General features: G+C 38.2%; 57 protein-coding genes, 1 tRNA gene and 3 pseudogenes. 26 read left to right on the top strand and 35 right to left on the bottom strand.

From position 1 onward, the window contains the following. Positions 1-462: 462 nt before the first annotated feature. Positions 463-786 (top strand): hypothetical protein, encoded by a 324-nt coding sequence (locus ACFIJ0_RS06510; RefSeq protein ID WP_375623728.1) that lies wholly within the window; start codon positions 463-465, stop codon positions 784-786. 540 nt (positions 787-1,326) lie between these two features. Here ACFIJ0_RS06510 and ACFIJ0_RS06505 read toward each other — a convergent pair. Next, positions 1,327-2,208 carry a DUF6990 domain-containing protein gene (locus tag ACFIJ0_RS06505; protein ID WP_375623730.1) on the bottom strand — a complete coding sequence of 294 codons (882 nt, stop codon included), beginning with the start codon at positions 2,206-2,208 and terminating at the stop codon, positions 1,327-1,329. 221 nt (positions 2,209-2,429) lie between these two features. Next, positions 2,430-2,822, bottom strand: coding sequence for a hypothetical protein (locus tag ACFIJ0_RS06500; RefSeq protein WP_375643971.1), 393 nt, complete (start codon positions 2,820-2,822; stop codon positions 2,430-2,432). A gap of 32 nt (positions 2,823-2,854) precedes the next feature. On the opposite strand from ACFIJ0_RS06500, the gene ACFIJ0_RS06495 reads away from it, so the two are divergent. Continuing rightward, positions 2,855-3,097 (top strand): hypothetical protein, encoded by a 243-nt coding sequence (locus ACFIJ0_RS06495; RefSeq protein WP_375623734.1) that lies wholly within the window; start codon positions 2,855-2,857, stop codon positions 3,095-3,097. A gap of 227 nt (positions 3,098-3,324) precedes the next feature. On the opposite strand, the gene ACFIJ0_RS06490 is transcribed toward ACFIJ0_RS06495, so the two are convergent. Then, positions 3,325-3,492 carry a hypothetical protein gene (locus ACFIJ0_RS06490; protein WP_375623736.1) on the bottom strand — a complete coding sequence of 56 codons (168 nt, stop codon included), beginning with the start codon at positions 3,490-3,492 and terminating at the stop codon, positions 3,325-3,327. 644 nt (positions 3,493-4,136) lie between these two features. Beyond that, complete coding sequence (locus tag ACFIJ0_RS06485; RefSeq protein WP_375636968.1) at positions 4,137-4,295, bottom strand: hypothetical protein; 159 nt, start codon at positions 4,293-4,295, stop codon at positions 4,137-4,139. 1,960 nt (positions 4,296-6,255) lie between these two features. On the opposite strand from ACFIJ0_RS06485, the gene ACFIJ0_RS06480 reads away from it, so the two are divergent. Continuing rightward, positions 6,256-6,825 carry a hypothetical protein gene (locus ACFIJ0_RS06480; protein WP_375643970.1) on the top strand — a complete coding sequence of 190 codons (570 nt, stop codon included), beginning with the start codon at positions 6,256-6,258 and terminating at the stop codon, positions 6,823-6,825. 1,466 nt (positions 6,826-8,291) lie between these two features. Next, on the top strand, positions 8,292-9,236 hold the full coding sequence (locus tag ACFIJ0_RS06475) for a YopJ/AvrA family T3SS effector serine/threonine acetyltransferase (protein WP_375623740.1): 945 nt from the start codon (positions 8,292-8,294) through the stop codon (positions 9,234-9,236). Positions 9,237-9,517: 281 nt separating this feature from the next. Here ACFIJ0_RS06475 and ACFIJ0_RS06470 read toward each other — a convergent pair whose 3' ends face one another. Then, on the bottom strand, positions 9,518-9,664 hold the full coding sequence (locus ACFIJ0_RS06470; protein ID WP_375636969.1) for a hypothetical protein: 147 nt from the start codon (positions 9,662-9,664) through the stop codon (positions 9,518-9,520). Positions 9,665-9,966: 302 nt separating this feature from the next. On the opposite strand from ACFIJ0_RS06470, the gene ACFIJ0_RS06465 reads away from it, so the two are divergent. From ACFIJ0_RS06465 to ACFIJ0_RS06450, 4 genes are read left to right on the top strand one after another with little or no spacing between them, the layout of a single operon-like run. Then, entirely contained in the window at positions 9,967-10,629 is a 663-nt protein-coding gene (locus ACFIJ0_RS06465; protein WP_375623744.1) for a lysozyme, read from the top strand. Then, positions 10,626-10,862: a hypothetical protein gene (locus ACFIJ0_RS06460; protein WP_273788536.1), complete on the top strand. Its 237-nt coding sequence runs from the start codon at positions 10,626-10,628 to the stop codon at positions 10,860-10,862. The genes ACFIJ0_RS06465 and ACFIJ0_RS06460 overlap by 4 nt, the downstream gene beginning before the upstream one ends. Beyond that, positions 10,786-10,998: a hypothetical protein gene (locus ACFIJ0_RS06455; RefSeq protein WP_375623746.1), complete on the top strand. Its 213-nt coding sequence runs from the start codon at positions 10,786-10,788 to the stop codon at positions 10,996-10,998. Before ACFIJ0_RS06460 ends, ACFIJ0_RS06455 begins: the two co-directional genes overlap by 77 nt. Then, positions 10,991-11,203 (top strand): hypothetical protein, encoded by a 213-nt coding sequence (locus ACFIJ0_RS06450; protein WP_375623748.1) that lies wholly within the window; start codon positions 10,991-10,993, stop codon positions 11,201-11,203. Before ACFIJ0_RS06455 ends, ACFIJ0_RS06450 begins: the two co-directional genes overlap by 8 nt. 1,096 nt (positions 11,204-12,299) lie before the next feature. On the opposite strand, the pseudogene ACFIJ0_RS06445 reads toward ACFIJ0_RS06450, so the two are convergent. The 4 genes and pseudogenes from ACFIJ0_RS06445 to ACFIJ0_RS06430 form a co-directional block, all read right to left on the bottom strand. Continuing rightward, positions 12,300-12,407: pseudogene (locus ACFIJ0_RS06445) on the bottom strand (IS1595 family transposase); the annotation flags it as partial. 30 nt (positions 12,408-12,437) lie between these two features. Next, on the bottom strand, positions 12,438-13,634 hold the full coding sequence (locus ACFIJ0_RS06440; protein ID WP_375643968.1) for an RNA-guided endonuclease InsQ/TnpB family protein: 1,197 nt from the start codon (positions 13,632-13,634) through the stop codon (positions 12,438-12,440). Beyond that, positions 13,631-14,254, bottom strand: a complete 624-nt coding sequence (locus ACFIJ0_RS06435; RefSeq protein ID WP_375643967.1) for an IS607 family transposase — start codon at positions 14,252-14,254, stop codon at positions 13,631-13,633. Before ACFIJ0_RS06435 ends, ACFIJ0_RS06440 begins: the two co-directional genes overlap by 4 nt. Before the next feature lie 100 nt (positions 14,255-14,354). Beyond that, complete coding sequence (locus ACFIJ0_RS06430; RefSeq protein ID WP_375622834.1) at positions 14,355-14,786, bottom strand: hypothetical protein; 432 nt, start codon at positions 14,784-14,786, stop codon at positions 14,355-14,357. 1,093 nt (positions 14,787-15,879) lie between these two features. On the opposite strand from ACFIJ0_RS06430, the gene ACFIJ0_RS06425 reads away from it, so the two are divergent. The 4 genes from ACFIJ0_RS06425 to ACFIJ0_RS06410 all read left to right on the top strand — a co-directional run bounded on the left by ACFIJ0_RS06425 (position 15,880) and on the right by ACFIJ0_RS06410 (position 18,228). Next, entirely contained in the window at positions 15,880-16,098 is a 219-nt protein-coding gene (locus tag ACFIJ0_RS06425; RefSeq protein ID WP_375622833.1) for an NADPH-dependent FMN reductase, read from the top strand. Then, the gene (locus ACFIJ0_RS06420) at positions 16,055-16,390 is read left to right on the top strand and encodes an NADPH-dependent FMN reductase (RefSeq protein WP_375622831.1); all 336 of its coding nucleotides are present in this window, start codon (positions 16,055-16,057) and stop codon (positions 16,388-16,390) included. The genes ACFIJ0_RS06425 and ACFIJ0_RS06420 overlap by 44 nt, the downstream gene beginning before the upstream one ends. A gap of 70 nt (positions 16,391-16,460) precedes the next feature. Next, positions 16,461-16,976 carry a short-chain dehydrogenase gene (locus tag ACFIJ0_RS06415; protein WP_375622829.1) on the top strand — a complete coding sequence of 172 codons (516 nt, stop codon included), beginning with the start codon at positions 16,461-16,463 and terminating at the stop codon, positions 16,974-16,976. A gap of 943 nt (positions 16,977-17,919) precedes the next feature. Then, complete coding sequence (locus ACFIJ0_RS06410) at positions 17,920-18,228, top strand: hypothetical protein (protein ID WP_375643966.1); 309 nt, start codon at positions 17,920-17,922, stop codon at positions 18,226-18,228. Between the two features lie 286 nt (positions 18,229-18,514). Here the strand turns inward: ACFIJ0_RS06410 and ACFIJ0_RS06405 are convergent, their stop codons facing one another. The 13 genes from ACFIJ0_RS06405 to ACFIJ0_RS06345 all read right to left on the bottom strand — a co-directional run bounded on the left by ACFIJ0_RS06405 (position 18,515) and on the right by ACFIJ0_RS06345 (position 25,846). Next, positions 18,515-18,691 carry a hypothetical protein gene (locus tag ACFIJ0_RS06405; protein WP_375623232.1) on the bottom strand — a complete coding sequence of 59 codons (177 nt, stop codon included), beginning with the start codon at positions 18,689-18,691 and terminating at the stop codon, positions 18,515-18,517. A gap of 46 nt (positions 18,692-18,737) precedes the next feature. Continuing rightward, entirely contained in the window at positions 18,738-19,298 is a 561-nt protein-coding gene (locus tag ACFIJ0_RS06400; RefSeq protein WP_375623230.1) for a hypothetical protein, read from the bottom strand. A gap of 10 nt (positions 19,299-19,308) precedes the next feature. Then, a complete protein-coding gene (locus tag ACFIJ0_RS06395) occupies positions 19,309-19,683 on the bottom strand; it encodes a hypothetical protein (protein WP_375623228.1) in 375 nt (124 codons plus the stop codon). Positions 19,684-19,771: 88 nt separating this feature from the next. Beyond that, entirely contained in the window at positions 19,772-20,914 is a 1,143-nt protein-coding gene (locus ACFIJ0_RS06390; protein ID WP_375643964.1) for a DUF6990 domain-containing protein, read from the bottom strand. Between the two features lie 27 nt (positions 20,915-20,941). Next, positions 20,942-21,292 carry a hypothetical protein gene (locus ACFIJ0_RS06385; RefSeq protein WP_375623224.1) on the bottom strand — a complete coding sequence of 117 codons (351 nt, stop codon included), beginning with the start codon at positions 21,290-21,292 and terminating at the stop codon, positions 20,942-20,944. Positions 21,293-21,518: 226 nt separating this feature from the next. Beyond that, complete coding sequence (locus ACFIJ0_RS06380; protein WP_375623222.1) at positions 21,519-21,875, bottom strand: hypothetical protein; 357 nt, start codon at positions 21,873-21,875, stop codon at positions 21,519-21,521. A gap of 233 nt (positions 21,876-22,108) precedes the next feature. Further along, entirely contained in the window at positions 22,109-22,324 is a 216-nt protein-coding gene (locus ACFIJ0_RS06375) for a hypothetical protein (RefSeq protein WP_375623220.1), read from the bottom strand. 229 nt (positions 22,325-22,553) lie between these two features. Beyond that, positions 22,554-22,886 (bottom strand): hypothetical protein, encoded by a 333-nt coding sequence (locus ACFIJ0_RS06370; protein WP_375623218.1) that lies wholly within the window; start codon positions 22,884-22,886, stop codon positions 22,554-22,556. Between the two features lie 311 nt (positions 22,887-23,197). Continuing rightward, a complete protein-coding gene (locus ACFIJ0_RS06365) occupies positions 23,198-23,530 on the bottom strand; it encodes a hypothetical protein (RefSeq protein ID WP_375623216.1) in 333 nt (110 codons plus the stop codon). A gap of 198 nt (positions 23,531-23,728) precedes the next feature. Beyond that, positions 23,729-24,163, bottom strand: a complete 435-nt coding sequence (locus tag ACFIJ0_RS06360) for a hypothetical protein (RefSeq protein ID WP_375623214.1) — start codon at positions 24,161-24,163, stop codon at positions 23,729-23,731. Between the two features lie 194 nt (positions 24,164-24,357). Then, entirely contained in the window at positions 24,358-24,750 is a 393-nt protein-coding gene (locus tag ACFIJ0_RS06355; protein ID WP_375623212.1) for a hypothetical protein, read from the bottom strand. 179 nt (positions 24,751-24,929) lie between these two features. Further along, positions 24,930-25,433 (bottom strand): hypothetical protein, encoded by a 504-nt coding sequence (locus tag ACFIJ0_RS06350; protein WP_375643963.1) that lies wholly within the window; start codon positions 25,431-25,433, stop codon positions 24,930-24,932. Positions 25,434-25,591: 158 nt separating this feature from the next. Continuing rightward, the gene (locus ACFIJ0_RS06345; RefSeq protein WP_375623238.1) at positions 25,592-25,846 is read right to left on the bottom strand and encodes a transposase; all 255 of its coding nucleotides are present in this window, start codon (positions 25,844-25,846) and stop codon (positions 25,592-25,594) included. A gap of 154 nt (positions 25,847-26,000) precedes the next feature. Between ACFIJ0_RS06345 and ACFIJ0_RS06340 the strand changes: the two genes are divergently transcribed. Genes ACFIJ0_RS06340 through ACFIJ0_RS06320 form a run of 5 tightly spaced genes read left to right on the top strand, consistent with a single transcriptional unit; the run spans position 26,001 to position 29,469 of the window. Beyond that, positions 26,001-26,231 (top strand): DUF6471 domain-containing protein, encoded by a 231-nt coding sequence (locus ACFIJ0_RS06340; protein ID WP_375623208.1) that lies wholly within the window; start codon positions 26,001-26,003, stop codon positions 26,229-26,231. 54 nt (positions 26,232-26,285) lie between these two features. Next, complete coding sequence (locus ACFIJ0_RS06335) at positions 26,286-27,404, top strand: adenine-specific methyltransferase EcoRI family protein (protein WP_375643973.1); 1,119 nt, start codon at positions 26,286-26,288, stop codon at positions 27,402-27,404. A gap of 51 nt (positions 27,405-27,455) precedes the next feature. Further along, complete coding sequence (locus tag ACFIJ0_RS06330; protein WP_375643962.1) at positions 27,456-28,298, top strand: hypothetical protein; 843 nt, start codon at positions 27,456-27,458, stop codon at positions 28,296-28,298. 9 nt (positions 28,299-28,307) lie between these two features. Next, entirely contained in the window at positions 28,308-28,919 is a 612-nt protein-coding gene (locus ACFIJ0_RS06325; RefSeq protein WP_375643960.1) for a DUF262 domain-containing protein, read from the top strand. 31 nt (positions 28,920-28,950) lie between these two features. Beyond that, complete coding sequence (locus ACFIJ0_RS06320) at positions 28,951-29,469, top strand: HNH endonuclease (protein WP_375643959.1); 519 nt, start codon at positions 28,951-28,953, stop codon at positions 29,467-29,469. Between the two features lie 781 nt (positions 29,470-30,250). Here the strand turns inward: ACFIJ0_RS06320 and groL are convergent. Continuing rightward, a complete protein-coding gene (groL, locus tag ACFIJ0_RS06315; RefSeq protein ID WP_375623201.1) occupies positions 30,251-31,894 on the bottom strand; it encodes a chaperonin GroEL in 1,644 nt (547 codons plus the stop codon). A gap of 58 nt (positions 31,895-31,952) precedes the next feature. Then, positions 31,953-32,249, bottom strand: a complete 297-nt coding sequence (gene groES, locus ACFIJ0_RS06310) for a co-chaperone GroES (protein ID WP_005774667.1) — start codon at positions 32,247-32,249, stop codon at positions 31,953-31,955. A gap of 241 nt (positions 32,250-32,490) precedes the next feature. Between groES and fumC the strand changes: the two genes are divergently transcribed. From fumC to ACFIJ0_RS06295, 3 genes and pseudogenes are all read left to right on the top strand, one after another. After that, the gene (gene fumC, locus ACFIJ0_RS06305; protein WP_375623199.1) at positions 32,491-33,879 is read left to right on the top strand and encodes a class II fumarate hydratase; all 1,389 of its coding nucleotides are present in this window, start codon (positions 32,491-32,493) and stop codon (positions 33,877-33,879) included. Between the two features lie 457 nt (positions 33,880-34,336). Next, positions 34,337-34,562 (top strand): annotated as a pseudogene (locus ACFIJ0_RS06300) (lyase family protein); the annotation flags it as partial. 594 nt (positions 34,563-35,156) lie between these two features. Then, positions 35,157-36,047, top strand: coding sequence for an outer membrane protein (locus tag ACFIJ0_RS06295; protein WP_375643972.1), 891 nt, complete (start codon positions 35,157-35,159; stop codon positions 36,045-36,047). Between the two features lie 1,341 nt (positions 36,048-37,388). Here the strand turns inward: ACFIJ0_RS06295 and ACFIJ0_RS06290 are convergent. Beyond that, positions 37,389-37,473: transfer RNA gene (locus tag ACFIJ0_RS06290), tRNA-Leu, on the bottom strand. 207 nt (positions 37,474-37,680) lie between these two features. Here ACFIJ0_RS06290 and ACFIJ0_RS06285 point away from each other — a divergent pair. Next, positions 37,681-38,286: a YqaA family protein gene (locus ACFIJ0_RS06285; RefSeq protein ID WP_375623195.1), complete on the top strand. Its 606-nt coding sequence runs from the start codon at positions 37,681-37,683 to the stop codon at positions 38,284-38,286. Between the two features lie 12 nt (positions 38,287-38,298). Further along, positions 38,299-38,871 (top strand): disulfide bond formation protein B, encoded by a 573-nt coding sequence (locus ACFIJ0_RS06280; protein ID WP_375643958.1) that lies wholly within the window; start codon positions 38,299-38,301, stop codon positions 38,869-38,871. 1,873 nt (positions 38,872-40,744) lie between these two features. Here ACFIJ0_RS06280 and ACFIJ0_RS06275 read toward each other — a convergent pair. Next, positions 40,745-41,395, bottom strand: a complete 651-nt coding sequence (locus ACFIJ0_RS06275) for a hypothetical protein (protein ID WP_375623191.1) — start codon at positions 41,393-41,395, stop codon at positions 40,745-40,747. 1,056 nt (positions 41,396-42,451) lie between these two features. Between ACFIJ0_RS06275 and ACFIJ0_RS06270 the strand changes: the two genes are divergently transcribed. Together ACFIJ0_RS06270 and dut are read left to right on the top strand one after the other, a co-directional pair. Further along, on the top strand, positions 42,452-43,261 hold the full coding sequence (locus tag ACFIJ0_RS06270; protein ID WP_375623189.1) for a VIT1/CCC1 transporter family protein: 810 nt from the start codon (positions 42,452-42,454) through the stop codon (positions 43,259-43,261). Positions 43,262-43,490: 229 nt separating this feature from the next. After that, a complete protein-coding gene (gene dut / locus ACFIJ0_RS06265; protein WP_375623187.1) occupies positions 43,491-44,021 on the top strand; it encodes a dUTP diphosphatase in 531 nt (176 codons plus the stop codon). 838 nt (positions 44,022-44,859) lie between these two features. Here dut and ACFIJ0_RS06260 read toward each other — a convergent pair. After that, positions 44,860-45,441: a biopolymer transporter ExbD gene (locus ACFIJ0_RS06260; protein WP_375623240.1), complete on the bottom strand. Its 582-nt coding sequence runs from the start codon at positions 45,439-45,441 to the stop codon at positions 44,860-44,862. Then, positions 45,438-46,322: a MotA/TolQ/ExbB proton channel family protein gene (locus ACFIJ0_RS06255; RefSeq protein WP_375623242.1), complete on the bottom strand. Its 885-nt coding sequence runs from the start codon at positions 46,320-46,322 to the stop codon at positions 45,438-45,440. The genes ACFIJ0_RS06260 and ACFIJ0_RS06255 overlap by 4 nt, the downstream gene beginning before the upstream one ends. A 997-nt stretch (positions 46,323-47,319) precedes the next feature. Between ACFIJ0_RS06255 and ACFIJ0_RS06250 the strand changes: the two genes are divergently transcribed. Together ACFIJ0_RS06250 and ACFIJ0_RS06245 are read left to right on the top strand one after the other, a co-directional pair. Continuing rightward, positions 47,320-47,658, top strand: coding sequence for a YqjD family protein (locus ACFIJ0_RS06250; protein ID WP_375623244.1), 339 nt, complete (start codon positions 47,320-47,322; stop codon positions 47,656-47,658). A 3-nt stretch (positions 47,659-47,661) separates the two neighbouring features. Beyond that, positions 47,662-48,105, top strand: coding sequence for a hypothetical protein (locus ACFIJ0_RS06245; protein ID WP_375623245.1), 444 nt, complete (start codon positions 47,662-47,664; stop codon positions 48,103-48,105). Here ACFIJ0_RS06245 and ACFIJ0_RS06240 read toward each other — a convergent pair. The 7 genes and pseudogenes from ACFIJ0_RS06240 to ACFIJ0_RS06210 form a co-directional block, all read right to left on the bottom strand. Continuing rightward, positions 48,097-48,342 (bottom strand): hypothetical protein, encoded by a 246-nt coding sequence (locus ACFIJ0_RS06240; RefSeq protein ID WP_375623247.1) that lies wholly within the window; start codon positions 48,340-48,342, stop codon positions 48,097-48,099. The two genes, ACFIJ0_RS06245 and ACFIJ0_RS06240, sit on opposite strands and share 9 nt — an antisense overlap. A gap of 158 nt (positions 48,343-48,500) precedes the next feature. Next, the gene (locus ACFIJ0_RS06235; RefSeq protein ID WP_375623283.1) at positions 48,501-48,725 is read right to left on the bottom strand and encodes a hypothetical protein; all 225 of its coding nucleotides are present in this window, start codon (positions 48,723-48,725) and stop codon (positions 48,501-48,503) included. Then, entirely contained in the window at positions 48,665-48,877 is a 213-nt protein-coding gene (locus ACFIJ0_RS06230) for a hypothetical protein (protein ID WP_375643956.1), read from the bottom strand. The genes ACFIJ0_RS06235 and ACFIJ0_RS06230 overlap by 61 nt, the downstream gene beginning before the upstream one ends. Before the next feature lie 49 nt (positions 48,878-48,926). Then, positions 48,927-50,300 (bottom strand): phosphoglucosamine mutase, encoded by a 1,374-nt coding sequence (gene glmM, locus ACFIJ0_RS06225; protein ID WP_375623251.1) that lies wholly within the window; start codon positions 50,298-50,300, stop codon positions 48,927-48,929. A 544-nt stretch (positions 50,301-50,844) separates the two neighbouring features. Further along, positions 50,845-52,995 (bottom strand): ATP-dependent zinc metalloprotease FtsH, encoded by a 2,151-nt coding sequence (gene ftsH, locus ACFIJ0_RS06220; RefSeq protein WP_375643955.1) that lies wholly within the window; start codon positions 52,993-52,995, stop codon positions 50,845-50,847. 114 nt (positions 52,996-53,109) lie between these two features. Beyond that, on the bottom strand, positions 53,110-54,597 hold the full coding sequence (gene tilS / locus ACFIJ0_RS06215) for a tRNA lysidine(34) synthetase TilS (protein ID WP_375623255.1): 1,488 nt from the start codon (positions 54,595-54,597) through the stop codon (positions 53,110-53,112). Between the two features lie 18 nt (positions 54,598-54,615). Continuing rightward, a pseudogene (locus ACFIJ0_RS06210) lies at positions 54,616-55,433 on the bottom strand (tol-pal system protein); the annotation flags it as partial.

The raw sequence follows: 55,433 nt of genomic DNA, 5'->3' as shown, positions 1-55,433 counted from the left end.
GGATGCACTCTGCCTTCAAAAGAGTGCATCCTTCCCCTCAAGGGATACTGCCCAAACCCTCATAAGGCAGCATCCAAATCCGTGAGAGGATGCACTCTGCCTTCAAAAGAGTGCATCCTTCCCTTCACGGGGGTTACTCAACTTTCATCGCATCTCATTTTTATGAACCCTCATTTTTATGAATCCTTAGTCAAAGGCACAAAAAAGAAGTTTTCTAGCAACTATTGTATCACCCATCTTACGGGATTCCACTTATCTACAGAGCTTTCAAACTTTTTTACGCCTTCATAAAATCGAATCTGAAAGAATTCATTAAGGCAATTAAGGGTAAATTTTGTCAAAATATAGACAAACTTTATTCTTTTTTATGACTGTTGTATTTTTACTATAGTTATTTAAATCGAATTTATATATGATACATATCGATATTTATTTATAGAAATAAATATAGGAGAAAAAACTATGAATATCAGATATTTTTTCATAGCAGGGGCAATTACAAGTGGTTTAGCTCTCGCGATTCAAAAATCTGATCGTATAGTCAATAAACAACCCTCTCCTATTGTTGCTCCTTATACTATTGAGAAAACAAATTTACAGTTTTTTAAACAAGTAAGGAACACATCGGATACATTGAGTATACTGAGAATAAATAATAGAAGCGCATCAGAACAAGCATCCATAAACGATATATACGAAAAAGGAAAAAGTTTATTGAATGCAATAGCTAGTTTTTTAGGATCAATTATTATATATCTCATACAAATGTTTTCTAATAGAGTATAGGATACAAAAATTTCTCAAAGTAAAATTATATACATTTTGTATATAATGTAAAATTTAAATAAAAAGGCCCTTTTAAAATAGGGCCTTTTTTAGTTTAATTTTTATTGTATCTTTATTTTTATTGCCTAAATATCATCGCCTTCAAAAATAACATTTTTTACCCTCCTCACATTTCAAACGATGAAAGCTCTCCTCCTATCTCCTGCCCCATAGCGCTTTAGTCAATGGTCTTCCCCCATACCATTTAAATAAGCGATAATTTATGAGCCTTTTCTAACAAAAACAAAGAGACCGTCTTTAAGAAGATAGCAGAATTTATAATCGATTTTTTGCCTCTATTCTTAAGGATCAAGCCATTTTCAGTCTATTTTTTTAAATCTTGCTATTATTCTTGATTTTTCGAGCACTTTATTTTGCTCTTATGTGAAAGCGCCATGATTGAGACGCTTTCACATAAGAGTGCTTTTCTTTAACAGGAGAGTAAACTAATCAATTTTTATATCCATAACTGCGATTTTACCATCTTTAATATAAGTAATATCAGGAGATATGTTTTACCCCTTCTGCTGTAAAGACGCATGGCTCATCACTCACATCAAATCCTTGTTCCCTTAATTCTTGTTTTTTCTCCTCGACTAATTTTTTATGAAAAGCGCGTTTTTGGTTACACGTATTAGGAGATCTTACTCTGAAAAGCTGATAGTCCATGGCTATGGACCACTTCTCAGCAACCCGTTCCAGTAGATCGTAACTGAACTTTCCTTCCCTTTTCACTTCTTGAGCGATCACCATCGCGCGTTCCAAATGGACTTTTTCAATGGTTTCATCAAAGCCAAGCTTCTCCCCTGCCGTAAAACTTTCGTCATAAGAAGCTAAAGTCTCAACATCGCCCAGCAAGGCAAGGGCAGCAAGATGCAGCAAAGCATAAGGTGCGAGCTCTATGTCATCATCCGGTGCCCAAGATAAAGAGTCTTTTTCCCAAGGGGGAAGACGATATTGAGAGCGAAACATTTCATGCAAAGAATCATCTTCCATTGTCCATTTTAAAGTTTTATCGAGTGCTTTCTTTAAACGCTGGGCGCTCACTTTTTCTTCAAAAATTTCCAATCCATTGGGTACAAAATTCATAAATACCGTTGGCACAACCCCAGAATTATGAGGATTAATCGTCTGACAAGCCGCCGCAAAAATACCGCTCATAATTAAAAGTCCGCGATCAAAAGGCGAAAACTCTTCCACTCGTTTCTCGTTATAAAGAAACTGCACTTCGCGATCTGGTAAAAAGAGGGTTGCCAAATAATCTCCCTTTCCCTCGATTTCCACCGACCATCCCAAGCTTTTTAAAAGCCCTGTTGCACTTTCTATCGTGAGAATTTCATCATCATCATAATCGGCAGAGAACTCTTTTTCCTTTAGTTGCAAACACCTCTCCTGCACCACGGCTTCATCTTTCCAAAACTGCTGCGTTGCAAGATCATTTTATTTAAGCACTCTTTCCAGCTCACCTTTCACTTGGAAATTCATTTTCATCCGTTTAAAGACAGAGATATAAAGAGCTAAAACAAGCATGATAATGATCATGCAAATAACAATAAATACCCAGAACTCGGGATCTAATAGAAATACGGCTATAGGATCACTGTTCATTTTTCCCCTCTCAGTCTTTGAAAAAGCCCGTGCGACAGAGAGCTTATGTGCTCTCCTACAGAGATTGCTTCTTCTAGTTTCTGAATATTTTTGTACAACTCACCCGTCACTTTGGTGCGAAGCCGTAACATAACCGGAATAAAAATAATGACACAGACCATTATAATGTCCGTTGTTTTAAGGAGAACGGCATGCACAACATATTGCCACCCTGTCAGCTGCCAATTTAATACATCTGGTATTCCTAGAATCATGTTCCAGATGACAATGACAACAGCAATAGCAAAGATAACTTTATAATCCTTTGCTGAGAGCAACACTTTCTGGAGCGAAAAAGAATGCGCTCCTTTATGCGTTTCTTGCTCTGATGTCCAATTTTGCTCCTTCATGTATTCCCCTCTCACTCTTTGAAAAGACCCGTGTGACAGAGAGCTTATTTGCTCTCACACAGAGATTGCCTCTTCTCGTTTCTGGATCTTTTTTCCAATTTACGCATTATGATGATGCAAAACCCAAATACCACCGGAATAAAGAAAAGTACACAGGCCGTTATGGCTTACGTCATAATAAAAATTATAATATTCCTGCTACCTTGCCACCCTCTTACCTTCCTCACATCTCAAATAGTGAAGATTTTCAAACCACGCCAATCTATAAACAATAGTCACAATTCAGCTTTTTCTTCCTAAAAATTCTCCTATTTTCAAGAAAATGACCCTGCATCCCCACTTCAATAGGATTCATTTCAAAGACTGGATGAACAAAGCGCCTAAAAATACAAAAACAACCCATATACCGCACGCCCCTACAAGCAAAACCGTTCCTTCCTCACGTCTCAAACGATAAAGTAAGTCCCAAACGCTGACTCTAGGCTCTAAACCCCACGGGCTCTTATTCCCTTTTATCAACAATGGTCCATAATCGGCTTTTCTTCCACTCAATGCGATCCTCAACACCACCATTTAGAGCAATGTTTAAGGACAACCCATAAAGAGCACCAAAACATATCAGAGGAAAAATGGTATAGAGAGCAATCCCTATAAACATTGAAACTCTCATAATTTCTTCATTATTTTTTCCCCTCTCATGACTTCTCAAACGCTGTATCCTGTTCTTTCAAAACGCTTTTCAGTTCTTTTCTTAAACAGCGATACGTTCTCACCTGCTTAAAGACACCATAATAAAGGTCCAAAATCATCATGGGAATAACAGCAACCCACACTGTCACGAACATAAGCACGAGAACAAATATCATGACAAGAATATCACCCCTTTTTTCTCTATCGCCTTTTTTATACCGATCCTTTTGATCGGTTATTTTACCCCGTTGCTGGTTTATTTATTTCAATTTCCGAGTATTTTTTACCAACAAACGCCACAATATGATGCAGAGTATCAACATAACTGGAATCAAGACCGAAACACACACTGCAATAACTTTCCAAAACGTGCACAGAGAGATAAAAAAAGGGGTGTATCCTACCACCCTGTCAATTTCCCTTTGCTACCCAAGGATGATAGAAAGAAAATCCTGTTCTACAGTTCAATAATGAGTGAGAGGAAACAAATGACAACATACTCTCGCACAGAAAAATACTCTTTCTCAAAAAAATCGCGCAGTCCGTTATAACATGCTGAATTTTTTCCCTTCATTGCTCTTCCTTTTTTATGAAAAGCGCATTTCTTTTCTCATGCTCGCTCTTTTAAGACCCACTAAAAGTGCGATGCATGGTGCTTGCCTTGTTTTCAACAAACCACCCAGACTTCCTAAAAGCGCGGTTGCTCTTCCAAATGATAAGAGCATCCTCCTCATTACAAACCTGATAGGCTTCTTTATTCTCTTTGCATGATTGGTTTTTCAACCATCCCCCTTTTCCTCCCTTTATCGATCACATAAACCCTAGAGGACACCGTTTTACAAAAATCCAACAAATATTTAATCTAAAAAACATCTCATATGGAAAACTGACATGCCCACCATAAACAACGGTGTTTTCACCGCTTAAATGAAGCCGAGTATATATGAAGCAAAGGATGATGATATTCCCTTCCACATCTCAAAGAATGAAGATTTTAAAACCCACCTCAGTTTGTAAACAATTCCATTGCTCTTAAGTGCACTCCGCCTGCTGAGCAGTTATGGGCTCCACTTGCATAAAGCGCTCTACGGACAACTCCTTCCTTAACATTGGCACCTAAAATATTTTAATACTGTAATGCCTTATGAGCCTTCCTATTCCCGCTTCAAATGACAGTATTTTATGGCATAACAAAACAAAAAACATTTTCACAAGAGCTTTTTGTATCTTGATAATCAACACATCCCAAATGCTGTCAGATTCTTTCATTTCAAACCTATCTCATGTTGAATCAATCAAAATTATTTGCTTACACGTAAAAAGATGAGAAGCCATGCAGAGTGAAACTGTACAATAAAAATGCCTCTTATAAACCGTCTCAAGTGCCAATAGCTGTAATACATATTGGGGATTGGCAAAGTGTGTGATGGTCCCAGCTTACGCTTTTATGAAGCCTAAAAATGATGATGCTCAATAGACTTATATTATCATGAAAGCTTTACCATGATATCCTTCATGAACCACCGTCGTGAAATGGGATCAAGCACATGTAAGAGATGTCTCTTGAAAATAAGCATGTAAATATACAACAATAAGTACATTCCGTTTGGGTCATTGTGTATGACATGAGAGATATGCCCCCAGAATGTGATAAACAAGAACGCGATAAACAAAAGCGTGAGGCAATAAACACACCCCACAGACCAAACCAAACAACCAATTACCTAAAATGCGCCTACAGCAGCTTTGAAATTTTTCAATTCTCATTTTAGAATTTCTTGATTAAAAAGGCCCGATTTTAAAATTAAAAAAGAAATGTCTCACACCTCATAGCCCCCACCTTTATAAAAGCATCTCTTATAAACGCCTCTTTTATCAAGCTACCTGCCCCGCTTATAAAGCCTCTTTGAATATTACATCCTGTTATTTAACCATTTAAATGACACCCTCCTTTTTTATGAAAAAATCCATTAAAACAGCAAAAATGAAAATTTTATCCTCTATAGAAGACGACCATAAATCGCTTGACCCTTCACAGTTTATTTTGTTATTTTGAACTGATAAACGATATTTTATTTGAAAAGACAAGGATTTTATGCTATTATAAGTATATTGAAAAGTTTGTTTTTTACAGCTCTGTGCCGCTCAAAAGAAGATAAAATCCTCTATAAAGGATATATATATATGCGTAGCAGCCTGATCTACATGAGACATCTTGGTACAGTGCCCAATAAGAAAACCCCAATATGCCTCTCACTAACAAAGCCCCACGAATAATAAAAACAATGACTTTTCAAAGGTGAAACTGAAAAGTTTCCGCAAAGCGCTCATGAAAAAAAGCAAATAATCCTATTAGAAAGACGACGATATACCCATAAAACATCATTCGTGTTTTTTTATTCACATGTAACAAAAGTTTCTTTTCACTTTGTTCCAAAAAGGTTGAGAAATCTTTAGAAAGTAAATAAGCCGCTATCCATGATAAAATAAGCATGATAGGGGCGAGAAATAAGACTGATAGGAGTAAGATAAAAATGGTAAGAAACACCTTAAAGATGATTTTCTCGTCCCACACTATCACTGTTCATTGTGCTTAAAGACGCCTTTAGTATCCGTTTCTCCTTTGGTCTGCAAAGGCTCATATTCCCCCAGTATTTGCTCCCCCAGTATTTGCTCTAAGTGCTTTTTACATCACTGTCCCCCATCAACAGACAGTTTATTTTTCATTTAAATGGTTAAGTTCATGAAAATACGTAAAAAACGCGGTAGACCGAGAATAACAGGCAAACTCAGAGAGCCCAATGGCCGTATTTCACGTGCCCAAAGCCCCAGCGAATCTGCGCTTCAATCTGCGATTGAAATGCGTGCAAAACACTTTGGTTTAAGCCTCGAAGAAGCAAAAAATCCGCTTGTCGGAACCTATATTGGGCGTCTTTGTTTGCTTGGCTATAAAAAGGATTCATCAGGCATCAGTAAAGAGCAATATGATACGGCGCAACGATACTTGCAAATCAGAAACGACTATTTATGTGCAAAAGGCTTACCAAACGGCTATTATGATGGTTTTACGCACAGCGCATCAGATGAGAAAGCAAAAAAGCAATGGGTTCAAAAAGCAACGAATTGCTATGAAGATATGCAAGAAGCGATTAAAGAAGCGCAATATTTACATCGTCAACACAACTTTCATGCGGCATTACAATATCTTGTTATAGAAGATCAACCGCTGCCTACTCTCGTTGGTTCATTGCGTATTATTCTTGATGTCCTTTATAAACATTTTGACTATTCTAGCAAAAAGAGCATTGGCTAAAAACACCCATCGTTTCCTCTCCCTCACAGGATAAAGATTCTAAACCTCCCCCTTTGTAACATGCCTCTTTGTAACCAGCTCCTTTGTAAAGAGACAATCCTTCTTGGCAAGTTACACTTAAGATCCACTGGGGCTTGCCCTTTCATAGAATTTCATGCGATTGACGGGCGTAAAGCACGCAATAAACAAGCTTTAAAATATCCACCACGCCCTTTAAAAAAGACTTCAACCTGTCAAAGAGACTTACCTTATATCTACCCATGCCTCAAAAGACAATAATTCACGGCATATTTCAGGGCATGAACAAGATAAATATTGCCCTCCCTTTCAAACAGCAACATTCTCCCCCCCATTGTAACAAACCGCCCTCATCATACACTTTTCCCCCAATATCGCGATATCCTTAGCTCTTGAGACAATTCATTATGGCATTTAAGTCCTTTCTTGTAAAATTCTATACGGCTTTCCTGATCTTATGACAGACAAAAGACATGGCTTTGATTGCAGAATAATCTGGGTTTCTTATTCAAGATAAATAAAGACAAAAATATCATTATAAATCAATAGCTTATTATTAAAATAACATGTTGATTTTTTACAAAATTAAAAGCATCATCCCTTAAATACAAAGAAAAAGCCCTCACCAACAATCTCCTCGCTCATCAACAACAGCACAGGAAACCTACCCATCACGTCACCGCTAACACGACAGCCAGCACAGCCCAAATCACCAACACAATCGCAACATCTACGCTTTGCCCCGCAACACCTGCCAACCACCGCCTTCCCAATTCCATCAATAAAATACCACGGATTTCAAAACCACAATTCTCCCCTCACCCTTCACCTTACCCCCTCCCTTTTTCAAAGGAGAAAATTTTTACCGCATCAAAAACTTTCCCATTAAAACAATATATTGTGCTGCATAGCTAATGAATGAGCTTTTTTCTACAGCTTTTTTACCGCAATAAAAAAGGAAAAATAATCGTTTTGCTGTTGACAGAATATGAAAAATCATATTTAATGACGAATGCGGTAAGGGGTTTTTTGCGTCTAGATTTCATTATCAAATGTTTGAGTTATTATAGACTGTTATCAAACGGTCTGTTTCGCGACAATCTTTAAAAGTTTACTATTTGAAGAGATCTTTCGTCTTTTTCTGACTGTTTTTCTTTTGCATCATCCAATTTGCATCACCAACAGCCCTATAATTTTGAGATTTTCAAAACAAGCAGTATTCAATAAGGGGGTCCCAATAGAACGCACTCATAATACTCCAATAAAATACCCATGCAATACATCACAGAAATGACGAGCAATACACGAATAAAAATATGAAAACGGCATCTTTATGCTCTCATCGCCTCATTTTTCAAGATGCAAAGGCTTTTTTTTTCAAAACATTGTTTAGCCAGAATTGAAGAAGATAATATCACCTATCGATTATCAATATGGAGGCTAATATTATGAAGCCACAAGATTCTCCCCTTCCTCATTCCTCACAAACACAAGAAGGAGCAAGTGTACCAAAAGGAGTGCGTGCAAATACATCATTAGACAATCTTGCTACACATTTAGAACACCCCAGCAGCGAAAAAGGACGAAATATCCCATTCGATCGTGAGGAATTAAAAAATATCATTGCTCGTTTAGAAGATGACATCTCAACGGGCCGTTGGTTCTCAGCTGATTATGCAAGTATAGATCTTAAACTAATGCCAGCCTTGGTAGAACAAGCAAATCGTAAATATCCTGAAATGCGCCTTCAATTAGTAGCATCATCTCACGACTTTGCCCTTAAACTAAAAGAAGCCATCGAAAACGGCGTTCAATCTTCTAGATTTATCATTCACACAAAGGATGGAGGTATCCATTTTGCACTCATTGATCATCAAACCGTCGATGACAAAATGTCCGTGATATTTTTTGAACCTACAACATTTAACAATATGAAACCAGCGGTGCTAGCATTAAGAACACAATTGGCCATTAAAGCGCATGAATTGTCTAACTGTTCTTTTGCTATGGCAGAAATGGACATTCAACGCAGTTCCTCTGAATGTGGAATGTTTTGTTTAGCACTCGCCAAAAAGCTTTATGCCGAATCTGATAAATTAGCAAGACTGCACAAAGATAATGTTAAGGGTGTATTATGTAAACCAGACACGCCTTTACCTGCTGAAAAATTAGATACATATCTTCCAACCACTTTTTATAAACATGCGCAAGGAAGAAAACGTCTTGCAGAATATCTAAAAGCCAATCCGGATGCTGAACATGAAACAGTAAACAAAAAAGGCGAGACTTTAACAGAGAGATTTGAAAAAAACTTAGTGACAGCAGAAGGAAAAACTGTTTCTGTTTCACAACACAGAAAAAGAACAACAGAATACAAATCTTTGATGATGTAATTAAGATTTTTTTCATATTACTATTCATCAAAGAACGAAGAGATGCTGCTTGACGGTGAATCGTGAACTTCTGTTAGCAGATCTTCTTTTCCGTTTGTAAGCAGTTAAAGAGTTAAACAGTAAGCAGCGTGACCTCTTAGAGAAAAAAGATAGAACAGGACTGTTCCATCAAAATCAGCTGATTTTAAAATTGTATCAAAATTCCAAAGCTCTTCTTAACAATGATCTATATTTAAATATACAGAAGGCTGAATACATAAAATATTTTATGGTTTTGGATGTTAAGTAAAAGCACACGCTTCCTCCTGTAGATTTTTTCTAAGAATGTCCGCTTTTATCTCAAGCGCCTCCACATCAGGACCACTTGCCAAGACAACCGCAATCACCAACACCAATGCCAACACAAATGATTGTGCACCCCCCTCCAACCTAACCCATCATGCCACCGCTAACACAACCGTAATACCATTGCGTAATCAACACAATCGCTAACATCATCAGCACCAATAAGACCCTATCAAAAAACAGCACAAAGTCTCAAAACCACCAACCCTCTCAACGGAAAACACTAGCCAGACCAACCATTATCCCATTCCCCAAGATGCCAAAACTAACCTTTTGATTTCATCAAAATTTCACATCTCTTCTGTTTTTGAAGAGTGAAAAATTTCATTTTTAATATGACGACCAGCCTCACTTTAACGTGAGGCTTTATTTTATGGAGAAGCAAATGAGAAAAATATCATCAGCAGGGCTTGCACTCATTAAACAATGGGAAGGATTGCGTTTACAAGCCTATAAAGATGCCATCGGGGTATGGACAATCGGCTATGGACACACCAGCACTGCTGGCAAACCGTTCGTTCACAAAGGCATGATCATTACTGAAAAACAAGCAGAAGAAATTCTTTCTCACGATTTAAGAAAATTTGAAAATACCGTTGAAAAACATGTGACGGTTTCCTTAACGGATGAACAATTCGCCGCGTTAGTATCATTTTGCTATAATATAGGAACATCGGCTTTTTGTAATTCGACCCTGCTCAAAAAACTCAATAACGGCGAATATGAAGCCATCCCTGCTGAATTACAAAAGTGGACCAAAGCAGGAGGAAAACGTCTTCACGGTTTAGTGCACCGTCGTGCAGCCGAAGCAGGATTATGGGCAAAAGGTGCTTATGTTTCTCCCAACTACCAAACCGTAGAAACGCAAGCACCCATGGGATTTTTCAAAGCAGAAGCGCTTACACCGATTATTGGTTCTTTTTCTGGACTTGGAGGCTTATTGGCAGGCAATGGTCCCATCCAATGGGCATTGGCAACCATTATGGTTTTAGCCGCCTGTGCTGGCATCTTCTTTGTGGCAAAACGGTTTCAGGAGCAGCGCTTATGATGTGGTGGATGAAAAAAAATCTGATGATAACAGGAGCGGCTCTGACCGCTTTTTTTATCGCTTTAGCAAAAGTTTTTACTCTTGGAAAAAAGATTGAACAACAAAAGCAAATAGAAAAAACGCTAAAGTCATCAACAACACGGCTAGAGGTGGAAAATGAAATTAATCAAAAAAGTGATCCTGATGTACGCGCTGCTCTTACTCACTGGTTGCGCGATAAAAACAATAAATGAGCCTTTTTCTTGCGTTGGTTGGATGCCCATTTATTTAGACAAAAAAGATCTCAATACCATCAGCTCAAATCTCGCAAGAGATATTTTAAAGCATAACAAACAAGGGGAAGGCTTGTGTGGGTGGAAACATGGCTAGAAAAAAAACAGAAACACAAACAGAGCTTACAGAACAGGAAAAAGAAATCCTACAAGAAATCATCACGACTTATAAAAGTGTAAAAATAATGTCACGCTATACGAAGTGGATTATATTCATCATTTTCTTATTAGCGCTTGATTTTTCACGTATCGTGGATGCGTTAACAAGTATTTTTACACAAAAATCGAATATTCAGCTCTAAAATAAATAAAAAACGTGAGACGTGTTAAATCTTTTTTTATATAAAAAGCCATTCGTTATTTTTTGAAAACACAGAAATTTTATTGATGATTTTTCACGTCTCATGGGAAATTTGTACACACTCTTCATAAACGCTTTCATAAAATGAATTTAAGGGCATTAAGAGAGATTTTTAACAAATGCGCGAGTCAACAACTTTGGTAACATAAGAAAATGATCATACCAACGTACATTTTTAAAATAACTTATTGATACTCAAAAGATTTTATACTCTTCACAAATCTCATCGGGAAGATATTATCGCGAAAAAATTGAAAATATTTAAAGATATTTTTTTAATAAGCGCATAAGTAAATAACACGAGGGTATTAACTTGCCTAAAATCCCCATTCTTTAGGCTTAAAAAGAGAGCAATCGGACACCATCCTACACATTACCAATCCTCAATATTTATAAAACCCCCTGTTTATAAAAAACTGACTATTTGAGAATATCCATGAGAGGCATTTTTATTTTCTTTGAGTATTTTACCCTATCCCTCCACTTGTGAGGTATAAGAAAATAATTGAGCTTGTTTCAACATAAGAGAGAATTGAAATGAAAAAGTCCACCGCAATAAAAATCTCTTATTCAATATACAAAATAATGAATGATTATTATAAATAAAAGCGTTGCTCCATTAAAAGTTTTGCCGTTAAAAAATGTGAAGCAACACATGATTGTCGTTATTTGCAAGAATGCAATGCTCTTGAAAACCGTCAAACCACATCACATTGATTTATAACTATCATTAAGCATTGTTCAACTTGAATTAAAACTCTGCATATCTTAGGATTTTCTCATTTCCAAACCTGTCTTCTTTTGAAACAATCCAAAGCCATATCGCTTGCACATTACAGTGTAGGGGTCAAAACTATACAAGAAAATCATGCCTCTTATAAACCGTCCCACGGACCAACGGCTTATCATAACATTGAGAGCCGAAGACGTCTATCAACCCTATCAATCTTTTTATTTTCCTCACACACATTTGAGTAGACGTAGCTACCGTCCATGTGGATTTCACCATTTAACGGAACCAAATCTTTTTGGGCTTGAAGTGATTCACGGATTTTATGGGCTAGGACAAAAGCAGTTTTGTACTGAACATCTAGGTCACGAGATAGCTGTAGGGCTGATATACCTTTCACCGCATTGACATAAATGGCCGTTCTATCAAACTTATGTAAATATGATCATTTCTGATTAAATATACTGTTGATTTCCTGCTTCTTGGAGGCTGGTTTCACCAAAGTCACAGGACATTGGCCAGAGCCTTTCTCTCCACAGGCTGACACGGTGGAACTCACCGCCAAGTTTTTTAAATTAATCGCAGCATTAATGTCTCGATCATGATGTGTACCACAATGAGAACATCTCCACTCACGTATGTTAAGAGGCAATTGTTCAATCTTACATCCGCAATGATGGCAGATCTTACTGCTCGCATACCAACGATCTGCAATAACAATCTGTCGACCATAGCGTGCCGCCTTATATTCCAATTGACGGCGAAACTCGAAAAAACTTTGATCTGCAAGGGCACGCGATAAATGCTTATTTTTCAGCAAACCTTTTATATGAAGATCTTCCAGACAAAATGTACCAAAACGCTGAATTAAATCTGTTGTAACCTTATGCAAATTATCCGTTCTGATATTACTTATCCGTGCATGAAGCTTAGCGCGTTTTTCTTTCTCCTTATGGCGGTTGCTCGAGCCTTTTTGCTTACAGCTTAGCCTTCGAGACAAGCGCCGTAAACGATTTAGCAAAGCCTTATAAGGTTTAACACCTCCTATGGTCTCTCCTGTCGAAAGCGTTGCAAGTGCATTGATGCCCAAATCAAGACCAACAATAGCTTGGTTCTCGCTTCGTGGCTCTTGATTATCTGTTTCAACGCTAAGACTTACAAACCACCGATCCGCTTTACGGCTAATGGTTGCTGACAAGATCTTTCCTTGAAATCGCAATTGTTCTCGCAGACGAACCCAACCAAGTTTGGGAATTCTTATCTTAAAACCTTGCAACTGTATTTGATCATTGGTTAAAGTAAAACGATCGTGCACTCCTTTCTTTCTAAAAGTGGGATATCGGCTTCTCCCTGAAAAGAAATTCTTAAAAGCCACACCCAATTGAATAATGGCCATTTGTGGAGCATTTTTAGTAACTTCCATCATCCATAGAAATTGTTCTCGTTTTAGAGAATTGAATTGTCTACGTAGCGCATAGTCATTAGGCTTTGGTAAATTATGATCTTTCTTCCATGCTTCATATTGCTGCTGCCATTCCTTCAGTGCCCAATTATAAGCAAAGCGCGCGCAACCACTGGCTCGAGCCATGTAGCTTCGTTGCTTATTGTTTAAGTCTAGAGCTATTTTGTGAGCAACAATCATTGCGATGCCTCTACAGCTTGACAAATATTCTCTAATAACCTTTGATTTTTTCTCGAACGACTTCCATAAAGACGAGCACTAAAGACAGTAATAATTTCTAAAACATCTTTGGCTAAATCTTCTTCAAAACTGCTTTCTTCTCCCTGATTAAGAATGACAATCTCAACTTGTTTGGCTTCACAAATGGCGAAGACCAATTCTGCACCAAAGCGCAATAAACGATCTTTATGCGTCATCACCAAACGACCTATCTCATTTTCAATGAGAGCATCCAATAAACGTTTAAGACCTTTTTTACGATAATTCATCCCTGATCCTAAATCAGAGATGAGTTCATAAGTCCAACCTTGGCTTGCGCAATCAAGCTCAAGAACCTGTTTTTGTCGCTCTAAATCGTCTTTTTGATCATGGCTCGATACACGCGCATAAGTAATGGTTTTTCTTTGTGATCGTTCTCTCGAATGAAAAAGCTCAGGTCTAAGCTTGGATAGGTCATAACGGCGGTGTCCTCCTGCCGTATGCTCAGAAATAATTTTGCCTTCACCTTCCCAACGGCGTAGAGTACTGATCGAAACACCTAAAACTTGAGCTGCTTTACCTATCCCAATAAATCTATCCATAATGTATATTATTACAAACATATAAATACATTACAAGAAAGCTGTTAAAGCCCTTTTTCTTATGTCACGAGAGCTGCTAAACATTCCCTCTCCCCCCTCACTATAGCTGCGCAAGCGTCCTGTCCCGCTCTTTTCTTACGCGTTTCAATTCCCGTTTTACTTTACAATACATTCTCACACGCTTGAAAACAAAATAATAAAATTCCAGAATGAGCATGACAAAACCTGCAGGAAAAAAGACCTCCAGAAGAAAGATCAACAAAAAGTATACGATAAAAAAACGGCTTATTTTTTCTCTATCATTTTTTGACGGATTATTTTGTTGATTGGTTGTGTAACCCCGTTGCTGGATAGCCTCTTCTAACTGCTGAATCTTTTTTTTCAACAAATACGTTAAGATGAGATAAAGCACCAATAAAACAGGCATCAAAGCAAAAACACACACCATAATGACTTCACGCAGCACGAAGAACGCCAAAAGAGTGCTATCCTGTGATACACTCAACGGCCACTTGGATTCTAATGGTATCAAAAGAGCTTTATAACCTATCCCAATAAGGAGTGAAATAAGACAAATGATAATATGATCTTTATCAGAACGAAATGATTTTCCAAAAACAAAAGAGCACAGTTTGTTATAAAATGTGGAATTTTCCCCCTTCATTTGCTCTTCCTTTTTATACAATTGTTTGTCCTTGACTTTTATGAGGACACGAATAATCTCTCAAGGGAAATTCCGTCCATTGTCGTCAAACAGAACACCCCAGAGAAAACTTGTATTGCATATTTGGTTGCCAATATTTCAATTTTGCCAATTCACATGCTTGTTTTAAAGAAACATCTCTTAACACTTCCAAACCAACGCGCCTCCACCCCATTTCATGAACAGCACCCATGAAGGGTATAACAGTAACCCCCTCATGAATATCTCCCCCTTATATAAACTCTATTACCACCATCGCTTCAATAAAAAATGTAATCCGGCGTCCATTCATATACGCCACCTGCTGCCTCTACAATAGCCTTACCCTTGCGACAAGCCATACTCGTTCCTCTACGAGACCCATTTACCCTAAAGTCTCCCTACAACAAACCCACCCCTGCTCCTACAACAAGTATACCCCGCCTTTACGATAGCCCTTATCCCTTGAAAAGATAGAAGCATTTTTACTGTTTTCGTTCTCCCTTAGACATGAAAAAAGTCACTTCCATTGATTTGCAAATGATTGCGCAATAAGAGCATTTGAAATGAGAAAATCTTACACCCCTCTTATGCCAATTAAAAAGGATCAATGATCATTCAAAATATGACGATATATTCCATTTTTCATTAGGGTTCTTGCAAGCCAATAGCTAAAAATATATTCATAAAAGCGCTTCTAAGACACGAGACAGCCACTATTTTTGAGACCAAGCGTTTTAATATTAATGAAAGCACTAACATTCCCTTGCAAGTTTGAGGTATTGTTTTGTCAACAATCTTGTTCGTATGGATTAATACTATGACCATGCGATATTATCACAATTGCTCTTTACGGACAGCATAATAATACGCGTCATTTTACTCACAATTCTTTATAAGCCTTGCGTTATAGGCTTGTTAGGAAAAGATAAAGGAAATCCCATTGAATATAGCAATTATTTTGGGGTCTTTGCGTCAACCTTCATTAAAAAGAACGTTAGCCAGTTATTTAGCGGATTGCCTCATGAAGCGGGGTGCATCACTTCATTGGGTTGATTTGCGTGAACAGCCCTTGCCGATGACAGATCCAGATTATCATCAGGTTGAGGCTAATCCAAGTGCTGCTTGTTCGTCAGTTTATAAAAACCATTGCAGCAGCTGATGGCGTTATACTAGCAAGCCCCGTTTATGAAGGATCTTATTCAGGTGTTTTAAAAAATGCTCTTGATAATTTAGCTTATAATGCCTTTTTAAATAAACCTGTTGGGCTTATCTCTCATGGGAGTACCGCCAAAAAATGCGCACAACCGTGTGAGTATTTATTGCCGGTGGTGCGCACGCTTTATGGTTATGCACTCCAATGTCAAATCGCCTCTTCCAACGAAGATTTTTCCTCAAATGATGAAGCTCGTACTTGGAAAGTTATAAGTGAAGAGGTACAAACAACGTTGTGAAAAGCTTGCTGATGAAATGTGCACATTTTTAAAGCAACGAGGTGTGATTTAAAGCAACGAGGGAGGGGGCATGAAAAAAAAGGATGCGCACTATCGTTATTTAGTGGTAGGGGGCACGGGGATGCTTGCCCCTTTGTATCGATCACTAGAGCCAAAAGAAGTGATTATTGCTGCACGCTTTCTTTCACATAAAACCCAGCTTGAGGCATTGAAAAACAAACAGTTGTGTGTGCCATTGGATTATGATTGTGCGACATCAAAGGCACAATTTTTAAAAGCTGTGAAGCAATGGCATGATCTAAAATATTGCATATTATGGATTCATTCATCCGCCCATGCATTTTCTTGCGCATTAATTGAGCGATTAGCTCTTTTGCCCACACCACCATGTATTCTTCATATTTTTGGTTCTAACACGCATGATAAAATGATCCTCGATTGTGCACGCAAAAACAAGGTTGATTTTATCCCCCTTCAATTAGGACAAAAAACAACCCCAAAAGGATCACGATGGCTGACCCATCAGCAGATAAGCCAACAGGTACTGGATGCCATAAAAAACCATATGAATAAACAAAACTTATGATCAATACCTATGGCTTTGCAAAGAAGCAGGGGACCCCCTTTCTATCCATACCCGAACATCCTCTTGAGTCCCCCATACTCTCTAAATCATAGGCTTTGAGAACGAACAATCCTCCTCCCTGCGCCTCAAACGGCATCCTTGTATCAACAGCCCCAGAACCAAACGTTTTTTTTACTGTCTCACACGGGCTTATATCCCTCTGACGATTTATTATCCTTCCCGCAGCTTATTCCCTTCTCACGCGACTTAGACAGCATAATCTTATGGGGTGTTATGGCATAAAACTTAAAACAGCAAATTGTGTTTAGAATTTTTTATCTATTTTAAAACTGACTTTTCTCTCCACACCTCAAAGAACGATGTTTTCCGCAGGACGTAAGGTTCCCACGAAAATCTTCTCTTTCAACAGTCCAAATTTTAGCGGGTTCGATTTGACTTCCCCCTCATCGTCTTCCCTTAGTCCTTATACTCGACAAGCTTTTTTAAAGAAATTTCAACGCGCTCCCTAAAAAACACTTAAACGTACCAAGAAAGCTATAGCAAAACAGAATTTTATGACATCATAGGATGATATATTATAAAAAACACCATATCAGAACCGAATGAAAATTAGACACCTTTACAGTCAGTGTGCAAAAAGCACTCTCATAGGGTAAGAATGCTAAAAAAGTATCACAATAAACCGAAAAGAAAAAACCGATAGAAAACACAATTAGCAACTATGCTTGCTTTAAATACATTTTTACGACAGAAAATAAGAAAACCTAAAATAAAGAACCGTAAACTTTCACACTATCAAGCTCACAAAACAAGTGGTGGATTCCGCTAAATTTAAAGCCTTATAAGGAAAATCCCTGATCATATACAAGATATACCAAAGATACGAAACTTTCTCTCAATTTATACAAAAAGAGATTACCAGCTCTTTATGGCTCTTCAAATCATGAAATTTACAGAATCATCATCAATTGAATTTTTAAAAGCTCATCCTTTAAATAAATTGATAAAAAACGCTTCATCACCCCTCACATCCAACCTCTTCCCTCTTCCTCCACACACACTTCCCTTTTCACCAAACTCCCCCCATTCTAATGACGCATTTCACACTCCAACCTTTACGCCTCCATTGGCACTCTCTTCTCCCCAACCTCGCCACAACCGTCATGTTCTTGAGCAAACACACATCCTTAACTTTACAGTTCCACGTTTTTACGATTTTGCAAATTCACAGAAAACAGGAAACTTCCGATAAACTGCCAAACCTATTACAAGCCTATTAATTGGCATCAGCCCTTTTCACCAAACTCCCCCCATTCCAATGACGCATTTCACACTCCAACCTTTACGCCTTCATTGGCACTCTCTTTACCCCAAATGCAATAAACAGCACTTCCTTCAAAAGGAGGAAACTGCCAAACCTATTAATTTAATCCCCTTCAAACAGAGATCAGCGTAAAATGAGAAAAACAATCTATGCCCTCATCCCAAGCCGTAAAGTAATGGCATGATCTAAAATTTACACCCCCATGACATGAGCGCTACACACGCTTTTTCAGCGCTGCATTTAATTGTTTTGTAACCTTGTAATACGATATCAAACGCTTTATAAAAGAAATATACAGTGCCACAATGGGTATTGTTAAGAAAAAATCAAAAATACCCCCCAGCAGAATGATCAAAACCACCGTCCAAGCTGCCGCCATTTCGTAATGCATTTTATCCCCTTCCTTTTATAAATTGATTTGTGTGGTATAAATTGATTTATTGGGTTACTTCAGTCACTTCTTCCAATTGCTGAATTTTCTTTTTCAACCGAGAAGTTAAAATTTCACGAAGGATCACAATAACAGGAATCGTTGCAAAAATACATACGGATAAAAAAAACCAGAAAAACAAGAGAATGGCAAGATATTCAAATCTGCTCTCATTTATCTCAGCTATCCCTTTAGAGCAAATCACATAGACATAAGCTTTGAAAAACATAATGATGAAAGAGAGGCATGCGTGGAGGATATAATCTTTGCGTGAAAAAGCGAGCCATTTTTTTAACGAATAGGAACTTATCTGTGTTTCTCGTGCTAAATTTTGCGGCACTCTCTCTTTCTCTTTTCCGCTTTTTTCAAAGAAACAAAAACGCTGTGGATGTTCTTTCATCAAACGTCTTTGTTTTTTCACTCTGTAATAAAGCCTCAAACGCTTTATTAAAGAATAATAAGGCGCCACAATAATCATATTCACGAAAATGGCAAAAACTGTCACTGCATTTAGAAGAAAACATCCAACCAGCAGAAACAAAATAAAAAGCGCGACCTCACCCCTCATGCGTATAACCTCATTGATTAATCTCTTGCTGCTTTGTTTTTTCTTTTAGTTTTTTCTTCATTTTTTCCAATTTGCGCTCTTTAAAGGAGCGCAGTCCCCACAAAATAGGAAGTGGTGTGAGAAGACAAAACCAAATCAACACCGGTAAGAGAAAAATAAGAGAGCCAATTCCCTCCCATCTTGTCCATTGCAATGGCTGTACCAGAGATTTTGCACCAGCAGGAACTTCTAAATCCATCATGATAAGACATGTGCAAAACATAATGAAAAAGCGGCGCCCTATTATTTCACAACTTCCCACCCCTTTACGCCTTTCCACTGAAGACACCATAAATTTTTTGAATGAAAAGAAAGACTCTTCAAATGTCGCGTTTTTCTCCTGCATCGATCCCCTCTGCTTTTACACTTCGCGCTTTTTACGCTCTATTTTTAGGTTTAAGCTCTTTTTAATGTATCTAAACTCTTTATTTTTCTCAATAAATTTTTTCCTCAATCCTAATTTCTACATCCATATATTCTAACTCTCCATCCTTTATGTAAAGAATATGAGGACGATAGTTTTTTCCATCAACCTTACAAATCGCGTCCTTTTCGTAAACGAAATATCCCTGTTGCCTTAATTCTTCTCTTTTTTCCTCGATCAATTTTTCATAAGAATCTCTTCTTCTATTGCACAAACTGGGATCTGTAGCTCTAAAATATTCATAGCTCTCCACCTCCATGGAAAAATCCTTTGCCGCCTGTTGAAGCAAATCGTAACTGGGTTGCTTTGTCTTTTCTACCGCCTTAGCAATTATCATCGCGCGTTCCAGATGCTCCTCTTCGATGCTTGCCTCAAAGCCCAGCTTCTCACCTTCCATAAAGCTTTTGTGATAAGCGTGTAAGGTTTCAACATCGCCCATCAATGCCAGAGCCGCAAGATAGCGCAGCGAATAAGGAGTCAACTGAGGGACTACAATTTTGTTTTCCCAAGGAAGGATGCTATATTGAGAGCCAAGCATCTTGCCAAGATCAACTTCAGTCATTGCCTTTTCTAAAGCTTTCTCGAGTGCACAGCGTAAACATCCAACGCTTACCTTTTCTTCAAAAATTTCCAACCCCTTCACATCAAAACTCAATTCAAGAGCAATCAAGCCTCCAGAGTTATAAGGGTCTATCGTTTGGCAAGCCGCCGCATGGATACCAGAGCCCACCGCAATTGCACAATCAAATCGCGGATACCCCTTCTCAGCATTATAAAGAAACTGCACTTCGCGATCTGGTAAATAATAGGTGGCCAAATGATCTCCTTTTTTCTCAATTTCCACCCTCCATCCCAAACTCTTTAACAGCGCCGTTGCACTTTCCATCGTTAGGATTTCCTCATCAGAAAGAGAAAACTCTTTGAACTCTTTTTCCTCAGATAACGGCTTAATTATCGGCATTTCCCCAAGCTGTTCAAAAGCAACAGATTGTTCAAGCACGCGGTTTAATTCTTTTGTCACTTGGCAATACAGTCTCACCCGCTTGAAAGTAGAGTAATACAATGCCCAAATAAACATCACGACCACAGCAGAAACCAGCGTGAAGAATATCAAGCCCACACCCCACGAGAGTACAACAATAATATCTATCATTTTAATATCTATCATTTTCCCCGCCCCTTATTCACTTTTTTGTCGATACGTAGCAGCTACCCGCTTCCAGATTTCTTGCTCCAACTGCTTGATCTTTTCTTTCAACAGAACCGTGAAAATGATACGAGCCACAAAGGCAACAGGAATAAATACAAAAAGAAGCATTGATATAAACTCCTCGATGAAAAAGAGAACTGCCACGACATTCCCTTTCCCCCCAAGCAACATTGGTACGAAGAGAAGAACCGTTCTCAAAGCTGCCACAATGAAAGCAATGCAAAAGATGACTTTATAATTTTTGCTTGTCAAAAACGCTTCTTCAAGCGAAAAAGACCGTGGTTCTTCATCCAATGGTGAATTTTTTCCATTGCCCCTCATTTTTTATCCCTCATTTATCTCAATTTTTAAGCCATTTTCATGAACCGAAGCTTTCGTCCTCACAATGAATGAGGATTCCTCAATATCAAGCGCTTGTATCCCTCATCTTATATAAAGACAATATCAGGGTTGCATTTTTTTCCATCAACTTCAAACATCTCATGAATAGAAGGACTCCTACAACGCGTAAAAATATAGAAAGACCAGTATTCATTTTCCCTCCTCTTCACACGCTGTTTTGTTGAGAAGTGGTTTTTCTTCGCTGCCAGATTTCTTGATCCAACTTATCGATCTTTTTTTTCAACAAACGCGTAAAGATGATACGGACCACAAAGGCAACAGGAATGAGCACAAAAAGAAGCATTGATATAAAACCCAATATTAATGCTAAAATGAACAGGATATAATTCCACCACCCTGTCAAATCCCACTCAAAAAACATAAAGAATGCCACTTTAAAAGCGGTAATAATGAAAGCAATGCAAAAGATGACTTTATAATTTTTTCGTGTCAAAAACGCTTCTTCAAGCGAAAAAGACCGTGGTTCTTCATCTAATAGTGCATTTTTTCCATTGCCCCTCATTTTTTATCCCTCATTTGTCTCAATTTTTAAGCCATTTTCATGAACCGAAGCTTTCGTCCTCACAATAAATTCAATTCATCAATATCAAGGCTGCATTTTTTTTCCATTACCTTCAAACATCATGTTTTCATCACTCACGGTGTATCCCCTGTTGTCTTAAGGCTTCTCTTTTCTCGTCGATTAAATGTTCATAAGAATATCTTCTTCTATTGCACAAATATGGGTCTCTGGCTCTAAAATTCTAATCGCTTTTTTATTTCCAAGAGACAAGCTTCTTTCCAATGAAGAAGCGAACTGGTGCAAAAAAATCGTAACGAAGCTGCTTTTTCTTGACCTCTACTTGAACCATCAGCAAACCCGGCCCAAATGGATTTTTTCGATATTTTTTTCAAAGCCCAAACTTTCATTTTCCATAAAGCTTTTGTAAGAAGGGTGTAAAGTTTTAACATCAGCTCTCAATGCCAAAGCCCCAAAGTAGCACAACAAAGAAGAAGCCACTGAGATATCATAATTCTTTTTTCCAAGGTGGTGCCCCAAACATATTGAAAGCCAAGCACACTGCTAAGATCAACCTCGTTCATCGCCCTTATCTAAAGCTTCCTCAAGCACACGGCGTCATCACCGGGCGCTTACCTTTCCCTCAAAAATTTTCAACCCCTTTGCTTCAAAGCCCAGTTGTCAATCTGGCAAATCCCCAAAATGATAAGGATGAATCATTTGGCAAGCCGCAACATGCATACCAGCGCCTCCCACCATTCCATCATCAAATTGCACAAAACCTTTTTCATCCAGATAGAGAAACTGTCCTTCGGTCTCGTAAATAAATAGATGTCCCCCTTTTCTTTCAATTTCTCTCCTGCAACCCAAGCTTTTTAAAAGCACTGTTGCACTTTCCATGGGGCAAAACATCTTAATCAAAAACTTGGGCTTTTGGCTCGCCTTCTTTATGCGCCTTGCCTCTCCATTTTTTCGAAAAAATTGATTTTTCTTCCCCGAGCACCACCGCCGCATCTTTTGCTTTAAGTATAGATTTTTCGCTCTCAATATCGCTTGATAAGACACATTTTTATACTTGATAAAAAGAAAATAAGTGACAATATTTCTCTCTTAAAGAAAACACCAACAGCAAGTAAAGCCCAAGAACAATAACAGCCCCCCTTCACTTTTCCCCCTTACAAGCATGCAAGAACCCCACTCAAGTAAGAGCCTCAATTCTTTTCAAAACACGACACAAATATAAAAAAAGCATAAAACGTGAAGTGCACCCCATGCTCCTTAATGAACAAGTCAAAAGCAACGCTTATGGCAACAAAAGCCTCTCTTCACTTTTTTCCCTCACTCACTTTTCCCTCCCTCACATTGTATAGTATGATTGGTGCTTTTTTCTGTTCAACCTCTTCTTCTAATTGCTGCACCATTTTCTTCAGCTGACGGGTCACGATAAAACGCATAATAAAAACAATCGGTAAGAATAAAAAAGTACAGGCAAGCATCCATGCCAGTGGCTCGAATACGACAAAAGAAAAAAAGTCCCTTCCTCTCCATATCTTAACGATAGCAGTTATAACTATTGGAGCTGTCACTATGACCGTAGAAATATAGAATATTTTTTTATAGTCTTGCCAAACAAGAGAAAGCTGTTTTTTATCCAACACTCTGCTACTTTTCATTTTTGGGAGATCTGTTTTAAGGCAATATCGCGTTCATTCAGCATGCATTTCAGTTCCTTTTTCACGCGGCAATACAACCACGCACGCTTGATAAACAGGTAATAAATGATAAAAACCGGCACCCATATTAAAACATTTAAGAGCGTAAAAAACAGGAAAGAAAAGGCTATTAATGTTATAAGACTACTCGTCACTTTGTCCCCCTTCCACATTCTGCATACGGATTGCCTGATCGCGTTGTTTTATTGCTTCTTCCAATTGTTGAAGCGTTTTTCTCAATTTTCTCGTTAACTTTATGCACATGATCCCAATGATCGGAAAAACGAGAAGAATCCCTAACCATATAAAGCTATAGCGAATGCCTGAAAGGGGCGGCATTATAAAGCTAGCCATACTATCCTTCCACCATACCAAATGTGCGATAGAGAAAGCAGATTGCAAAACAGCAAAGAGAATAAAGACAAAAAGAATTATTTTACATTCTTTTGAAGAAAGAGGCAGAGATTCTTTGAAGTTAAGAAAGCGTATTTTCGCATCAAGGGTCTTATGCGCGAGATTGTGTCTTTTCATTTCTCCCAGATCATTGCGCAATTGTTGTATGGCTTGCTTTTGTTGCATCGTACTCTTTTTCAAGTCTTGAGCGAGTTTAAAGGATAATCTCATATGCTTGATCAACAGGTAAGGAAGCCTAACTATGACCATAAACATTAAAATGGCAATAATGATGTACCCTAAAAAAGCCAAATATTCTATGATGATGCCCACTTTTTTCCCCTATCATATTGATGTGAAATTATCATTTTATCCTCTGCTCAAGCAAATATTTCCAATCTCTTTACTGTTTTTTTCACGCCATAATGAAGGAGACTATGAAGAATTAAAATAACAGGTAAAGAAACAACAATACATGCCCAGAACCAAAACAGCAGCTGCGTGACAAAATCAACAATGTGAAGCACTATAGGCGCGTGATTGTGCAAAAAAATGACAGGTTTTGGAAGAAAAGCAAAAAAAACGACAACACCTACACAAAGTGCAACCATAACGCAAGTGATAGAAAAGATTTTTCGATAATCTTTTTTTGAGAGAAGCAAAGATTCTTTAAAAGAAAGGGGGCTGAACTGTGTTGCAAGAACTGTATTCTGTCCTCTCCCCTCTGCCTGATTATACCTCAAATTCTGCGCTGCACCCTTTTTTAATTTCATTCGCATCTTACACAACAAGATTGTCCGTTTTATCAACGAATAATAAAGAACGAAAATTATCATCATGGTAGAAAACAGTATCATGATCCATGCAGAATAAATAAAGATAGTCGTCCCTAAGGAGGTCAATAATAGAATTATTAAAAAAGGCATTACAGAAGCGGTCACTTTCCCCCCTATCATATTTTGTTGAGAGATTGGTTGTCTAGCTGTTGCTGCTCTGGCAATGTTTCCCATTGCAGCATCATTTCCTTCACATCCCGTTTCAATATGGCGTTAAAGATAGAAAAGAGTGGAAAGAACACCACAAGAACAGCAAAAATCATTTGCGGTAAGAGACATAAAAAAGCCCAAACACTATTCCATCCCATATTGCGAAGAAATTCGATTGCAGGAAACCGTATAAAGCCCTGAATCATTCCTTGAAGATCTTCTTGTTTTGTTTTTCCCAGTGCTTGGAGCTGCTCTCTGGATATAACGTAAAAAAACTCCAAAGGATTCATATAGACAGTCGCGGCAAAAAGCACCAACAAGAGGATAGCCAAACAACAAATGATGATATAATCGTTTGTTGAAAGCACCATCCATTTTTTGAAAGCTGCCGATTGATCCAACACTGGCTGTGATACAAAAGCCGTATTTCCCTCATGGACAGATTGGTGTTGTGATTTATCTTTGATCATACGGTTACTCCCCCAATTCTAAAATGCGCCCTCAATATTTGATCGCGCGCGACCAGCGCGGTAAATTCGCTTAGCACTCTTCTCAGAGTAAAGCAAGCACTATAATCCCCTCTAAATATTTTATTCACTTGCCTTATACGCGCTTATACGTGAAGCACTTACAAGCCCAAACACCCAAGCAAAAAAATCGTCCGTAATGACAATTTATGGTGACGAAAGATAGTGCTTGATATTACACTAACGCAATGTTTGCAATGCTTACATTGCCATTGTCTACGACTGGCAATGGAATAGGCTTTATTTTGTACTTGGCATTTCAGGCAAACCACGATTTCTGTATTACCCCAACGCAATTTACACAGCATAGCATGGCACTTGTCATCACTTAACCGAACAATGGCTAGTGACGACATACTACGAGCATGGGCTGTTAGTAAGAAGTGTTTTGTCATAATTTAAGCCCGTTAAACATCGTTTATGATGATTATACGCCTTATAACCAATTTTGACAATAGATTTATAATCGTTTATAATGATTATATGTTTTAAATAGTGAGAAAATACGACATGAAACACTCAAAGAGCAATGAATGGCGAAATAAAGCCAAGGGCATTGTTAAAGCAGAAATTGTCCTTAGAAACCTTAGCTATGCTGATGTGGCAGAAAAGTTAAAAGACTTAGGTATTGAGGAAACCCCACAAAACCTTAGCAATAAGATTTCTCGCGGAGCTTTTGGGGCGGACTTTATGTTGCAGGTTTTGACTGCGATTGGGTGCAATGAAATTCGTTTGATTTAATAACATTTTTTATAAACGATAGTTTTGAGTTGGTCTTAGTGAGAAGGTTTTAATATATTTAATAATGATGCACATCTTGAAAGTAAAAATAGTAGCTTATCTAAAGCCAAAAGTGCCAAAAAGGATGAATTTTACACGCAATACAACGATATTGAAAAAGAAATGCAAGCCTACCTTGACTATGACGCTAACGTTTTTCGAGGTAAAATTGTCTTTTTACCATGTGACGACCCCGATTGGAGTAACTTTACCAAGTATTTCGCTCAAAAATTTGAACGATTTGGCTTGAAAAAACTCATTAGCACCAGTTACGCACATACCAGTAAAGATTTACAAGCTGATTATCAGCCGTCTTTATTTGAAACTCAAAGCCCGAATTATGACAAAGATAAATCGGTAAAACAGGGTAAAATATTCATCCTTGATAAAGACAATAACCATGACGGCAAAGTCGATATTAAGGATTTGCAATGGCATTACCTTAATGGCACAGGGGATTTTAAAACAGATGAAATCAAAGCCTTGCGAGATGAAGCGGATATGATTATCACCAATCCACCCTTTTCGCTATTTCGTGAATTTTTGGCATGGATAGTGGAAGCGGATAAACAATTTTCCATTATTGGAAATATGAACGCCATTACCTGTAAAGACATATTTTCACTCATTAAAAACAATGAAGCATGGCTAGGTGCGACCATTAATAGTGGTGATAGAGAGTTTAGAGTGCCTGAAAGCTACCCACTTGAAGCGGCAGGATTTAGAATTGATGACGAGGGGAATAAATATATTCGTGTAAAAGGCGTTCGTTGGTTTACAAATATCGACCATGGCAGACGACATCAACCCTTGCAACTGATGACAATGGCAGAAAATCTTAAATTTAATAAGAAGATTCAAGGAAAAAATGCTTATCAAAAATACGATAATTACAACGCCATTGAGATACCCATAACGATCGCTACACCAAGCGATTATAAAGGTATTATGGGTGTTCCTATTAGCTTTTTAGACAAACACAACCCTGAACAATTTAAAATTATTGGTATGGATTTAGATGTCAAAAATGGATTATTAAGTAATTTAGCTGTTGCTGATTGGAATGGTAAGTTAGACCGTGCTTACATTAAGGGTAATCGAATGTACTCCCGAATCCTCATACAAGCAGAATAATAAGAGTGCCTAATATATATATATGAATATATAGATTATAATGATGAGCAAATGCTATTTGACAATAATCACGTAACTCAATGTGATTATTTCAACAATCTACCATTTAGAATACAGCGTATTGTGCTTACACCTGATAATCAAAACACTCAAAATATCGTTGCGATTGCAAAAAAGCGTTTAAGCAATATAAGTTTTAATTCAGCCAATTCGTCAGGTGATACAAGAAATTTAAGAGAAATTCAGTTAAAAGGCTTGTGTGGTCTTATCATTGAGCAATTATGCTTTACTATGCTTAATCACTACAATACAAGTAAAAATGTTTCTATACAAATAGATAGTTCAAATAATTCTATCAATCAAGTTGATATAAAGATTATCAAAAGATGGAAAGACCAATCAGACATTGAACATCAAGCCATAAAAACAGTAGAGATACGCTCCTCTTTTCCATTTAAGCCGATAGCAGAAGCTATAATAAAAGATTTTGATATATTAGGTACTTATACTAACCATGTTAAAACTATAGAAATGAATAAAGATTTCTATTTGCGTTTTCTTTTTAGTATTGATTACAGTAACGGGCAGTTCGTTAAAAATAATAAAGGCGGTATAGATTATAGTGCTACTACAGTTAAGTTTTTAAGTGAACAGTATTTCGATGATAATTTATTTTTGAAACGAGATTTGGTTGTCTATTTTGTCGGTGGGGCTACCAAAGAAATGATGCTTGATGACACGATATCATATTATGGCTCTATGCAGTCAAATAATTTCAATAAGTCTAGCACCGCAAAATATCGAAAATTAAAAATTAAAAATGCCCTTGATTGTATTTCTATAATTCAACTAATGTTAAATGTTGTCGCTGATGAAGCATCTAACGGGAAATAAGAATAATTTATGAAAACCACGCTTAAGACCTATACCATTGCCGATATCTGTCATGGATTCACCTACAACGAATTTGAAGGCAAAGGCTTATTTGGCTTATCTGGCAAACTTACCATTCAACCTGAATACCAACGCAATTATATCTATGCTGATGGTAAACGTGATGTTGCCGTTATCGAATCTATCCTAAAGGGCTACCCATTGGGTTTGTTGTATTTTAACCAAACAGGGGATGGTATCTATGAGGTTTTAGACGGACAGCAACGCATTACCAGTATCGGGCGATTTGTTACCAATAAATTTGCCATCATGGATAACAATAAGACCCCGCAATATTTCAACTCACTACCACCTGAACAGCAAGATTTGATTAATAAAACCAATCTTTTAGTATATGTGTGTGACGGTGAGGAAATCGAAATTAAAAACTGGTTTAAAACCATCAACATTGCAGGCGTACCACTCAATGAACAAGAATTATTAAATGCTGTCTATTCAGGCAAATTTGTAACCCTAGCAAAAGCCGAATTTAGCAACAGCCAAAACGCCAATATTAACAAATGGGCGAGTTATGTGCGAGGGTCAGCTTTACCGCCAAGACTTTTTAGCCACCGCCCTTGAATGGGTCAGCCGTAACAATGGAGGCGACTACATGAGCCGTCACCGTCATGATGACAACATCAGCGAACTAAAAACCTATTTTAATACCGTAATTGACTGGGTATCAGGGATTTTTACTACTGTTGAGAAAGAAATGCAGGGGATAGAATGGGGGCGACTATATGAAACCTACAAATCCAAGCCTTACAATCCGCAAACCATTAGTGAGCAAGTAAAAAACCTATATTCAGACCCTTATGTCAAAGACCGTAAAGGAATTTTTGAATATGTGCTAGGTGGTATGATGGATAAAAAATTACTTAATGTAAGAGTATTTGATGAAGCTACAAAAAAATCAACCTATGCCAAACAAACTGCCAATGCCGAAGTGAATGGGATTTCAAACTGCCCGCTATGTGCAATCAGTGACAATGTCAATAAAAATAAAATTTGGAAACTTGCCGACATGGATGCAGACCATGTAACCGCTTGGAGTAAAGGGGGTGCAACCGACAAGGCTAATTGTGAAATGTTATGCAAAACTCATAATAGAGCTAAGGGTAATAAATAACACAAATCACTAATAAACATTGGTTTTGTGCAAGTGCTACATAATGACGAAATTTCACAAAAAAAAGATACGCAAGCAACAAAAGCGTGAGGCATCATCTTCGTTATTTAATAAGATATTACTATAAGTCATAAAGCAAAAAGAGGATGACAAGACGAGTGATTATATGCCTTTACATTCTTCCTCAATGAGTCCTGTTTTTCTATTGCAGAGATTAACCAAACAGAGATAGGCTTGTCCCAGTTACAAAACCCCTTTAACAGAGCAAACCTTGAATTTTTTCATACAAAAGCTTAAACACCAGCATCTTATTCATAAAAAAACAAACAAGAGCCAACATGCTCTGTCCAACTTTCAATGGGGACTAACTCTTGCGTTGGTTCATAAAAACCATTCGCACTTCTAAAACACAAACACTAAAGCACAAACACAGGATTTTTTAATGGTGCATGCATAAACTTGAAATGAAAAAATAGAACTGTATAAGGAAGAAATGACTATAAATCAAAAAGTTGTATTTTTATCAATAAAATATTTTCAAAGGAAACTACGATCCCCGCACAATAAAAACATCTCATAAATAAAAACATCTCATAAATGCAAGAGAAAAAGTCATGAATAAAGAGAGATCTATTCACAATGGCGATACATCAACCAATGAAAAATAAAAAAATGCTATAAAATAACTGTCATAAAAGGAAGAACTATACAAAACGTGAAAAAGCAATTAAAAAAACGGGCACAGAAGGCCCGTTTTTTTATTATCTCTATGGAAAAGAGCTTAGAAATCCATTCCGCCCATTCCACCCATTCCGCCACCAGGCATTGGAGGCATTGGTGTATCTTTCTTTGGAACTTCAGCAACCATTGCTTCTGTTGTAATCAGAAGGCTAGCAATTGAAGCCGCATTCTGGAGAGCAGAACGCACAACTTTCACTGGATCAACAATTCCCAAAGAAATCAAATCACCGAACTCACCGGTTGCGGTATTGTAACCATAAGTGTCAGCATTATTTTCCAGCACTTTGCCCACAATAATCGCGGCTTCTTCACCGGCATTGGTTGCGATTTGACGTGCTGGCGCTTGAAGAGCACGGCGAACGATATGAATACCAGCTTCTTGGTCAGGATTACTTCCCTTAACGGTCAACGCATTTGCTGCACGCAACAATGCGGTACCACCACCAGCAACAATACCTTCCTCAACAGCAGCACGTGTTGCATTCAAAGCATCATCAACACGGTCTTTCTTTTCTTTCACTTCAACTTCTGTTGCACCACCCACACGGATAACAGCAACACCACCAGCGAGTTTAGCAAGTCTTTCTTGCAGTTTCTCACGGTCATAGTCAGAAGTTGTTTCTTCAATCTGAGCCTTGATTTGATTGACGCGAGCAGTAATTTCAGACTTTTGTCCAGCACCATCAATAATGGTGGTGTTTTCTTTAGAAATATTCACTTTCTTTGCACGTCCAAGCATATCCAAAGTGACATTTTCAAGTTTAATACCCACATCTTCAGAAATAACCTGTCCGGATGTCAAGATTGCGATATCTTCAAGCATTGCTTTACGACGATCACCAAATCCAGGTGCTTTTACAGCAGCAATTTTCAAACCACCACGCAATTTGTTGACCACGAGCGTTGCCAAAGCTTCACCTTCTACATCTTCAGCGATAATGAGAAGTGGCTTTCCAGATTGCACAACAGCTTCAAGCACAGGAAGTAAGGATTGCAAATTAGACAGCTTCTTTTCGTGAATGAGAATGTAAGGATCATCAAGATCAGCGACCATTTTCTCAGCATTTGTGACAAAATAAGGGGAAAGGTAGCCACGGTCAAATTGCATTCCTTCAACGACTTCTAATTCCGTTTCAGCAGTTTTAGCTTCTTCCACGGTAATGACGCCTTCATTGCCCACTTTTTCCATAGCATCAGCGATCATTTTACCGATTTCAGCAGCGCCATTAGCGGAAATTGTTCCTACTTGTGCAATTTCTGCTGAAGTTTGGATTTTTTTTGCTTTTTTGAAGAGGTTTGCCACCACTTCATCCACAGCAGCATCAATCCCGCGTTTAAGATCCATTGGGTTCATACCCGCAGCAACAGCTTTAACACCTTCTTGCACAATAGCTTGTCCTAGGACAGTAGCTGTTGTTGTTCCATCACCAGCGATATCATTGGTTTTAGAAGCAACTTCGCGCAACATTTGTGCACCCATATTTTCGAACTTATCTTCCAGTTCGATTTCCTTTGCAACGGATACACCATCTTTTGTGATGCGAGGCGCACCAAATGATTTATCAATCACCACATTGCGACCTTTAGGGCCGAGTGTCACCTTAACAGCATTAGCAAGGATGTCGACACCGCGCAACAAACGCTCACGCGCTTCACGGCCAAATTTGACTTCTTTAGCAGCCATTTAATTTCTCCTTGGAGTTTTCTCAAAATAGTACACAATGAAAAATTAAGCGCTTCAATTAGCCCATAATTCCCATAATATCAGATTCTTTCATGATTAAGAGGTCTTCCCCATTAATCTTGACTTCAGTTCCAGACCATTTTCCAAAGAGGATACGGTCTCCTGTTTTGACTTCTAAAGGCACACGCTTTCCGTTATCATCGAGAGCGCCATTGCCAACAGCAATCACTTCGCCTTCTTGAGGTTTTTCTTTTGCTGTATCAGGGATGATAATCCCACCAGCCGTTTTATTTTCAGATTCAACCCGACGGACAACGACACGGTCGTGAAGTGGGCGGAATTGTATATTAGCCATGTTTTAAATCCTTAAAACTGAACATAATTGGATTAATCTTAAAGTTCTTGCTAGCACTCTCAAATTACGAGTGCTAGTATGAGCTAGATATAAAATCGGCATCTCTCAATGTCAAGAATAGCCATAAAATAATTTTTCTAAATAATAATTTTTCTAAATAAAGCTTCAAAGTCTTGCCTCTCATTGCACTTTCGCGTTATTTAGCTTTTTTAAGAACCCGTGAACAAAAAAGGATCTTATCATGGTTGAAACACGTCAGGAAACGGATAGCTTTGGAACGATTTCGGTACGTCAAGATCGTTATTGGGGCGCACAAACTGAACGTTCTCTGCATAATTTTAATATTGGCAGTGAAAAGCAGCCTCTTGCCATCATCTATGCCTTAGTCCTTATCAAAAAAGCTGCAGCTGTTGTAAATATGGACAAAGGAAAGCTACAAGAACATATTGGAAAGGCAATTATTGCCGCCGCCGATGAGGTGCTTGCCGGCGATTTTGATACGCATTTTCCACTCTCCGTCTGGCAAACAGGTTCTGGCACACAAAGCAATATGAATGTCAATGAAGTCATTGCTAATCGTGCTAGTAAGATTTTGGGAGGAAAACTTGGAAGCAAAAAACCAGTTCATCCCAATGACCATGTCAATATGAGTCAATCATCGAACGATTCCTTTCCTACAGCGCTTCACATTGCCACCACGTTGCAAACACGCCAACACTTACTGCCAATCCTTGAAGCTCTTATTGCTACATTAAAACAAAAAGAGCAAGAATTTGCAGACATCATTAAAATCGGCCGCACCCATACCCAAGATGCAACGCCTTTAACCTTAGGGCAGGAATTTTCAGGCTATCGTGCCGCATTAGAAGCCAATCTTCAGCGCATTGAAAATGCTCTTGCTGATGTCCAAATGCTTGCTCAAGGTGGCACGGCTGTTGGCACAGGACTCAATGCGCCAAAAGGTTTTGACATTGCTTTTGCGCAAACAGTAAGCTCTCTCACAGGAATAACGTTCCAAACTGCCAGCAATAAATTTGAAGCACTCGCCCATCATGGAGCCCTTGCGCATTTCCACGGAAGCTTGAATGCCTTAGCTGCTGATCTGTTTAAAATTGCCAATGACATTCGGTTTTTAGGCTCAGGACCACGTTCAGGTTTAGGGGAACTCAGTCTTCCTGAAAATGAACCCGGATCTTCTATTATGCCTGGCAAAGTCAACCCCACGCAATGTGAAGCCTTAACCATGGTCGCATGCCAAGTTTTTGGCAATCACACCAGTGTAACCTTTGCCGCAAGCCAAGGACATTTTGAACTCAACGTTTATAAACCTGTTATTGGCTATAACGTTTTACAATCAATTACCCTTCTTGGTGATTGCATGCGCTCTTTTGATATGCATTGCATTCAAGGATTAAGGGCCAATCGCGTTCATATTCACTCGCTCATGGAGCGCTCACTCATGTTAGTCACAGCTCTTGCACCAGAAATTGGCTACGAAAAAGCTGCTGAAATTGCTAAAGCAGCGCATAAAAATGATACAACTTTGCGCACTGAAGCATTAAAAGCAGGCGTTTCTGTAGAAGATTATGACCGATTAGTTGATCCCAAAAAGATGATTTCTCCCCAATAAACAACCCACTAAAAAATGCAAACGTCTTAAAACAAATCTTTCTGTCAAAAGATCGGGGTGTAAACGCCCCGATGATGGCCAATAACGATTACCCACAGCGTTCATTTTAGGCTCTGGTCATATTTGTGCTCTTGTCTCAATGAGATAATGTGTTTATTTATAAGGCTAATCTAGCGTTATTCATATTGAATGAGAATCCTGAATACCGTAAGATTTTTTCCTTTTAAATCTGTCCCATTTTGAATCAATCAAGGTCACTTACTTGCACATCACAAGCGAGGTGAATGTGTGGCGGGATGAATGTGTGGATAGAAATTGTATAAGATAAGGACTAAAAATGGCTCTTATCAACCGTCTTAATGCAAGGTCTGTCTCAACACCCACGAGCTGGCAAATATAATGATGGTGCCGGCTTGCTCCTTTATGAAGCGTAAAGATGGGAGTGCTCAATAGAGAAACAGCGGTTGGAACAGAACTCAATGCACCGAAAGGTTTTGGCTTTTGCTGAAACAATCAGCTCTCTGACGGGGATATCCTTGACAGCTCGCAAGAAATTTGAGGCATTTGCCCAACATAGCGCCCTCACCCATTTCCACAAAAACCTGAGTATACGCGCTAATCACTTTAAAATTGCCAACGACATTCATTTTTTAGGCTCTCATCCACATTCCGGCTTAGACGAACGGATAAGGAGAGTTTATCATTTTACATAGTGCATGAGAAACCTCATAAAACATTAGATTCGCGCACTTTGCTCCTTCTTATTCTTCCTATTCCATTCAATCAATCAATCAAAACTATTCGCTTGGATTGTCATAAGCAAAAGTGGCATATAGATAAAAAAGAAATAAAGTCGCTCATCCTCTCAAGTGCTCAAAAGGCTATCGCAATATAAAGCTACGCACTATCAGAAACGAGCAAAGAATATGATGGTGCCAATATGCATTGTTTACTACCAATTGAATATTAAGCACAACGATATCAATCATAATGGATAATGCTTTAAGCAAATCAAAAGCTTGTTTACTATACTATATTTTTTTCTAAAACACAGAGAACACTGAAGGAGTATATTAAAAATCCTGAAAAATTAATACCTACGCGGGATAATAGCACGAAAACAAGTTTTAAAAACGCTTAAATATGAGTAATTATAGATCTTTTTTTGAGTATTTTTTTTCATAATGATATTAACTATAGATTTTTTTAACCAATTTATATACAATACGCTTTGTATCCGAAATAAATTGGGGACGCTTTTTATGAAAACATTTTTTATGAAAACAAAATATTTAATTCCACTATCTATTTTCCCTTTCATTACCGCTTCAACAGCGCAAGCAGCAGATACAGTAATCTTTGAGCAATCAAAACCGAAGGTTTCATTGAAAAATGATTCATCGTCACGTACCTCACCGGTTACTGCTTCTGCACCTTTTTCTTGGTCTGGTTTTTATTTTGGAGGACAAATTGGATATTTTTCTAGTAAAAATACTCTAAATTACGCACAAGAAGCCAAGGACGGAAAATGGGCTTGGGTTGATAGAAATTTATCACCGAAACCATCAGGGGTGAGAGCAGGTTTTTATGCAGGTTCTAATATTGATCTGGGAGATAACCTTGCTTTCGGTTTTGATACGGACATAGTCTGGTCTGGGAGGAAAAGCACCCAAACAGACAATGGAAAGCAAATTCTAGATAAATTAGACTCTATTAACATTGCCTTTAAAGAAGCAGGGATTCCTATCATAAAACCTGTAGCTCGGGATGAAACGATACCCAACCATAGTGACATTGTTATCAGCAGTGTAACATTGAAAGAAAAGTGGACTGGTGCTGCGCGCGCGCGTATTGGTTTTGCTTCCCATCGTCTTATGCCTTATATTGCAGGGGGTATAGCCTATACACAGATGCAATATATCATGTCACTTTTATCAAAATCGCAAGAAGATTCGAAAGTTTTTGCTTCTGGCAATGTGTTAGATAAGACAAAAACAATGTTTGGTTACACTGTTGGTGGAGGTTTTGATCTTGCAATGACAGATGATATCATCATGCGTACAGAATATCGTTATTCAGATTTTTTTAAAAAGAAATTTGCAAAGGATAACCTTAAAATCTCCTCTCAAACGCATGATGTTCGCTTTGGTATCGCCTATAAATTCTAAGTTTTATAGAAAAATCGAGCTATTAAAAAACCCTGTTAAAAACGGGGTTTTTTTATGCCCCTTTCCCCCCTAAAAAGACCTAGATTCTAAAAACCAGTACTGAACTGTAAACAAATAGTCCCGAAACAATCCAGCCTCTCATTCTTTTAAAGCAAGCCCCTATCCTCTCACCCTTTCATGTGATGCATTTTAGAATATAAAAGCTTTACCATCATACCACTAAGCGCCATCGTAAAATAAAGGAGAGCAGTTATTAAGAGATATTTCTTTAAAATAAATATAGATATTGTATATCAATTGCAGTTTTATAGGATGATGTTGACTTACCTCTCCACTCTTGAAGGCTAAAGATTCTAAAAACCCCTTTCTAAAGACCATGTCCGTTTGTAAAAACACAACGACTCTTGGGCGGTCTCCTCTGGACGCCTCCTCATGGAATGCCCTTAAACCTAAATCAAGACAAACACACTTAGGAATATCCAACACATATTGAAAAAAAAATACTGTAACGTTTCAAGGAAGTTTACAAACCCTATATTACCACACTTCAAATGACAGTGTTTTACAGCTATTGTATACCAGAGTGGAGAGAGGATATTGCGGTTCTCTGTTTATGTAATTTCTGTAACGGGGAGACAGCTTCATGTGAGAAGAACATGAAGTTGTCAAGGCAAAAACCAATTTCCAACCTTACCATTTCCTTTTACTTCGGCTTTACAACTTTCAAAAGCCTCTAAAGCACTATCTTTTAAGCCTCTAAAGCTCTGTCTTTTAAAGAGTGGAGATTACGCATTGCCTCATACTTTCGTTTCTCACGTATTTTTTGGGATCACGCCCTTCATGTCATACGACAGCGCTCCAAACCAAACACACTCAAATCCCAAATACACTCAAATCCAAGACACTTGGGTTGCCAATTCACATGCGTGTTTTAAAGAAACATCTTCCAAAACCCTCAAGCCCATTTTGCGACAGCGCCCACAAGAATATAAAATCTATAGAGCACCATCTTTACACTTCATAAAAGTGCAAGTTGGCACCATCCATCATACACTTTACCCCCAATGATGTCCTTGAAACGGTTCATAAGAGGCTTTTTTATTCATTTTTTGTAAAATTTCATTCCACGCGAGCTTATCCAGCTTGTACCGTACAAGAGACATGATTTTGGTTAATTTACTATAAACAGACTTGAAATGAGAAAATCTTCTGGTATTCGAGGTTTTTCATTCAACATGCAAAACATTAAGCACTGTTTATAAATCAATGTTTTATAAATCGCACATGTTTTATAAATCAACGTAATGGACCATAACAGAATAAAGGAAGATATTTATGAAATGGTGCGGGTGGTCGGACTCGAACCGACACTCCTCTCGGAACCAGATTTTGAGTCTGGCGCGTCTACCAGTTCCACCACACCCGCACATTGCTATAAAAGACAGACTTGTCGATTATTCCTTTGCACTATATGAAGAAGAACAGATTCGTCAACAGCAGAGTTCTCATTTTTTAAGAATTCATATCATTTTCTTATCTGTTTTATGGAATATTTTCTTTATTGGATTTTTCTACGGGATTTATAGCAATCTCATTTGTAAAGTCTTTACCTCTTAAATTTATAGAAAGCCTCATGATATTAAACAAATTAAAGCTTTGGACGATTTCTTTAGCAAATCGGCGTACAGCACCACACTGGCTTGGTTTCATTGCCTTTATAGAAAGTTCTGTTTTTCCAATTCCCATAGATGTTTTATATATTCCGATGCTGCTTATCCATCAAAAGCGGGCTTATCGCTATGCTTTGATGGCGACTATCTGTTCTGTTTTGGGAGGCATTGCCGGTTGGTTTATCGGACATTTTGCCTATGATATCCTTGCCAAACCCATTTTAGAACTTTACGGTAAGGTTGAAAGTTTTGAATCTCTGAAAAATAGTGCAACCCTGCAATTTCTAATCATTTTACTGATAACATCAGGTTTTTTTCATCTTCCTCCCATCAAGATTGTCACAATTTTGGCCGGTGTAATGAGTGTACGTCTTGACCTTTTCATTCTTATTTGTATTTTTTCTAGAGGCGCTCGTTTTTATCTTCTCGCGTGGCTGATTAAACATTTTGGGCAAAAAGCAATGAATTTTCTAGTACAGCATTTCAAATGGATTATTCTTATTGGTTGTGTTAGTCTCCTTTTAATTTATGGAGTTTTCATAGCTTTTTTAGACAAGAAGCTTTTATAAGGAACAGACTTAATGGCATGCGTTTTGTCTTCTCACCCACTTTTACATAAGCACCTTCACCTTGAACCCAGCAGAAAAGAACAAAGTTTATGGGCTTTTTTTCTCGCTTTTTGCTTATCCGCTACAATAAGTCTAGCCCTTGGGTTTGAATATTTTGGAGGGTATCTTCCTTGCGATTTATGTCTCATAGAGCGTTTTCCCTATTATGGTGCCATACCATTTTTGCTCTTAGCAGGTTTTGGGGCATGGTTTTTTCGCATGTCTGCTTGGATACAACTTTTATTTTTGTATGTTTTTGTCTTAATGTGTATAAGCCTTGTTTTAGCTATTTATCATGTGGGTGTTGAATATGGCTTTTGGGCAGCTCCACTCAGTTGTGGTTTAAGCACAGTGAGAAAAACCTCAGACATTAACCAGCTGCTTAACCAATTAAACAACATTCATCCCCCTTCTTGTTCTGAAACATCCACACGCTTTCTTTTTCTCTCATTTGCCGGTTGGAATGTCGTTGCTAGCCTATTTTTCACCCTTATAAGCCTCTATATTACTTCAAAAGGCATTCTTTCAATTCATAAAAAGCCATAACTTAAAAACACCTATACTCTTTCAAAAAAAGACATACCTCTTCTTCTTGTGCCTCAGCGTAAATACTAAAACAAAATTCTCCCTCCCCAAGCCATAAAGCTATGCTACAAGGGGAGTGTTTCAACAGTGCCTACACTTTAAGAAGCTATAAAAAAGAACCCCTTTGGAAACAAAGCAGTGCACATTTACATCCATGGGTTCTCATCTTTTAAAACGCCTCCCTAAACAATCAACGTCCCAAAACAATGAAAGAAAATTCTCCTTTTCTCCTATTTCTTCTCAACAGTCCAAAACCCGTGACTTTATCAATTCAGCATTTTACTACTTGGAACAATACACGTGTTCTAAGAGCTCTCATCTTTCTCCCCTCATTTAAAGTATAAATTGCTCTCCCCTCACCTATCACCTTAAAACACACAAATTATATGCCTCCCCAGAATTATCCCATATGATAACAACCAAGATCCCAAAATCTTCTTAACCAATTATCAAATTGACTTCCTCCTCGCCCTTTTAAAAACGGAGATTCTTAACCAATGTCGATCTATCAAGAGTTTGAATTTTAGTGGCTTTCCTCCACTGGGGTAGAGTCACTGATACATAATTCACTTAAATCTAAGGCTCAACAAACTTAAGAACATTCACCACACACTGAAAAAAACACTTAAGCGTTTCAAAAAAGCTTTGTTTTATATTACCATACCTCAAATGATAGTATTTTACGAGATAACAAAGAAAATTCTGTAATAAACCAGAAATCAACACCCAACCAATTTCTATCTCTTCACCAATAACAATCGTTTATTGCCCTAACCGCATTATTTCACCGATCACACGACCTAACATAGCTTTTGCAGATAGACTTTTTTTCCTCCTTTCCGAGAAACGATCTATGTTAAGCTATTTTGGGATTTACTGCTGAATTGCTTATGCTTGCGCTTTGAATACCTGTTTTCTCACCATATAAAAGGTAGATAAAAAAATAATTCCGTTTATCAGCTTTATTTTAAAACACACCTATTTTTTACAGGATGTGTTCTCCCTTCTATCAGCCCTATTGCGTTCAATACACTTGTCATTTCTAAACATGAACAACCAAGCATCACAATGGAGCAATAGACATCCATCACTTTCATTGGCACTTGCATTGACAAGAGATAAACAAGAGTATTGATCATCACACACGGAGCAAAAATCTATAGCGACTACGCCATAGACTTTCGCCACACACCGGTTATTCTTAGAGCATATTTATGATAAGATAATCATTTATGACATCCTTTTTGTTGCGTCACAGAACGGGTTTTGCTAACTGGTTTCACTATTGTGCAAATTTCTTAAGAAAAACTCTCACCCGCTCATAGATGGCAAGATTTCTTTACGCAAGAAATGCACGACGCTCAACTTCGACTATTTGAATAACAGTGATCATTTCAAATTTTAGCCAACGCGATAATAAACCTACTCTAAACGATTTATGTACCACCTCATCCGCAACACATTGCCAAATATCCGTACATTTCCTCGAAAAATTTTCACACTTTTACGCATAGTAAAAAAAAAGATTAACTTTAATCATATCGCACTCCTTAAATTTATGACGGATTGCAAAATGACAAAAAAAATCAAACAAAAATAGAGAGGTAAGTTACGAAAACTATAGGAGAGATTTCACTCTTATTTTACTCTTTCTCATCTTCAATTATAACGATAAAAACATTTGAAAAATGGAAATATTGTTTTATTATTTAAAAACAATATACTAAGCTATAGGGGAAGATATCTTAAACCTCCCCCAGAGGGGGCTTTCTGAAACAGAAAGAAAATTAAAACAAACAGAATTATCACTCTTTTTAATCTCTTTTTCTTTTAATCAAAGAGAGCTGGCTGTTGTTTTTGGCGCCCCTCCGGTAGGTTCCCAATTAGCAACACTTGCGAGCTGTTCAATCACATCTTTTTTGAGCTTATTGCTCTTTTCATTTAATAAATTATATTGAGAAGCATTTTTTTGTAGCCATTTTATAAGCGTCTGTTTAACACTTTTATTTGGTTCAGCCTCTCTCACCGCTTCCCATGCCGCAACAATAGCAGCAAGCTTTGGAGCATAAGGTGGATGCGTTGGATCTTGAAACGCATAGTTTTGATCCTTAGTCTCAGCAGAATCATCCTCAGGGAAAAAAAATGAAAATCGTTTATTACGCCATAAAAGCCATTTTTTCAAATCTTCAACGAGAACATATGAGGAATCTGCATCTATAAAATCCAAAAAATTATAGTACGACCATTCTATCTCTAATCGATTGCTTTTTCCCGCTTGAACGATAGCATGATAGGCTGCACGGAAATTAGCAGTATTTTCTAATGATAAAAGAACACAATCTTCGTAAATATCACTTTTTTCTGGTTCTAATTTGTTGACAAACCAATACTTTCCTGGATTCAATCCGGCTATTAACAATGCGGACTGTGATATTGTGAGTTTTTCAGAAAGTTGCCATAATTTCAAACCATCACTATTTTCCATATATGCTCCCTTTTTATCTGCACAATTTAGCTCTTTTTTTTACATCAAAACTACTTTTTTTGAAAGATAGAGATTATTATACCCTTTCACGCTATAACTTATCCCATTCTTCAAAATGAGCCATCTTCCTCATGATATGAAAATAAATGATTTTGATATGAGATCGTTATTAAAAAAGAGAATCATACTGAATTTGGGGCTTTCATGCAAGATATCAGGCAAGTTACAAGGCGATTAATGCCCCTTCATAAAGGGTAAATTTTTATGCGTAATCTCAAACAATTTGATATAATAATCTCTCTCTCTCATTTATGCACTCCCACCCTTAAACCTGCCCCTGCAATTACAACACAAAAAGATAATTCGTTACATGCTAACAAATCCACCTAAATACAAAAGCTGTAACAACGCTAAATGCGCGTAAATATCATAAGAATACTGGCGCTGCCCCCTCCACAAGCGGAATGCGTGGTGTAAAACTGTACAATAAAATGCCATGCCTATAATGAACCGTCCTAAAGACTGTCGCAACACTGGGAGCTTAAGGTGTATGATGATGCCGGCTTGCACTTTTATGAAGCGTAAAGATTAAGAAGACTCAATAGAGTTTATATTATTTCATGGAAATTTTGCCGCTCTACCCTTCTATACTCTTCACGACCCCCCTCGCGAAATGGGCTTTTATCCCTTGATAAAAATTCTCCTTCAAAGAATCATTTCAAATTCCAAGAGCTGTTACAGTATTTTGAAAGCGTAAAATGAATGATGGTGCTAGCTTATTCCTTTCCCTACATTCTCGAGCTTCAATACATTGAAATACTCCATTGAAACATCCCTGTAACAAAATAAAGCACATTATCTCTTAAATTTTTTCACGCAATCATTTTTTTCATGTGACCATTCTTCTTGATAAATCTCCTTTGCTTTCTTGACTTCCCAGCATTCTTTTTTCTCAGTGCAACCTTTTTGCAATTTTTCAGTTTTTAACTTTTAGATTGACTTTCGATTTATTTTTCTTATGTTTTAGAATTATTCTAAAGTGCAAAGGAACAGAAAATGCTGAAATTGTTTTTTTCATTTGTACAACGTAAAGCTCTGTCCTTTCGTTCAGCACAAAACGTGATGCTTAAAGCGCTCAAAGTAAAAGAGCAACATGCGGCGCTCTATTTAAAATATGCAAAAGCTCTAGAGCCTTATTCCTCTAAGGAGGCTGCGGTTTTTACCGCCATGGGGCTTCAAGAGCTTAAAAATTATAAGCAACTTTTGTGCCTTTCTTGCCATAATCGTGCAAACACTATCGGTTCATTATGTGACAGAACTTCTCTTGTGAAAGGCAAGAGCCGCCATCCCTCCCAAAAAACAACAGCAACAAATCACACCATAAAAAAAACTTCGAAAGCGCAAAGACAAACACTTTTGACTTGGATTCAACCAGGTCTTGCAGGGTTAATGGATGGCTCTGTCTCCACCCTTGCCCCCATTTTTGCGGCAGCTTTTGCCACGGGAGACACGCATCAAACTTTTTTGATAGGGCTCTCAGCTTCAATTGGTGCGGGACTTTCGATGGGTTTCACAGAAGCAGCCCACGATGACGGCAAATTATCAGGGCGTGGTTCGCCATTAAAAAGAGGTCTTGCCAGCGGCATTATGACAACATTGGGAGGATTAGGCCATACTCTTCCCTATTTGATCAACTCTTTTTATGTAGCGACAATTATTGCCTTTATCATTGTTTTTTTCGAACTCGGCGCCATCGTCTGGATCCAAAACAAATTCATGTCAACTCCCTTTTGGCGTGCCTCTTTACAGGTCATCATTGGTGGTGCTCTGGTTTTTGCCACAGGTATTCTTATCGGTAGTATCTAAAAAATCTTATCTGTAACCATAATTTAGATCTCAAATAAGCGCATGTCCCTAAGTATAAGCCATCATTGATGATGCTATTGATAGTGTTAGATGGAGTTTTGGAATACTCTAGATCATGAAGCTCTGGGGACAACCTGGATCAACAAACCTTTATCGACTTGGTTTTATGGATATCTTTTGTTAAAGTATCATTTTCTTCTAGACCTCATATTTTGGAAATGCCTTGATCATGTCGCACACTGAAACCAACGCTCCTCTAAACAACCATCCTGTCTCTTCTCAATCTTCACATGCCCAGACTTTATTTGTTCAGCGTCTTGCACACGGACAAGGTTTAGAACTTCCTCACTACGCAACGGCTGGTTCTGCTGGTCTTGATCTACGTGCAGCAATTGGAGAAGAAGAAACGCTTATTCTTGCCCCTGGGCAGCGGGCACTTATTCCAACAGGTCTCATTTTTCATTTATCTCTTGGGTTTGAAGCACAAATACGTCCACGCTCTGGCTTAGCCTTAAAACACGGCATCACATGCCTCAACACTCCAGGAACGATTGATAGTGACTACCGTGGTGAAGTCAAAGTCCTTCTTATCAATTTGGGCCAAGAAGACTTTTCTATCCAACGGGGAATGCGCATTGCCCAAACGGTCATCGCCCCTGTATCTCAAGTTAATGTTTGCGCCATTGAACCAGAGCAAAATACCCAAAGCCATAACGAAAGCCGTGGAACAGGAGGTTTTGGTTCAACAGGGCACACTTAAGAAGCTCTGAAAAAATCGCTACTCTCAAAATATAACACACGCTGATTCTAACCACTCTTTCACTTAAAACCCCTTGGGCTTTTAAAGTGCCGAAGGAGTGTGCATTTACCACTCTCAAAGTTCTTTCACTAAACGCCCGCCCCTCTAAACAATCATCTCTCAATTACGTTTCTTGCGCTATAAAAAACTTCGTTATCACCCACCGGATACCCCTCTCCCATAATAAAAACATTGGCATTAACCATTAAGAGTTCACACACCGTTTGTAATGACTACAATCTATATATCATATTGATTTATAATAATAATTAATTGTCTTGCAACTTAAATGAAAAATCTCAAGACTGTAAAATTCTTTCATTGCAAATCTATTTATATTAAATCAATCAAAAGCATGTCTCTCACGTTCCAAACATGACTAGCATATAGATAAAAACTGGAAAAATGCCTATAATGAATACTTGTACTAAGCACTGTCGCAACATTGGGAAAAAATATAAATACTATAATAGTGTTCGCTTGCTCTTTTGTTAAGTATAAAGATGGTGATGTTCGATAGATTTTTTATTATTTTACAGGAGGTTTACCGTTATACTATTGATAAACACTGTCGCAAAAAGTGCTTTAAGATGTATTAAGACATACAACAATTGCCCCTGCTATTTCTCTAGATCGCATCTCTTGAGGCAAGATTAGTAGAGCTTAATCCTACAAAACAGATTCAATATATGAACCCCATGCGTATTGGGTTTAATAAATCCACGACAGAACCCTCATCAATTTCACTCTACGACTTTGAGTAATACGCTTTGCTTCCTGCAACAAAGGCTGTTTTTTATCACTGGTCAGAGGCAGCTCCTGAAATATTAGCGTTTACCGCAGTGCCCGTTGTTACGGCATCCACATGCCCCACAACATTACCACCCGCTCCATCGACAGCAGCGTCCGCTACCCCTGTTATTTTATTATTGATCACACCTCTTGAAGTAAGATTGGTAGAGTTTTGCAATCCCACAAGACCGATTTTATTATATCCAGCCATGCGTATTTGATTTAATAAATCGATGACAGTACCATAATCAATTTCACTATCCGCTTTGATTAAAATTTTTGTCTCTAAATTTTGCGTAGTTTCCTTCAACAAAGCTTCTCTCAAAGCTGCTTGTTCTACAAGATGATTACCAATGTAAAGAGAACGATCTTTTTGCAAAGTAACATAAAGAGGTTCATCAGACTGAACCACTGCAAGTGCTTGAGTTATAGAAGGAAGCTGAACGGAAATAACAGATGTCGCCAAAGGTGCTGAAACCATAAAAACAATAAGCAATACCAATACAACATCAATAAAAGGGGTCACATTGATTTCGCTTTGCAACCCACTCTCGTCTGTATCCCAATCATTATTGAGGCTTGCTTTCATTTTTTATGACTTTTCTGTTGTCTTTGTTTATCAAGTTCACGGCTCAAGAGCCTTTCAAGAGCAGCAGCGATATCGCCTAAATCATTACGATAACCATTCAAAGCACGCATAAGGCTATTATACATAACAACGGCAGGAATAGCTACAAAAAGCCCAATAGCCGTTGCGAATAAGGCTTCAGCAATTCCAGGAGCAACCACATCAAGTCGCGTTGTTTGAGACTGAGCAATCCCAATAAAAGAATTCATAATTCCCCAAACAGTTGCAAAAAGACCAACAAAAGGAGCAATTGCACCAATGGTTGCAAGAACAGCGCTTCCACATGCAACACGGCGTGTAGCAGCCAGCAAGCAGCGTGACAAAAGTGAATGAACTCTTTCTTTTAAACCTTCATGAACATCGCGAGCCTTAACATCGCGAACATCGCGGGAAACATCTTCATATTGATTGCTCTTCTCATAAAAGAGAATGTCTTCAAGCGTTTGTGCCCTTTTTCTTGGACTGGTTCTTTCACCAGAGCTTTCGTTTATCCCTTCAGGAGCAGAAAAATGAACCTGTTGTGTAGAAAGATACACCTCCTTAAGGACTTCTTTGAGAAAAAACTCACCAGCCCCTTTACTTTCTTTCAAGCTAGCTGCCAAACGCGTAAGAGTCTGAGCATTAAGAACTAATTGAAGTTCATGACGTACTCTTCGTTTTGCCAAAGTGATCTCAATAATTTTCACAAAAGCAATTGTCCAAGACATCAGAGAAGCAAGTAACAAAATAATGATAACAGCTTTCACTACCCAATCAGCAGCCATAAACATAGAAAAAGGAGAAAAATCATGCGCTGTCAATACAGCAGACATATTATCTAAAGGTATTGTTTCAGATTCCATTTCTATCTCACATTCTTCTGGTTTTATCTTTTTTATGAGCTGGATCGTCACCCCGCATAGCATCACTGTTCCACAATGCTACTACCCTTTTAACGTCATTTTCGCATTCCTCTTAAGAAAGAAAACTTGATAAATAAAGTGTAGTTTTATTCCACAAGCTCCCTCTTATTCTAAAGAAATCACTCAAGAAATTTTTCTCTAACAATTCAGAAAGTTTATCTTACCCAATCAATTTATTACATAAATTAGGCAAAATGATAGACTCATAAGAAATATCGCATATAATATTTTAATTTATAAGAATAATTTATCATCGTTCCTGTTAAATGAATCCCTCATATCGCAAAGCTTCTCTCATTTCAGCGGCTCTTTTAAATCCAACAAAATATTTGCTTGCATGGAATAAGCAGTAAAAATGTCATAAAACTCTTGAAGAAAAGGATACACACATCTCTAACAACCAGTGCACTGAAGTCCCTTTTATCCCAAAATAAAAATATAGCTTTTTTAAAAAAGAACTATCGCAATATCTTAAACTGACCAACAGTATAATGGGAGTGCTCGTTTAGTCGCCAAATACATAGAGAGCAAAGAACAGCGATATTATTTTCTTTTCTTCAAAAGCATAAAAATGACATTACTTCTGCTGCAAAATCATAACAACCATGTTTTTTATCTGTCACAAGCCTAAAAAATAAGCCTCAACACGCTTTAAAAAAAACTTTTATGAGAAAAACTGCGCCACGAGAAACTGAATAATGGTGCTAAATTCCTGTAAAGCATAAGACAATTTTCAACAGATGTGATCCTTAACGGACAGAGTATATCGTATAGGAAAGATCTATTTTATCAAAAACAGTTGTAAATTCAACAAAATGAAAGGAACCAAAAAAAGCTTTTGGCGTTACTCAAGCAGTGAAAATTTTCACTCCAATGCAAATGATCACTATGAACACACCAATACAAATATAATAAATCAAGAGATGGAGAGAATATCATGTCCCAGAATAAAACAACACAGCACGATAAAACAGCCGTAGAAAAAGACCAACAAAAAGACCTACAAGGGCAATTAGAAAAGTTACGCAATGAAATTTCAGGGATTACCTCAACCCTGACAGATCTTGGTGGAAATAAATTTAACGCCGCCAAAGACAAAGCCGAAAAACTATACCACTCAGCGAAAGAAAGTGGTGAAGACATGATGTCTCAAGCAAAAGACAAAATCAGTGATTTTGAACAAACCATGAATCAATGCGTTCGCAAAAATCCTGGCAAAAGCGTTTTGTTTGCCGCAGGGGTTGGTTTTATTCTTTCTCAATTACTGCGTCGTTAAGCAATGCATAAGTTTATCGCTCCTCTTTTAAACCATCTTGTCGGTGGAGGGCTTAAAAGCACTGTCAAGCAAGTACGCCTTCAAGCAATTTGCTGTGGGTTTATTGGCATTTCATTCTTCATGTCTTTGCTTTTTTTATGTATCATCATTTTTATTGCGTTATGTTCTGTTATGAAGCCTCTTGCCGCCGCTAGTATCATGTTTTTAATTTGTCTTTCTCTTGCAGGATTAGGTCTTATTATCAGTCGGGTTCTCAAGGCTTATCAACGCTATGACCAACAAAAAAAGACAGAAGAACAACGCCACAAACTAATGACAGATGCGACCGTTTCCAGCCTTGCCGCTCTCAGTCAACATCTCCCTTTTGCCAAATTGAGTGTTCCCATTCTCGGACTTGCAACTTATTTTCTGTGGAAAAAAGATAAAAAAGACCGCTTTTCAGAGTAAAATATGTAAAGCTGTCACTCTAATCCCCCCCAATGTGCTTTCTTTTATAGCAAAAGAAAGCACATTTTTTCTCATAGTCTCTTTAGCTTCTTCAGCGGCATGAGAAGAAATCCCCTTCATTTTCGCTAAAAACTCCATGGATCCGATTAAATCTCTTTCAGATCGCAATCCATGTTTCATGAACATAGCAACATGAGGCAATGCTTCAGTTAAAAGTTCTGGTTTGATTTGAAGCAATGTTGTTTTTTGAAGGAAATGATGTGCCGTTTCTGCCTTTCTCTATTTTTTCATAAGCCTTTTTTACATGACCGAAGATCATGTTAGTATTTTGAGTGTATTCAAATTCTTCTGAACACTCATTTTTGTTACAATTACTGCTTTTTTTAGGGGTTGTATTATGTATGTGCATAATATTTTTGTAAAAATAAACGATTTAAAAGCCAATTTATAAGCCTAATAGCTTTTTTCAACTTAACAGTAAACGCTTTAAACGCAGAACCAAGAACAGCCTTAATTTTATTCATACGACCTAAAAACCGTGAAGCAATCGGTATAAATTTTATGTCTTCAATACGAAGCCATAATTGACGATAAACGCCACAAAATTTTCTAACAACCATATCATGATGATTTTTTTCTTCTTTAATCGTAAAAATCGAATGTTGAAGTTCTGATAACGTGCAATTAGAATACTAAGTTCAATCCCACAAACCGTTATTACATCACTAACATAGTTAAAAACATACCTTTTGTAATTGCCAAAATCCCGCATTACAATAAGACCTTTATCAAAAGATAATCTGATAATTTTCTCAAAAAATTCAAGATTCCTCAAGTGCAGTACCCATACGTACATCATGATGGATAATAACATCCATCAACTCTGCCACGACAGTGTCCAATACTTCTCGTGCATCGCCTTCAGCCATCAGGCGGATAACCGGCTCAGTTCCAGAAGCACGGATCACCAGCCGTGCTTCTTTTCCCAATTGTTGCGTTGCTTTATCGATTGCCGCTTTGACTGGATTTTTTTTCAGTACATTTTTATTTTTAATCGTTACATTTTTTAAAATTTGCGGTACAGGTTCAAACCGCTTACACAATTGGCTCATAGGGCTTTGACTTTCCTTCATACAGGCTAAAATCTGCAATGCAGCCACCAACCCATCACCCGTTGTACCAAAATCACTCAACACAATATGCCCAGAAGCTTCACCACCAACATTATATCCCTTTTGGCGCATGGCATCGACAACATAACGATCTCCAACATTTGTCCTTACAAGGTGCAACCCTTTACTGTTCAAAAAACGCTCCAGTCCAAGATTTGACATAATCGTTGTGACAACACCATTGCACCGTAATTGTCCCATTTTATGCCAATTTTCAGCAATTACAGCAATCAACTGATCTCCATCAACCGTTTGTGCTTTTTCATCAACAATGAGAACACGATCTCCATCTCCATCAAGAGCAATCCCCACATCAGCACGCACTTCATGCACTTTTCGTTTTAAAGAGCTTAAATCGGTTGATCCACATTTTTGATTAATATTGGTACCATTGGGCTCATCATGAATAGCAAAAACCTCAGCCCCCAACTCCCATAAAGCACGGGGAGCAGCTTTATAAGCAGCCCCATTGGCACAATCCACAACGATACGCAAAGCATCTAAGCGAACATCACGCGGCAAAGTTCGTTTAGCATATTCAATATAACGATAAATATCCCCCTCAACCCGTTTTGCATAACCAATTTCGGCAGAACTTGCTAAAGACTTTGAAAGATCTGTATCGATCAATTTTTCAATTTTCGCCTCCATATCATCTGAAAGTTTAAAACCATCAGGACCAAAAAGTTTAATTCCATTATCATAGAACGGATTATGAGAAGCAGAAATCATCACCCCAAGATCCGCTCTTAAAGAGCGACAAAGCATTGCAACAGCAGGTGTTGGCACTGGCCCCAATAAAAAAGCTTCCATCCCCGCAGCAGTCAATCCTGAAACCAAAGCGTTTTCCAACATATAGCCAGATAATCGTGTATCCTTGCCAATCACCACACGATGTGATTGATGTTGTGAGCGGAATAAAACCCCTACAGCCATTCCCACCTTCATGGCAAAATCGGGTGTCATAGGAAATGAATTGGCTTTCCCCCGAATTCCATCTGTACCAAAATATTTTTGCACCATGCCTCTTTCCTTTAATATATAATCGTTCCCTTGGCTTTTCTTAAAACCCTAACATCCCCCTTGGTACAATAGTCCCCCTCCCCATATAAAATCAGATTATTGATCTAAACCTTCATGCATTTAGATAATCAAAAACCCTATTCACCAACTACACATCTAAACCACTCTCAAGCAATTATGTTTACACCCTCACACATAAAAGCAATATTATCTCCTCAAAAGGCTTGACACATCCCTTGAACACAACCAAAGGATAATCTTACACACTTGCCAAATCCATAAAGAAACCCAGCACCAAACCTCAAACCTTACAAAATCCACAAGGAAATCTATCACCAACCTCACACCTTGCTAAATCCGTAAAGAAAAATACCACCTCGCCTTGTAGCCTGCTAAAGCCGTCATAATACAACGACTTTGCTTAATTTTTTGCTTCCATATTTTTGCAAATATTACATTAAAGGCGCAAGCTTTGCTTGCGCCTTTCTCAAAGAATCTAGAAGTTTTCCTAAAACATCGTTACTCAAGCGTTATTAAACAGTTCTTATTTTTCTTTATCATCTCCCGCAGTATTGGACTTCTTTTCAGCATTCCTTTTAGAGCGGTTGACTGATTTTGTGGTACCTTTTGTGCTTTGCGCTTTTTTTTCAGTCCCATCCGACTGCCCTTCTTTAGACTGAACCTCCTTAGGCTCAACATTACCGGATTTTGCTGTTTTTTTCCCAACAACTGCCTCTGCTTTGTCTGCCTCTAGTTTATTGGTCTCTGCTTTATGAAGCGCTATTTTAGCGTTTTTTTCATCTGCCACTGGTGTCTCTGTCTTCATTTTTCCAGTTTTGGGAACAGAAGACCCCCGTGGCGCAGCACTCTCATCTTTCTGCGTGCGTGAAGGAGGCTTTCCTGCAATAACTTCGTTAATTTCAGCTCCCGTTAAAGTCTCATATTCCAACAAGCCTTGTGCTAAAGCAAACCATTCTTTTCTTTTTGTTTTCAAAATTTCTGTTGCATTTTTATAGGCATCATCAATAAGCTTACGCACTTCCATATCAATCATGCGCGCTGTTTCTTCAGAAACATTTTGTGTTCGCGCAACAGAATGACCCAAAAAGACTTCATCTTGGTTATCGCCATAAGCTACATTTCCAAGCAGATCAGAAAATCCCCACCGTGTGATCATTGCGCGTGCTAATTTAGTTGCTTGCTCAATATCAGAAGAAGCACCGGATGTGATATTTTCCTTTCCAAACTTTAATTCTTCAGCCACACGTCCACCCATCATAATAGCCAAACGAGAAATCATCCACCGATAACTCATGGAATAGCGATCGCCTTCAGGCAATTGCATCACCATTCCCAATGCTCTTCCCCTTGGAACGATTGTTGCTTTGTGGACAGGATCAGCAACCGGCACATTAAGAGCCACAATAGCATGTCCTGCTTCGTGATAAGCAGTGAGTTCTTTTTCCTCTTGTGTCATAGCAGTTGAACGACGTTCAGCCCCCATCATCACCTTATCTTTGGCATCTTCGAATTCTTGCATCGTGACAACTCTCTTATTACGGCTCGCAGCCATAAGAGCAGCCTCATTTACCAGATTCATCAGGTCCGCACCGGAAAATCCTGGTGTCCCCCTTGCTAAAATTTTTAAGTCAACGTTAGGCGCTAAAGGCACATTGCGCACATGCACTTTCAAAATTTGTTCACGCCCAGAAACATCAGGGTTTGGCACAACAACTTGTCGGTCGAAACGCCCTGGTCTTAACAAAGCGGGATCAAGCACATCGGGACGGTTTGTTGCGGCAATAAGAATAATACTTTCATTGGGTTCAAACCCATCCATTTCAACAAGCAGCTGATTTAAGGTCTGTTCACGTTCATCGTTTCCACCACCAAGTCCAGCCCCCCGATGGCGTCCAACAGCATCGATTTCATCGATAAAGATAATACAAGGTGCATTTTTTTTAGCCTGTTCGAACATATCGCGCACACGGCTCGCCCCAACACCAACAAACATTTCAACAAAATCAGACCCTGAAATGGTAAAGAATGGCACATTGGCTTCACCTGCCACAGAACGTGCTAGCAAAGTTTTACCGGTTCCTGGAGGACCAACAAGCAAAACACCGCGTGGAATACGCCCCCCTAAGCGTTGAAATTTTTGTGGTTCACGTAAAAATTCAACAATCTCTTGAAGATCTTGCTTTGCTTCTTCAACGCCAGCGACATCTTTAAAGGTAACACGTCCTTGCGCTTCATTAAGCAATTTTGCTTTTGATTTCCCAAATCCCATTGCACCGCGTGATCCATTCTGCATTTGCCGCATAAAAAAGACCCACGCCCCCACGATAATAATAACAGGCAATAAAGAAAAAAGGAGATTGAGGAAAATGCTATTTCCAGAGCTTTCAGGAACAGCTTTAACATTGACGTTTTTGCTTTCCAATTTTTGTATCAAACCTGGATCACGAGGAGCATAGGTTGAAATGGTTCTATGTTCAATGGTTTGTCCTGTTAATTTTTGACCTTGAATGGTCACAGATTTCAACTCATTATTCTCAACTTTTTGCAAAAATTCAGAATAGGAGACCTCTCCACCACCAGAACGCTGACTATCTCCATTAAAGAGAGAAAACGACACAATCAAAATCAAGGCAATAACTCCCCAAATAAGGAGAGAGCGGTAATTGGAATTCATATTCAGCCCACTTAATCAAATATAGATTTCAAACAGTTCCCCCTAACATATAACCTTGTCAGCCCCTTGCCAAGGGATGAGAAGCTGTTTATTTTCTTTTAGAGTAATTTTCCTTTATCTTTTCACCTCAATATTAAAAAAAGGTTCCACAACATTTACCAAGGCAGCATCTTCTCGTGAGGAAAGCCAATCGAAAGGTGCCATAATCCGCTTGATTATAACATGTTTATGAGCAACTGCTTGAGAAATCAACTCTGGAATATCATACCCTTTGTGATTTGAAATCATCAGCAGCGATTGTAAAGAGGGAAAATGAGGCTTTTCAAGCTCAAAATCGCTATTTTTCAATAAAAATTTCAGCTGTTCTAAATTTGCGGCTCCAATCTTTATAGCCTCAGATCCATGATTTGTGATCCGATAGCGCCCATCCCATATAAAAGTTTTATCTGGCTCAACGATAGCCTCTTTCATATTGCGCCCTTCACGCCACAAAGAAATTCCGTACTTGTTATATTCAATAACAGAGCCCGCATAAGTAAAACGCTTCTTTTCTGGAGAATCGAAACAGAGTTTTTGAACAAGCATGCTTAATTTTTGATTGGGAAGCAAATAAAATCCCCCTCCCATCAGCACCGCAAAAAGCCCCACCACGAAAGGAAAACCGGAATGTCTCTGTAAAAATAGCGCAGGCTTTGCTATAAAACAACGCCCATGTTGAACAGTAATATCCAGCGCTAAAATCAAATCAGCAATATTTTTCGCTTGTTGACGACGCTGCAATGCAGCTTCATTTATTTTTTGAGCAATATAAGCCAATTTTTGCGCAGAAAGAGATTGACGCACGCGCACACGTTCAAAACTGCGATCTTCATTGGTTGGATCATCAATCCATGTTTGTCCTTGTAAACGTAAATAATCCCGTAATGTTTGGCGTTTTACACCAAGGAGCGGACGAATCAAACGCACTTTTCTATGTAACAACGCCTCACGCGGAATACAGGACAAACCACGCTCATATAGGGGACCATAGTTTTTTTCGGCAATATTTTTTCTCGTTTCTCTGGCATGATCCTCATCATGTATATCCTCGGCTTCACCGCGCAAAGCACCGGCAAAACCACTGGCATAAACCTCATCACGCATGGCACCAGCTTCACCGTGCAACGCACCTCTATTCTTTTGGAGACGTTGATACCGCATTTGATAGGTTTCAACCTGATCATTGAGTGTATGGCCCGTCATAATAACTGATGCGCCTTGTTTTTGTGCTTCTTTAACCAAGAGATCATAGCGTGCAACACGAGCACTGGAAGCAATGTGCGTCTTTGGTTTTTCGCCTTCCCACCGCACAGTGATATGGCTAATGTGATGGACTCGACAAATTTTTGCAACAGTTTCTACTTCACGCGTTGATTCTTTACGCAATTGATGATCAACTGTGACAACAATTATTTCTGGAGAAACTGAGAGAGTTTCCAAATGCTCTTTGACCAAAAACATCAAAGCCAGAGAATCACTTCCCCCTGAGACGGCAAGAATCAACTTCTGACACTGAATAAAATCCGATGTTTTAAAGAGATTTCTTGCCAGTCTAACGCACACCGAAAACGACCTCGCTATTTATTTTGCAGGTTTACAAAAAATAGACTCTAATGTTTTTTGATGTTTTGACTTTTTCACAAAATGAGCACAACTGTCTTTATTTGGCTCAAGAGCGACCATACTTCTTGCTAATTTCAGCAAAATATCGGAGGTATAAAGCTTCTTTTTATCTGCATACCATGCGGTAAGATAAACTTGTGCTGCTTCATGATAGCGTTCTTGTCCCAACAAAGATTCAGCCAACCAAAATAAAGCATCATCACTCAAAGAATCTTTTTTGTAACGATTTTGAAAAGCGCAAAAGCTTTGTTCAGCATCAACATAGTTGGCAGAGCGAATAAAATCATACCCTTCCTTATATAAAGCTTTAGAAGAAGAAAGATTGTCACTCTGATGTGCTTCAATTGGAGCACTTACTTCATGCGCTTTGTTAAAATGTTGACTTTTTTCATAATCATGGCTCTCCACCGTAGCTTCCACAGCAGCAACCTTTGCCTGATCACCTGTATTATGCTCCTGCTCCATCTCTTCTTTTACAGTCTGAGATTTTTCATCCACAGCGGACTTTTCAAACGAACAAGAATAAACAGAAGCGGCTTTTTTATCAAAAAGCCTGTGAAACTGCTTGTTAACATTTTCTAGATTGTTATGCTCAAGCACCATTTGTATCTTATGCAAAAGCTTATCTAAATCATAATCTTTAAATAAAACCTGTTGATTCTCTAAAATAATCCCCTGGTGCTCCGCAACACTAATGGCTTTTTCCACCGCTCCAGAAGCTGCTTTATCGGCTGCTTCAGGTGCCTTCTTCACTGCATCGACAGCCTTATCAATAG

Source organism: Bartonella sp. OC68QHHN (assembly GCF_042193875.1).
Lineage (GTDB): Bacteria > Pseudomonadota > Alphaproteobacteria > Rhizobiales > Rhizobiaceae > Bartonella > Bartonella grahamii_A.
The sequence above is the reverse complement of the archived record's forward strand: the minus strand, read 5'-3'. Positions and strand labels throughout refer to the sequence as shown.

Excerpts from the sequence above, each read along its gene's own strand:
- ACFIJ0_RS06510 (WP_375623728.1), top strand. The coding sequence starts at position 463 with ATGAATATCAGATATTTTTTCATAGCAGGGGCAATTACAAGTGGTTTA.
- ACFIJ0_RS06500 (WP_375643971.1), bottom strand. The coding sequence starts at position 2,822 with ATGAAGGAGCAAAATTGGACATCAGAGCAAGAAACGCATAAAGGAGCG.
- ACFIJ0_RS06490 (WP_375623736.1), bottom strand. The coding sequence starts at position 3,492 with ATGAGAGTTTCAATGTTTATAGGGATTGCTCTCTATACCATTTTTCCT.
- ACFIJ0_RS06480 (WP_375643970.1), top strand. The coding sequence starts at position 6,256 with ATGAAAATACGTAAAAAACGCGGTAGACCGAGAATAACAGGCAAACTC.
- ACFIJ0_RS06475 (WP_375623740.1), top strand. The coding sequence starts at position 8,292 with ATGAAGCCACAAGATTCTCCCCTTCCTCATTCCTCACAAACACAAGAA.
- ACFIJ0_RS06465 (WP_375623744.1), top strand. The coding sequence starts at position 9,967 with ATGAGAAAAATATCATCAGCAGGGCTTGCACTCATTAAACAATGGGAA.
- ACFIJ0_RS06460 (WP_273788536.1), top strand. The coding sequence starts at position 10,626 with ATGATGTGGTGGATGAAAAAAAATCTGATGATAACAGGAGCGGCTCTG.
- ACFIJ0_RS06455 (WP_375623746.1), top strand. The coding sequence starts at position 10,786 with ATGAAATTAATCAAAAAAGTGATCCTGATGTACGCGCTGCTCTTACTC.
- ACFIJ0_RS06450 (WP_375623748.1), top strand. The coding sequence starts at position 10,991 with ATGGCTAGAAAAAAAACAGAAACACAAACAGAGCTTACAGAACAGGAA.
- ACFIJ0_RS06440 (WP_375643968.1), bottom strand. The coding sequence starts at position 13,634 with ATGATTGTTGCTCACAAAATAGCTCTAGACTTAAACAATAAGCAACGA.
- ACFIJ0_RS06435 (WP_375643967.1), bottom strand. The coding sequence starts at position 14,254 with ATGGATAGATTTATTGGGATAGGTAAAGCAGCTCAAGTTTTAGGTGTT.
- ACFIJ0_RS06415 (WP_375622829.1), top strand. The coding sequence starts at position 16,461 with ATGAAAAAAAAGGATGCGCACTATCGTTATTTAGTGGTAGGGGGCACG.
- ACFIJ0_RS06410 (WP_375643966.1), top strand. The coding sequence starts at position 17,920 with ATGAAATTTACAGAATCATCATCAATTGAATTTTTAAAAGCTCATCCT.
- ACFIJ0_RS06405 (WP_375623232.1), bottom strand. The coding sequence starts at position 18,691 with ATGCATTACGAAATGGCGGCAGCTTGGACGGTGGTTTTGATCATTCTG.
- ACFIJ0_RS06400 (WP_375623230.1), bottom strand. The coding sequence starts at position 19,298 with ATGAGGGGTGAGGTCGCGCTTTTTATTTTGTTTCTGCTGGTTGGATGT.
- ACFIJ0_RS06395 (WP_375623228.1), bottom strand. The coding sequence starts at position 19,683 with ATGCAGGAGAAAAACGCGACATTTGAAGAGTCTTTCTTTTCATTCAAA.
- ACFIJ0_RS06390 (WP_375643964.1), bottom strand. The coding sequence starts at position 20,914 with ATGATAGATATTATTGTTGTACTCTCGTGGGGTGTGGGCTTGATATTC.
- ACFIJ0_RS06385 (WP_375623224.1), bottom strand. The coding sequence starts at position 21,292 with ATGAGGGGCAATGGAAAAAATTCACCATTGGATGAAGAACCACGGTCT.
- ACFIJ0_RS06380 (WP_375623222.1), bottom strand. The coding sequence starts at position 21,875 with ATGAGGGGCAATGGAAAAAATGCACTATTAGATGAAGAACCACGGTCT.
- ACFIJ0_RS06375 (WP_375623220.1), bottom strand. The coding sequence starts at position 22,324 with ATGTTAAAACTTTACACCCTTCTTACAAAAGCTTTATGGAAAATGAAA.
- ACFIJ0_RS06370 (WP_375623218.1), bottom strand. The coding sequence starts at position 22,886 with ATGCGGCGGTGGTGCTCGGGGAAGAAAAATCAATTTTTTCGAAAAAAT.
- ACFIJ0_RS06360 (WP_375623214.1), bottom strand. The coding sequence starts at position 24,163 with ATGCAACAAAAGCAAGCCATACAACAATTGCGCAATGATCTGGGAGAA.
- ACFIJ0_RS06355 (WP_375623212.1), bottom strand. The coding sequence starts at position 24,750 with ATGAAATTAAAAAAGGGTGCAGCGCAGAATTTGAGGTATAATCAGGCA.
- ACFIJ0_RS06350 (WP_375643963.1), bottom strand. The coding sequence starts at position 25,433 with ATGATCAAAGATAAATCACAACACCAATCTGTCCATGAGGGAAATACG.
- ACFIJ0_RS06345 (WP_375623238.1), bottom strand. The coding sequence starts at position 25,846 with ATGTCGTCACTAGCCATTGTTCGGTTAAGTGATGACAAGTGCCATGCT.
- ACFIJ0_RS06340 (WP_375623208.1), top strand. The coding sequence starts at position 26,001 with ATGAAACACTCAAAGAGCAATGAATGGCGAAATAAAGCCAAGGGCATT.
- ACFIJ0_RS06330 (WP_375643962.1), top strand. The coding sequence starts at position 27,456 with ATGCTATTTGACAATAATCACGTAACTCAATGTGATTATTTCAACAAT.
- ACFIJ0_RS06325 (WP_375643960.1), top strand. The coding sequence starts at position 28,308 with ATGAAAACCACGCTTAAGACCTATACCATTGCCGATATCTGTCATGGA.
- ACFIJ0_RS06320 (WP_375643959.1), top strand. The coding sequence starts at position 28,951 with ATGAGCCGTCACCGTCATGATGACAACATCAGCGAACTAAAAACCTAT.
- groL (WP_375623201.1), bottom strand. The coding sequence starts at position 31,894 with ATGGCTGCTAAAGAAGTCAAATTTGGCCGTGAAGCGCGTGAGCGTTTG.
- groES (WP_005774667.1), bottom strand. The coding sequence starts at position 32,249 with ATGGCTAATATACAATTCCGCCCACTTCACGACCGTGTCGTTGTCCGT.
- fumC (WP_375623199.1), top strand. The coding sequence starts at position 32,491 with ATGGTTGAAACACGTCAGGAAACGGATAGCTTTGGAACGATTTCGGTA.
- ACFIJ0_RS06295 (WP_375643972.1), top strand. The coding sequence starts at position 35,157 with ATGAAAACAAAATATTTAATTCCACTATCTATTTTCCCTTTCATTACC.
- ACFIJ0_RS06285 (WP_375623195.1), top strand. The coding sequence starts at position 37,681 with ATGATATTAAACAAATTAAAGCTTTGGACGATTTCTTTAGCAAATCGG.
- ACFIJ0_RS06280 (WP_375643958.1), top strand. The coding sequence starts at position 38,299 with ATGGCATGCGTTTTGTCTTCTCACCCACTTTTACATAAGCACCTTCAC.
- ACFIJ0_RS06275 (WP_375623191.1), bottom strand. The coding sequence starts at position 41,395 with ATGGAAAATAGTGATGGTTTGAAATTATGGCAACTTTCTGAAAAACTC.
- ACFIJ0_RS06270 (WP_375623189.1), top strand. The coding sequence starts at position 42,452 with ATGCTGAAATTGTTTTTTTCATTTGTACAACGTAAAGCTCTGTCCTTT.
- dut (WP_375623187.1), top strand. The coding sequence starts at position 43,491 with ATGTCGCACACTGAAACCAACGCTCCTCTAAACAACCATCCTGTCTCT.
- ACFIJ0_RS06260 (WP_375623240.1), bottom strand. The coding sequence starts at position 45,441 with ATGAAAGCAAGCCTCAATAATGATTGGGATACAGACGAGAGTGGGTTG.
- ACFIJ0_RS06255 (WP_375623242.1), bottom strand. The coding sequence starts at position 46,322 with ATGGAATCTGAAACAATACCTTTAGATAATATGTCTGCTGTATTGACA.
- ACFIJ0_RS06250 (WP_375623244.1), top strand. The coding sequence starts at position 47,320 with ATGTCCCAGAATAAAACAACACAGCACGATAAAACAGCCGTAGAAAAA.
- ACFIJ0_RS06245 (WP_375623245.1), top strand. The coding sequence starts at position 47,662 with ATGCATAAGTTTATCGCTCCTCTTTTAAACCATCTTGTCGGTGGAGGG.
- ACFIJ0_RS06235 (WP_375623283.1), bottom strand. The coding sequence starts at position 48,725 with ATGGTTGTTAGAAAATTTTGTGGCGTTTATCGTCAATTATGGCTTCGT.
- ACFIJ0_RS06230 (WP_375643956.1), bottom strand. The coding sequence starts at position 48,877 with ATGCGGGATTTTGGCAATTACAAAAGGTATGTTTTTAACTATGTTAGT.
- glmM (WP_375623251.1), bottom strand. The coding sequence starts at position 50,300 with ATGGTGCAAAAATATTTTGGTACAGATGGAATTCGGGGGAAAGCCAAT.
- ftsH (WP_375643955.1), bottom strand. The coding sequence starts at position 52,995 with ATGAATTCCAATTACCGCTCTCTCCTTATTTGGGGAGTTATTGCCTTG.